General features: G+C 30.3%; 49 protein-coding genes (1 of these 49 running past the window's edge). 11 read left to right on the top strand and 38 right to left on the bottom strand.

The features are described 5' to 3' along the window. Positions 1-1,013 carry the 5' portion of a BCCT family transporter gene (locus L8W56_RS03795; RefSeq protein WP_263659487.1) on the bottom strand. The gene continues 499 nt to the left of window position 1, outside the view, so only the first 1,013 of its 1,512 coding nucleotides appear in the window; the start codon lies at positions 1,011-1,013; the stop codon falls past the left edge of the window. 255 nt (positions 1,014-1,268) lie between these two features. On the opposite strand from L8W56_RS03795, the gene L8W56_RS03790 reads away from it, so the two are divergent. Both L8W56_RS03790 and gltS read left to right on the top strand, forming a co-directional pair. After that, positions 1,269-2,141, top strand: coding sequence for a formimidoylglutamase (locus L8W56_RS03790; RefSeq protein ID WP_133319407.1), 873 nt, complete (start codon positions 1,269-1,271; stop codon positions 2,139-2,141). Next, on the top strand, positions 2,138-3,328 hold the full coding sequence (gene gltS, locus L8W56_RS03785) for a sodium/glutamate symporter (protein WP_263659486.1): 1,191 nt from the start codon (positions 2,138-2,140) through the stop codon (positions 3,326-3,328). The genes L8W56_RS03790 and gltS overlap by 4 nt, the downstream gene beginning before the upstream one ends. 24 nt (positions 3,329-3,352) lie before the next feature. On the opposite strand, the gene putP is transcribed toward gltS, so the two are convergent. From putP to nspC, 11 genes are all read right to left on the bottom strand, one after another. Continuing rightward, positions 3,353-4,834, bottom strand: coding sequence for a sodium/proline symporter PutP (gene putP, locus L8W56_RS03780; protein ID WP_263659485.1), 1,482 nt, complete (start codon positions 4,832-4,834; stop codon positions 3,353-3,355). A gap of 12 nt (positions 4,835-4,846) precedes the next feature. Further along, the gene (locus tag L8W56_RS03775) at positions 4,847-8,344 is read right to left on the bottom strand and encodes a bifunctional proline dehydrogenase/L-glutamate gamma-semialdehyde dehydrogenase (protein WP_263659484.1); all 3,498 of its coding nucleotides are present in this window, start codon (positions 8,342-8,344) and stop codon (positions 4,847-4,849) included. A 138-nt stretch (positions 8,345-8,482) separates the two neighbouring features. Beyond that, the gene (selD, locus tag L8W56_RS03770; RefSeq protein WP_263659483.1) at positions 8,483-9,514 is read right to left on the bottom strand and encodes a selenide, water dikinase SelD; all 1,032 of its coding nucleotides are present in this window, start codon (positions 9,512-9,514) and stop codon (positions 8,483-8,485) included. Further along, the gene (gene yedF / locus L8W56_RS03765; protein WP_133319412.1) at positions 9,511-10,089 is read right to left on the bottom strand and encodes a sulfurtransferase-like selenium metabolism protein YedF; all 579 of its coding nucleotides are present in this window, start codon (positions 10,087-10,089) and stop codon (positions 9,511-9,513) included. Before yedF ends, selD begins: the two co-directional genes overlap by 4 nt. Before the next feature lie 48 nt (positions 10,090-10,137). Beyond that, on the bottom strand, positions 10,138-10,866 hold the full coding sequence (locus tag L8W56_RS03760; protein ID WP_220566426.1) for a winged helix-turn-helix domain-containing protein: 729 nt from the start codon (positions 10,864-10,866) through the stop codon (positions 10,138-10,140). Positions 10,867-10,921: 55 nt separating this feature from the next. Then, positions 10,922-11,491: a formate dehydrogenase FDH3 subunit beta gene (gene fdh3B, locus L8W56_RS03755; protein WP_133319414.1), complete on the bottom strand. Its 570-nt coding sequence runs from the start codon at positions 11,489-11,491 to the stop codon at positions 10,922-10,924. A gap of 10 nt (positions 11,492-11,501) precedes the next feature. Further along, entirely contained in the window at positions 11,502-14,324 is a 2,823-nt protein-coding gene (locus tag L8W56_RS03750) for a formate dehydrogenase subunit alpha (RefSeq protein WP_263659482.1), read from the bottom strand. A gap of 16 nt (positions 14,325-14,340) precedes the next feature. Next, positions 14,341-14,544 carry a twin-arginine translocation signal domain-containing protein gene (locus tag L8W56_RS03745; RefSeq protein WP_133319416.1) on the bottom strand — a complete coding sequence of 68 codons (204 nt, stop codon included), beginning with the start codon at positions 14,542-14,544 and terminating at the stop codon, positions 14,341-14,343. Between the two features lie 175 nt (positions 14,545-14,719). Next, a complete protein-coding gene (locus tag L8W56_RS03740; protein WP_133319417.1) occupies positions 14,720-15,400 on the bottom strand; it encodes a molecular chaperone in 681 nt (226 codons plus the stop codon). A gap of 63 nt (positions 15,401-15,463) precedes the next feature. Then, positions 15,464-16,393, bottom strand: coding sequence for a formate dehydrogenase subunit gamma (locus L8W56_RS03735; RefSeq protein WP_039627999.1), 930 nt, complete (start codon positions 16,391-16,393; stop codon positions 15,464-15,466). Between the two features lie 136 nt (positions 16,394-16,529). Next, complete coding sequence (nspC, locus tag L8W56_RS03730) at positions 16,530-17,693, bottom strand: carboxynorspermidine decarboxylase (RefSeq protein WP_263659481.1); 1,164 nt, start codon at positions 17,691-17,693, stop codon at positions 16,530-16,532. A 144-nt stretch (positions 17,694-17,837) separates the two neighbouring features. Between nspC and L8W56_RS03725 the strand changes: the two genes are divergently transcribed. From L8W56_RS03725 to L8W56_RS03710, 4 genes are read left to right on the top strand one after another with little or no spacing between them, the layout of a single operon-like run. Next, positions 17,838-19,382, top strand: a complete 1,545-nt coding sequence (locus tag L8W56_RS03725; RefSeq protein ID WP_263659480.1) for a multicopper oxidase family protein — start codon at positions 17,838-17,840, stop codon at positions 19,380-19,382. A gap of 11 nt (positions 19,383-19,393) precedes the next feature. After that, positions 19,394-19,615, top strand: a complete 222-nt coding sequence (locus L8W56_RS03720) for a molybdopterin synthase, small subunit (RefSeq protein WP_039617593.1) — start codon at positions 19,394-19,396, stop codon at positions 19,613-19,615. A 3-nt stretch (positions 19,616-19,618) separates the two neighbouring features. Beyond that, positions 19,619-20,065, top strand: coding sequence for a molybdopterin synthase catalytic subunit (locus tag L8W56_RS03715; protein ID WP_039627992.1), 447 nt, complete (start codon positions 19,619-19,621; stop codon positions 20,063-20,065). Position 20,066: 1 nt separating this feature from the next. Beyond that, positions 20,067-21,248, top strand: coding sequence for a molybdopterin molybdotransferase MoeA (locus L8W56_RS03710; protein ID WP_263659479.1), 1,182 nt, complete (start codon positions 20,067-20,069; stop codon positions 21,246-21,248). Here the strand turns inward: L8W56_RS03710 and L8W56_RS03705 are convergent. The 5 genes from L8W56_RS03705 to hsdR form a co-directional block, all read right to left on the bottom strand. After that, positions 21,245-22,738: a type I restriction-modification system subunit M gene (locus L8W56_RS03705; RefSeq protein WP_263659478.1), complete on the bottom strand. Its 1,494-nt coding sequence runs from the start codon at positions 22,736-22,738 to the stop codon at positions 21,245-21,247. The two genes, L8W56_RS03710 and L8W56_RS03705, sit on opposite strands and share 4 nt — an antisense overlap. Continuing rightward, complete coding sequence (locus tag L8W56_RS03700; RefSeq protein WP_263659477.1) at positions 22,728-23,756, bottom strand: virulence RhuM family protein; 1,029 nt, start codon at positions 23,754-23,756, stop codon at positions 22,728-22,730. The genes L8W56_RS03705 and L8W56_RS03700 overlap by 11 nt, the downstream gene beginning before the upstream one ends. Positions 23,757-23,843: 87 nt before the next feature. Beyond that, on the bottom strand, positions 23,844-25,019 hold the full coding sequence (locus tag L8W56_RS03695; RefSeq protein ID WP_263659476.1) for a restriction endonuclease subunit S: 1,176 nt from the start codon (positions 25,017-25,019) through the stop codon (positions 23,844-23,846). A gap of 13 nt (positions 25,020-25,032) precedes the next feature. Next, a complete protein-coding gene (locus L8W56_RS03690; RefSeq protein ID WP_263659475.1) occupies positions 25,033-27,441 on the bottom strand; it encodes an AAA family ATPase in 2,409 nt (802 codons plus the stop codon). A 3-nt stretch (positions 27,442-27,444) separates the two neighbouring features. Then, a complete protein-coding gene (gene hsdR, locus L8W56_RS03685; protein ID WP_263659474.1) occupies positions 27,445-29,757 on the bottom strand; it encodes an EcoAI/FtnUII family type I restriction enzme subunit R in 2,313 nt (770 codons plus the stop codon). A gap of 153 nt (positions 29,758-29,910) precedes the next feature. Between hsdR and L8W56_RS03680 the strand changes: the two genes are divergently transcribed. Beyond that, positions 29,911-30,993 carry an NAD(P)-dependent alcohol dehydrogenase gene (locus tag L8W56_RS03680; RefSeq protein ID WP_263659473.1) on the top strand — a complete coding sequence of 361 codons (1,083 nt, stop codon included), beginning with the start codon at positions 29,911-29,913 and terminating at the stop codon, positions 30,991-30,993. On the opposite strand, the gene L8W56_RS03675 is transcribed toward L8W56_RS03680, so the two are convergent. From L8W56_RS03675 to L8W56_RS03660, 4 genes are all read right to left on the bottom strand, one after another. Further along, on the bottom strand, positions 30,990-31,442 hold the full coding sequence (locus tag L8W56_RS03675; RefSeq protein ID WP_263659472.1) for a lipocalin family protein: 453 nt from the start codon (positions 31,440-31,442) through the stop codon (positions 30,990-30,992). The two genes, L8W56_RS03680 and L8W56_RS03675, sit on opposite strands and share 4 nt — an antisense overlap. Next, positions 31,439-31,768 (bottom strand): MarR family transcription factor RrpA, encoded by a 330-nt coding sequence (gene rrpA, locus L8W56_RS03670; RefSeq protein WP_039617585.1) that lies wholly within the window; start codon positions 31,766-31,768, stop codon positions 31,439-31,441. Before rrpA ends, L8W56_RS03675 begins: the two co-directional genes overlap by 4 nt. Before the next feature lie 226 nt (positions 31,769-31,994). Then, positions 31,995-33,716, bottom strand: a complete 1,722-nt coding sequence (locus tag L8W56_RS03665; protein WP_263659471.1) for a GMC family oxidoreductase — start codon at positions 33,714-33,716, stop codon at positions 31,995-31,997. Between the two features lie 3 nt (positions 33,717-33,719). After that, positions 33,720-34,448 carry a gluconate 2-dehydrogenase subunit 3 family protein gene (locus tag L8W56_RS03660; RefSeq protein WP_263659470.1) on the bottom strand — a complete coding sequence of 243 codons (729 nt, stop codon included), beginning with the start codon at positions 34,446-34,448 and terminating at the stop codon, positions 33,720-33,722. Between the two features lie 235 nt (positions 34,449-34,683). Here L8W56_RS03660 and L8W56_RS03655 point away from each other — a divergent pair, with 235 nt between their 5' ends. Then, positions 34,684-35,268, top strand: a complete 585-nt coding sequence (locus L8W56_RS03655; protein ID WP_133319433.1) for an NAD(P)H-dependent oxidoreductase — start codon at positions 34,684-34,686, stop codon at positions 35,266-35,268. On the opposite strand, the gene L8W56_RS03650 is transcribed toward L8W56_RS03655, so the two are convergent. The 6 genes from L8W56_RS03650 to lgt form a co-directional block, all read right to left on the bottom strand. After that, a complete protein-coding gene (locus L8W56_RS03650; RefSeq protein WP_263659469.1) occupies positions 35,258-37,075 on the bottom strand; it encodes a dynamin family protein in 1,818 nt (605 codons plus the stop codon). The genes L8W56_RS03655 and L8W56_RS03650 overlap by 11 nt on opposite strands. Continuing rightward, positions 37,065-39,290 (bottom strand): dynamin family protein, encoded by a 2,226-nt coding sequence (locus L8W56_RS03645; protein WP_263659468.1) that lies wholly within the window; start codon positions 39,288-39,290, stop codon positions 37,065-37,067. The genes L8W56_RS03650 and L8W56_RS03645 overlap by 11 nt, the downstream gene beginning before the upstream one ends. After that, positions 39,268-39,993 (bottom strand): fumarate reductase iron-sulfur subunit, encoded by a 726-nt coding sequence (locus tag L8W56_RS03640; RefSeq protein WP_012661078.1) that lies wholly within the window; start codon positions 39,991-39,993, stop codon positions 39,268-39,270. The genes L8W56_RS03645 and L8W56_RS03640 overlap by 23 nt, the downstream gene beginning before the upstream one ends. Next, positions 39,986-41,977, bottom strand: coding sequence for a fumarate reductase flavoprotein subunit (locus L8W56_RS03635; protein WP_220566271.1), 1,992 nt, complete (start codon positions 41,975-41,977; stop codon positions 39,986-39,988). Before L8W56_RS03635 ends, L8W56_RS03640 begins: the two co-directional genes overlap by 8 nt. After that, the gene (locus tag L8W56_RS03630; RefSeq protein ID WP_070255907.1) at positions 41,961-42,740 is read right to left on the bottom strand and encodes a fumarate reductase cytochrome b subunit; all 780 of its coding nucleotides are present in this window, start codon (positions 42,738-42,740) and stop codon (positions 41,961-41,963) included. The genes L8W56_RS03635 and L8W56_RS03630 overlap by 17 nt, the downstream gene beginning before the upstream one ends. 77 nt (positions 42,741-42,817) lie before the next feature. Next, entirely contained in the window at positions 42,818-43,633 is an 816-nt protein-coding gene (lgt, locus tag L8W56_RS03625) for a prolipoprotein diacylglyceryl transferase (protein ID WP_263659467.1), read from the bottom strand. A 72-nt stretch (positions 43,634-43,705) separates the two neighbouring features. On the opposite strand from lgt, the gene L8W56_RS03620 reads away from it, so the two are divergent. Further along, complete coding sequence (locus tag L8W56_RS03620) at positions 43,706-44,503, top strand: membrane lipoprotein lipid attachment site-containing protein (RefSeq protein WP_263659466.1); 798 nt, start codon at positions 43,706-43,708, stop codon at positions 44,501-44,503. Here L8W56_RS03620 and L8W56_RS03615 read toward each other — a convergent pair. From L8W56_RS03615 to L8W56_RS03590, 6 genes are read right to left on the bottom strand one after another with little or no spacing between them, the layout of a single operon-like run. Then, positions 44,490-45,029: a hypothetical protein gene (locus L8W56_RS03615; protein ID WP_070255897.1), complete on the bottom strand. Its 540-nt coding sequence runs from the start codon at positions 45,027-45,029 to the stop codon at positions 44,490-44,492. The two genes, L8W56_RS03620 and L8W56_RS03615, sit on opposite strands and share 14 nt — an antisense overlap. After that, positions 45,013-45,567, bottom strand: coding sequence for a hypothetical protein (locus tag L8W56_RS03610; protein WP_220566268.1), 555 nt, complete (start codon positions 45,565-45,567; stop codon positions 45,013-45,015). Before L8W56_RS03610 ends, L8W56_RS03615 begins: the two co-directional genes overlap by 17 nt. Continuing rightward, positions 45,564-46,529, bottom strand: coding sequence for a hypothetical protein (locus tag L8W56_RS03605; RefSeq protein ID WP_133319440.1), 966 nt, complete (start codon positions 46,527-46,529; stop codon positions 45,564-45,566). Before L8W56_RS03605 ends, L8W56_RS03610 begins: the two co-directional genes overlap by 4 nt. Before the next feature lie 5 nt (positions 46,530-46,534). Next, on the bottom strand, positions 46,535-47,158 hold the full coding sequence (locus tag L8W56_RS03600) for a lysophospholipid acyltransferase family protein (RefSeq protein WP_220566267.1): 624 nt from the start codon (positions 47,156-47,158) through the stop codon (positions 46,535-46,537). Then, on the bottom strand, positions 47,142-48,440 hold the full coding sequence (gene miaB, locus L8W56_RS03595; protein ID WP_220566266.1) for a tRNA (N6-isopentenyl adenosine(37)-C2)-methylthiotransferase MiaB: 1,299 nt from the start codon (positions 48,438-48,440) through the stop codon (positions 47,142-47,144). The genes L8W56_RS03600 and miaB overlap by 17 nt, the downstream gene beginning before the upstream one ends. Next, positions 48,437-48,679 (bottom strand): HP0268 family nuclease, encoded by a 243-nt coding sequence (locus tag L8W56_RS03590; RefSeq protein ID WP_070255886.1) that lies wholly within the window; start codon positions 48,677-48,679, stop codon positions 48,437-48,439. Before L8W56_RS03590 ends, miaB begins: the two co-directional genes overlap by 4 nt. Positions 48,680-48,802: 123 nt before the next feature. Here L8W56_RS03590 and nusA point away from each other — a divergent pair, with 123 nt between their 5' ends. Beyond that, positions 48,803-49,894: a transcription termination factor NusA gene (gene nusA / locus L8W56_RS03585; protein WP_220566265.1), complete on the top strand. Its 1,092-nt coding sequence runs from the start codon at positions 48,803-48,805 to the stop codon at positions 49,892-49,894. On the opposite strand, the gene L8W56_RS03580 is transcribed toward nusA, so the two are convergent. Genes L8W56_RS03580 through L8W56_RS03570 form a run of 3 tightly spaced genes read right to left on the bottom strand, consistent with a single transcriptional unit; the run spans position 49,891 to position 52,754 of the window. Beyond that, positions 49,891-50,244: a membrane protein gene (locus L8W56_RS03580; protein ID WP_039627957.1), complete on the bottom strand. Its 354-nt coding sequence runs from the start codon at positions 50,242-50,244 to the stop codon at positions 49,891-49,893. The genes nusA and L8W56_RS03580 overlap by 4 nt on opposite strands. Beyond that, entirely contained in the window at positions 50,241-51,614 is a 1,374-nt protein-coding gene (locus L8W56_RS03575) for a cytochrome P450 (protein WP_263659465.1), read from the bottom strand. Before L8W56_RS03575 ends, L8W56_RS03580 begins: the two co-directional genes overlap by 4 nt. Positions 51,615-51,623: 9 nt before the next feature. Next, positions 51,624-52,754, bottom strand: a complete 1,131-nt coding sequence (locus L8W56_RS03570) for a DUF829 domain-containing protein (RefSeq protein ID WP_263659464.1) — start codon at positions 52,752-52,754, stop codon at positions 51,624-51,626. Positions 52,755-52,918: 164 nt separating this feature from the next. On the opposite strand from L8W56_RS03570, the gene L8W56_RS03565 reads away from it, so the two are divergent. After that, positions 52,919-54,427 (top strand): SGNH/GDSL hydrolase family protein, encoded by a 1,509-nt coding sequence (locus tag L8W56_RS03565; RefSeq protein ID WP_263659463.1) that lies wholly within the window; start codon positions 52,919-52,921, stop codon positions 54,425-54,427. Here the strand turns inward: L8W56_RS03565 and L8W56_RS03560 are convergent. Beyond that, the gene (locus L8W56_RS03560; RefSeq protein ID WP_263659462.1) at positions 54,424-55,602 is read right to left on the bottom strand and encodes a capsule biosynthesis protein; all 1,179 of its coding nucleotides are present in this window, start codon (positions 55,600-55,602) and stop codon (positions 54,424-54,426) included. The genes L8W56_RS03565 and L8W56_RS03560 overlap by 4 nt on opposite strands. After that, complete coding sequence (locus tag L8W56_RS03555; RefSeq protein ID WP_263659461.1) at positions 55,599-57,626, bottom strand: capsular polysaccharide biosynthesis protein; 2,028 nt, start codon at positions 57,624-57,626, stop codon at positions 55,599-55,601. Before L8W56_RS03555 ends, L8W56_RS03560 begins: the two co-directional genes overlap by 4 nt. Between the last annotated feature and the right edge of the window lie 45 nt (positions 57,627-57,671).

The raw sequence follows: 57,671 nt of genomic DNA, 5'->3' as shown, positions 1-57,671 counted from the left end.
TTAGAAATTTTTGTCACAAAAATACTAACAGCAGGAGTGTAAGTAATCCAATAAAGCCAATAAAAAACTGTCCAATCAGAATTAAAGCTACTTACACCAGTAATATCATTATATAAGCTCATTGAAACATAATTACTAAAAAATACCCCTATACTATTTATTATATTATTTAATATAAATACACTATCTCCTAAAATAAATACCAATATTGCAAACACAAAACACAAGATACAAGATATTTTAGCAAGTTTTGCCATACCACTTGATAATCCAACAAAACTAGAAAAGGTAAAAACAGCTGTAACAATAGCTAAAAGAATAAATTTTAAATAAAAACCATCATTAATATCAAAAATTCCAGAAAGTCCAGCACTAATTGTAATTATAGAAAGGGTTGTAGTAAGCACAAGTCCACCAAAAGTACTAAATAAAAACACAACATCGATGATTTTATCAAGCACTATATTTTGATTAATATGCAAGATATTTGCTATTAAACTTGAAATTTTTAAATTTTTATTTTTAAAAATATAAAAATGAAAACACATTGCAATAGAACTTAAAGCATATACAGCCCAAGGCGTAATACCCCAATGCAAATACACAAAAGAAGTTGCACTTCTTAAAGCTTCTGTAGATTTTGGAGTAATATTTAATCCAGGTGCTAAATAATAATATGCCCATTCCATAAATGCCCAATACATAGTAGCAGATCCAAGTCCTGCACAAATAAACATAAAAATCCAAGCAGTATTTGAATAAGGATTTATCCCATCGCCTAATTTAATATTACCTATTTTAGAAAAAGCCAAGTAGAAAATAAAAACTACACAAATAAACTCAAAAAGTTGAACAAATGAGCCAAACATATGTGTAAGCTTACTAAAAAGAAAATTTGCTACTTCTAAAGCTTTACTAGGATTTATAAGTAAAATTACAATCACCATAAAAACCGCCAAGATAGATGTCACTATCAAAAATAAATCATAAGTTTTTTGATTATTTTTTTGCATAAATCTCCTTTTTGTTTCAAGTAGTAAATATATAGTATTTTCTTATTTTAAAATAAAACTTAAAGAAACTTTTATCATAAATGCATTAAAAGCCATACCTTAGTATTTTCAAATATTTTTTACTATAATAAAAAATTATTTAATCAATAAATTATTGCTACTAAAATACACAAATAAATAATGTTATTTCTCAAAATATAAAAATATTTAAAAAAATATCTTACATTGAAATTAAACACAAAAAAGGAGGAATACATGTGGCAAGGGAGAAATGATGGTGATGAAATTATCCATAAACGATTATTTAAATGTTTAAATCACTCTTCAAATAATAAATTATTAGGCTTTTGTTCATCATTGGGTGTGCAGAGAAATAATGGTAGAATTGGAAGTGAATTAGCACCAAAAATTATAAGAAAGAATATGGCAAATTTTGCTATACATGATGATTTTGATTTTGATGATTTAGGAGATATTGAAAATTTTGATACCCTAGAATTAGGCGATGAACTACTTTATCACAAGTGCTTAGAAATTTTACATAATAATCATTATGGTGTAATTTTAGGAGGTGGACACGAAACATCTTTAGCTTGTATCAAAGCGCTTTTAGATTACAAAAAAAGTGTAGGAGTTATAAATTTTGATGCACATTTTGATGTAAGAATTCAGGAGTTACATACTTCTGGAAATTCTTTTTACAAAGCTTATGAATATGCAAAAGAAAATAATTATAATTTTTCTTATCTTTGCTTGGGTGCAAGTAAATTATCTAACACAAAAGCACTTTTTCAAACTATGGATAATATGAAAGCAAGTTATGTTTTAGATACTGAATTTGAAAAATGTATAGAAGTCATTAAAAATTTCTTAAAACAAAATGAAGTTGTTTATTTAAGTATTGATATGGATGTATTTTCACAAAGCGTAGCTCCTGCTGTAAGCGCCCCTGCTGTTTTCGGTATCAATTTAAAAGAAATTTTAACTCCGATAAAAATTATTTTTGAAAGCAAAAAAGTTGCTTTAGCAGATATTTGTGAATTTAATCCTAAATTTGATATAGACAATCACACTGCAAAAATCGCTGCTTATCTAGCATATTTTTTATTAAGTAAAGGAATGATATGAAATTTGATAGTTTAAGTGTATTAGCTATTAGTATCGGGGTTTTATTGTTTGGTATGTTTTTGAAAAAACGCTTTTTAATCTTAGAAAAATTTTGCATTCCCGCGCCAGTTATAGGTGGATTTTTAATCAGTATAATCATTTGGATTTTAAGTTTTATTGAGATTAAAGTTGATTTTGATACAAGTTTACAAACTCCTTTAATGGTGGCTTTTTTTACCGTAATAGGATTAAGTGGAAGTTTTAAACTCTTAAAAGTAGGAGGAAAAGTACTTTTAATCTATCTAGGTTGTTGCTGGTTTATGGCTTTAATGCAAAATTTTATCGGCATTTCCATGATGAGTTTATTCGATTTAAATAAACTATATGGAATTTTATGTGGTGCTGTTTCTTTGGAAGGAGGACATGGAAATGCTATAGCTTTTGGAGGTATGGTTGAAGAATTAAGTGGCTTAAATAACGCTAAAGTTTTAGCAGTGGCAGCGGCAACCTTTGGACTGATTTCAGGGTCTTTGCTCGGAGGTCCTGTAGCAAAATATCTTATAAATAAACACAAATTAAAAATCACAACTAATCAAGATATTAAAGATATAGATCCTCTAAAGCATGAAATTCACAATGCAAATTATAAAGATTTTTTAAAATCTTTATTTTTAATATTATGTATTATGTGTATTGGATTTTTTTTAAGTTCCAAATTTACACAATATAGCGGCTATTCTTTGCCTAGTTATGTTGGTGCTATGCTTGTTGCTATTGTTGTAAGAAATATTAATGATTCTTTTAATATTTTCAAGCTAAATCAATATACAATAGATACTATAAGTGAATTAAGCCTTGGTATTTTTTTAACTATGGCTATGATAAATTTAAAAATAAACGAACTAAGTGCTGTTGCTACACCTCTTTTTATTACTTTGATTGTGCAAGTTTTAGCTTTACTATTCTTTACAATTTTTATAGTTTTTAGATTATGCGGAAAAAATTATGATAGTGCGATTATGTGTGGCGGACTTATGGGACATGGTCTAGGTGCAACACCAAATGCAGTAGCAAATATGAATGCAGTTTGTTCTAGATATAATTTAACTTCAAGACAAGCTTTTTTAATAGTACCTTTATGCGGTGCTGTTTTAATTGATATTGTTGCAATACCTTTAAATACTTATTTGATTAATATTTTTTCATAGTTACTCTCGCATATTGCGAGAGTATTAGAGATGTTTTAGCATTGTTTCATAAGCTGCTTTAGTTCCTGGGCGAACTTTAGTTACCATGCTCACTAAAATAATCACAACAGAAGCAGCTAAAAATCCTGGAATGATTTCATAAATAGGAAAATCAAGCCACTTTGCTAAGAAATTTTTATATACTACAACTACAACTGCACCAGTAATCATACCTGCAATAGCAGCATATCTAGTCATTTTTGACCAAAATAACGAAAAGAGCATTACAGAACCAAAACTTGCTCCAAACCCTGCCCAAGCATAAGCTACTATACTTAATACGCTTGAGTTTTTATCAGTAGAAATAATAAAAGCTATCACAGCTACTGCTAAAACACCAAATCTACCCAAAGTCATCACTGTTTTATTGGACGCTTCTTTGTTAAAAATTCTTTTATAAAAATCCTCTGCTATAGTTGAACTTGAAACAAGCAATTGCGAACTTGCTGTGCTCATAATGGCTGCCAAAATAGCACTTAATAAAACACCTGCTATCCAAGGATTGAAAAGCAATTGCGACATTACGATAAAAATCTTTTCAGGATCTTGCAAACTAAGCTCAAATTTACTCACATAAGCTATACCTAAAATACCTATCAAACAAGCTCCAATTAAAGATATAACCATCCAAGAAATTCCTACAAAAGTAGCAGTTGGAATATCTTTAGTTGATCTTATAGACATAAAACGCACCAAAATATGTGGCTGACCAAAATACCCAAGCCCCCAAGAAAGCGCTGAAACTATACCCAAAAAGCTTAATCCTTCCCCCATAGAAAAAGTATTTGGCTTAATTTCTTTGACTATATTAACAGCTTCACTAAAGCCACCCAAATGATAAATCATCACTATAGGTACGATAATCAAGGCACTCATCATTAATAAACCCTGAATCAAATCCGTCCAACAAACTGCCTTATATCCACCCAAAAATGTATAAGCAACTATAATCACAGTTCCTGTAGTAAGTGCATAATCATATTGGATTCCAAAAGTTGCTTCAAAAAGCTTTGCTCCACCTACAAGTCCTGAAGAAACATAAAAAGTAAAGAATATCAAAATAACAATAGCACAAACCACTCTTAATATATGCTTATCATCATCAAACCTTGTCTCAAAATAATCAGGTATGGTAATAGAATTTGCAATCACACTAGTATAAATTCTAAGTCTTTTTGCTACAAAAGCCCAGTTTAAAAATGCTCCTATACTAAGCCCTATTGCAATATAACTTTCAGCTAAACCACTTACATATAAAGCTCCTGGTAAACCCATTAAAAGCCAACCACTCATATCAGAAGCTCCAGCACTAAGTGCTGAAACTACCGGCCCCATAGAACGACCACCTAAAAAATAATCCTCTGAGTTTTTATTTTGTTTATAAAAATAAAATCCAATAAAAAGCATTAATGCTGAATATGCGACAAACATTATCGCAATTTGAGTATTAATGTGCACAACCTCCATTTTTTCTCCTTTTTATTTTAAAGCACGAATGCCTAAATTTCCATAACGGTGGAAAGATATACTTAAAGCTTTTTCATTATGATATAAAAGCAACTCAAAACGTCCGTTCATTAAAGGCTTAGTATTGGCAATGATTTTTGCGCAACTTGCTGCTTTTATGAAAATTTCATCATTAACATCTAATGGAGCAAAATAACGAATTCTTTCATAATCAACTATTTTGCTAATGAAATTTTCTTTACTTTCTTTAAGGAATAAAGTTTTTGAACTAATTTTTTGATTAATCTTTTGCACAAGATCTATTTTTTCATGCTCATCATAACTTAAAATAAGATCAATATTTAACACACTAGCTGCTAAAATAACTCCTAAAATATCTTTTAAACTATCATCTTGATGTACTCTATAAGCAATATTTTTAACCTTTGTATAAGAGAAAATATTATCCTCACCTCTTATATTGACATAATCTTTTGCACTAGCAAATTCATATTTTGCATGGTAAGCATAGCTTCTTGCTATAGCTTTAACGACTTCAAAATCGGCTTTATCTTTTTCATTTAAATCCAAGCTTAAAGCATTTAAATTTGATACTAATTCATTATCTAAAACATTTTGATCAGCTTGACTTTGCTCTATATCTAAAAATTGAGTGATGTAATTATAAATTCCAACTTTTCTACCAAAACCAATGGCTGATTTTTTAATACCACCAAAAGGTTGTCTAAGAACTATAGCTCCTGTTGTTGGTTTATTGATGTAAATATTTCCTGCCTCTATGTGAGTGTGGAAGTATTCCCATTCTCTCTCATCTAAACTTTCAAATCCTGCTGTAAGTCCATAACCTGTAGAATTTACTATATCAATAGCTTCTTTTAAATCTTTTGCTTTCATTACAGTTAAAATTGGCGCAAAAAGCTCATTCATGTGTGTAAAATCACCTTTTTTTGTACCATATTTAATCCCTGGAGTTAAAAGATAAGGATTATCATCTACAAATTTAGGCTTTAAAGCCCAACTTTCATATGGAGCTAACTCATCTAATGCTTTTTGCAGTTTTACATCTGGTTTATCTGCTAAAGCTCCAAGTTTATTTTTAAATACAAATGGATTTCCAACCGCCATAGAACTAGCAGCATCTACTAAGGTCTTTTTAAATTCCTCATCTTCATAAACTTCTTCTTCCAAAACAAGTAAAGAAGTAGCAGAGCATTTTTGACCTGAATTTGAAAATGCTGAATGAATGATATTTTTAATCGCACTATCACGATCAGCAAATTTAGAAACAATAGTTGCATTTTTACCGCCTGTTTCAGCACTTAAAAGTAAGGTTGGATTAGCTTTGAGCATTGCATAAGCAGTTTCTTCTCCACCGGTTAATACTGAAAATTTCACACTTTGATCAACAAGCAAGTATTTTGATATATCACTACCTTTAGCAGGTAAGAAAATCAAAGCATCTTTTGGAATTCCCGCATCCCAAAAGCATTTACAAAGCATATAACCTGTTAGCATGGATAAAGATGATGGTTTATATATCACTTTATTACCTGCAGCCAAAGGTGCTGCTATGGTTCCTGCTGAAATACCTACTGGAAAATTCCATGGTGCAATTACCACACCTATGCCTTTTGCTTTAAAAGTAGTATTTGGATTTTGCTCTTTTAGTTTTTCCAAAGAATGTGGGTAAAATTCTAAAAAGTCTATAGCCTCACTCACTTCAGGATCAATCTCTAAGAAAGTTTTTCCTACCTCTAAAGCTGCTATACCTATTAAATCTCCTCTACGATCTCTAACAAGTTGAGCAGTTTTTGCTAAAATCTTATAAATTTCATCATGACTTAAATCACTAAAATTTGAGCTCTTAGCTACATCTAAAGCATATTTAATCTCTTTTTGGCCTGCTAAATGTGCTTTACCTATAGTGCGATTTTTGATTTTATCTTTAACTTCTATTACTTGTAAATTTTCATTTTTAATTTCTTCTTTTGCAACCGGATACACATCATAATTTTCTAAATTTTCATATTTAGTTCTTATATTTTTAGCCCATTCTCTATTTGCTTTTAAGATAAAATCTGTATCAGGTTCGTTTTTAAATTCTTTACTCTCATAAGAACTAATAGCCTTTGTTTCATTATTTCTATCTTGAGTTCTATGAGTAGAATTATCCAAACTAGCAACGCCTTCTAATGATTTTATAAATAATTCTTTTTGCATTTGCCAATTTTTATCATTGATTTTAAGGTTGAAAAAATATCTCATGAAATTATCTTCACTAGTATTTTCATCAAGTCTTCTTACTAAGTAAGCAATGGCATTATTAAAATGCGCTTCATCACACACCGGTGCATAAAGTATAAGATCATGCATTTTAGAAAGCTCATAAGAGCATTGCAAACTCATACCCTCGAGCATTTCAAAAGTAAAAGATGATAAAGCTCCTGCTTGTGAAATTCTAGTATAAGCATAAGCAATTTCAAATAAATTATGACTCGCAATACCTACATTAATATATTTATAATTATCGCCTTCTAAGACAAAATCGAGCATTTTCTTATAATTACTATCTGTGTCAATTTTTTTATAAAAAGTAGGTAGAGCCCAACCTCTTTGCGAAGCTATAGTTTCTTCACTTTCCATATTCGCTCCTTTAACAAAGCGAATTTTTATAGGCTTCATACCTTTTAAAACTCTTTCTTTTGAAAAAGCAAAAAGTTTTTTCAAATATTCATAAGAATCAGGAAGATAAGCTTGTAAAACGATACCTGCTTTAATATTATACTTTGCAATACTTTCCATAAAAGCTTCAACGGTTAATTCTAAATCTCTAAATTCCTCCATATCAAGATTGATAAATTTAGACACACCTTGCTTTTTTTCTTCTTCTAAAGCAAGAGCATATAATTTATCCAATCTTTTTACCACTTCATCTTTAGAGTATTCAAAATCAATGATATTAATTTGAGAAAAAATGGTAGTGATTTTAATTGAAATATAAGTAATATAGCTTGTTTTTAATGCTTCTTCATATTTTTTTACTCTATAAGCACTCTCAGCCTCACCCAAAACCTCTTCACCAATTAAATTTACATTTAAGGTAATTTTATCTTCATCTTTTCTTTTACGCATATGAGGCTCTAAAACACTAGGGTTTGCATCTAAAACCATAGCTTTAGTATCTTCTCTTAAATGCTTAATGAAAAATGGTACACTAAGAGTTGGTGCAAATTTTCCAAAATTTAAAAATGAAAAAAGCAAAAATTTTTCAAAAGCACTAAAAAAATCTGCTATACCATATTTGTTTAAAGTATGCTCTATAAGCTCAAAACTCGCACTTTTATCTTTACATCTAAAAGAGCGATCTAAAAGTTCAATCAACATCACTTTATTTTTAGGATTGTTTAAAAGTTTTTGCATTTTGGCGTGAAATTCTTTTTCACTTTGAGAGATATTACTTTCTATTTTTCTTTGTAATTCTTCAGCTAATTGCAAAGCTTTTTGTATCATTTCTTCCTCCATTTAGTAATTAATATCTTTTATGATACAAAAATAGCCACAAAAATCAACATATATTTATTTATAATTTATTTTTTTATGTAAAAAAGTAACAAATATAAACATATATTTTTAATTGTAAATAAAATATTAGCGTAATAATAAATAATTATGAGTATTTCTTACACATCTAGCAATAATCTTTGCCTCTATATTGTAATCTTTCAAAATTTTCAAAGCCTCATTTGCATCTTTTTCACTCATTGCAGCTAAAAGTCCACCTGAAGTTTGAGGATCAAAATACACTATATCCTCATCTTTTTCATTTAAATTATCAACCCAAATTTTTAGGCTATCTTTATTTTTATAAGCTCCTGCTGGGATTATCCCCATATTAGCCATTGGCAAAACTCCATCCATTAAAGGAATTTCATTTTTATACACTTCTATCATAATTTCTTCATTTAACATTTCTTTTAAATGCCCCAAAAGGCCAAAACCAGTAACATCACTTAAAGCACTAAGACTTTTAAACCCCTTTAAAATACGACTTGCGTAAAGATTTAAAAAACTCATTTGCTCTATTGCTTTTAAAATCTTTGCTTTTTCTAGCAAACCAGCCTTGATAGCAGTGCTAATAATGCCACTACCTATAGGCTTAGTAAGTAAAATAACATCACCATCTTTTGCACTATTATTAGCTATAAATTTCTTAGGATGAACTACACCTGTCACACTAAGACCAAAAATAAATTCATCATTTTCTATAGTATGGCCACCTACTAGCACAGCACCAGCTTCTTCAACCTTAGCTCTAGCACCTTCTAAAACTTCAAGTAAAATTTCATTGTTAAAATGACAAGTATCAAAGCCTACAATATTTAAGGCATTAATCACCTCAGCACCCATAGCAAATACATCACTTAAAGCATTGGCAGCAGCTATAGCACCAAAATGATACGCACTATCAACCACAGGTGTGATAAAATCAAGTGTTTGCACTAAAGCTAATTCCTCATTTAGCTTATAAACACTTGCATCTTCGTTATTATCAATACCACTTAAAATGTTTTCATGCGGTTTTAAAATGCCAAGAATTTTGTCAAGACCCACCGAGTCTAGTTTGGCAGCTCAACCCGCAGCTTTTACATATTGAGTTAGTTTTTGGTCTTTATATATCATAAAGAAATAATCTTTGCCTTTCCAAAAAGTTCATTTAAAATTTCATAAGCATTACCTATTTTGCCTATTTTAAGCTCTTTAGTTTTACCAAAAAATTCCAAACATGCCCCACAACTATAAATTTCAACCCCTAAATTTTCAAGCTCTTTCATAGCTTCAAAAGCCATATGAGAACAATCAGTATTCATTAAAACACTATCATTAACGCAAAGGATTTTTACAGGTTTATTAGGTAAATCTTTTAAGGTTTTTAAAAAACCTAGCATTAGATTTTTCCCAAGCTCCCCTTCACCTACCTTATCGCTTTTTAAAAACAACACATTATATTCTTGTAAATTTTGTTCTTGAATTTGAACTATATCACCATCTTTTATAATGCTAATAATACTTTCATCATTTACATCTTTCACACTAAAGTTCAAATTTAAAGATTTTAAAAACCTCATTACATTTTCTTTAGAAGCTTGAGAATTTAAAAGAATTTCTAAATTTTCATTTTCTTTTAACTCTTCTAAAGCCTTTTTTGTCTCTATCACAGGACGCGGACAAGCTAAATCTCTACAATCAATTTTCATTTTTTACCTTTTTTACTTAATGATATATTTTTATAACTTGTATTCAAATTAAGTTTTATCTTTTTCTTGATTTTTCTTGAAAAATAATTCTTTAAAGCGCTTATTAGTGTATTCTTCTACATCTTGTTGTAAAATTTTAAAATTTTGAATTAGCTCATAAGCTCTAGGAGTAAGCTTACTACCAGCTTCACTTCCCCTTCCTTTTTTAGCAATGAGCAATTCTTCTTTCATATTTTTTTCTAAATCCTGTATATAAAGCCAAGCTTTTTTATAATTAATCCCTAATTGTTTAGCCGCTTGGGAAATACTTCCGCATTCTCCAACTAATTCTAAAATATCTGTTTTCCCTTTACCAAAAAGTAATTCTCCATCAGGATTTTCTACCCAAATTTTGCTTTTTATATGAAATTTTTTACCTTTTTTTTCTTCAAAACAACCAAGTTCGCAGTATTTAACATCAATTTTATAAGTTTTAAGCGTAGCTCTCATATCAGCCATATTAAAGTTTTTAGCACATTCTAAAGCATCTTTACATGATATGCGACGCTTAGAATCTAGTTTTGTTTCTAATTTTTCTAAAATTTCACTTTTTGCTATATTTTTATTTAACTTTCCAAATTGACCTAACTCGCAATCTGAAATTTTTACATCCATTTTTTTTATACTAGCTTGAAAATCTTCTTTGGAGTATTGTTTTAAAAGCTCTAGTGCTTTTTTACAAGTAAGTTTATTATTTTCATCAAGATTTTTTTGAATTTTTAAATTTAATTCTTCCATGAATTAACCTTGGATTATAAGTAGTAAAAAAGGGTGCCTGTAAACACCCTTTGGGTTATTTTGCATCAAGTCCTAAATTTTGGCCCTTAAGCAAAACTCTTTTTCTATACATTGCACTAACTTCAGCTGCATCACCAACCAAAAGTGCATTTGTAGAACAAACCGCAGCACACATAGGCACTTTACCTTCTGCGATACGATTTTGTCCATAAAGTTCTCTTTCTTCATGAGAGTTAGTAGGTTCAGGACCACCTGCACACATAGTACATTTATCCATTTGACCTTTAATACCAAAAGCACCATCTCTTGGAAATTGTGGAGCACCAAAAGGACACGCATAAAGACAATACCCACAACCTATACAAGTTTTTTTATCATGTAAAACAATACCATCAGCTCTAATATAAAAGCATTTTACAGGACAAACTTGCTCACATGGAGCATCTGTGCAGTGTTGGCAGGCAAGAGTTGTTGAAAACTCTTTTCCTTCTATGCCTTCATTTAGAGTGATTACCTTTCTTCTATTAATCCCCACTGGCACTTCGTGCGCACTTGAACAAGCCACTTGACAAGCAAAGCAAGAAATACAGCGATTATTATCTACATAAAATTTCATTCTAGCCATAACTTACCCCTTAAGCCTTTTCAAGTCTGCAAAGTCCTGCATTAAATTCAGAAATTTGCGTATTTATATCAAAACCATAGTTAGTAACCGTGTTAGAACTTTCACCTATAGTATAAGGTCTAGTGCCTTCAGGATAATTATAACTTAAATCCACTCCTTGCATAATACCCGCAAAGTTATAAGGCAAGCAAATTCTATCCGGTGTAACAGAATGATTATGCACACATTTTACTTTAATCTTAGTACCTTGCGGTGAATGAATCCACATCATATCTCCATCATTTATACCATATTTTAAGGCAAGTTCAGGGTGAACATTAGCAAACATTTCAGGTGTGATTGCAGCAAGATATTTACTAGTTCTCTCAAGCATACCTGCACCACTTAAATTTACTAAACGCATACTTGAAATGATAGTTGGAAACTCTTTGCTCCAATCTTTCTTTTGTTGCTCGCTGATAAATTTACTCTCAACTCTGAAGTTTTTCTCTTGATCGCCCCAAGTAGGATATTTTTTAACCAAATCCCAACGAGGTGAGTGAATAGGCTCTCTATGTAACGGAATAGGATCTGCAAATTCCCAAACTTTCATTCTAGCTCTTGCATTACCTAAACAGCAAGCACTCTTTTCTCTACATTTTTCTAAAATAATACCTGAAATATCTGTACTCCAGCTAGTGCCCATTAATTCTTTTTCGCTATCACTTAGTTTGATATTAAATACTTTTTCAATATTTGCCTTAGTGATTTGTGGGTAACCACCTTTAACTTTACATCCTTTTGGAGTAAAGGCATCATCTGCTAATTGAGAATGTCCTTCATGCTCCAAACCAAAGCGGTTTCTAAAGCCCATACCGCCTTCTTCATAAGGCACATCAGTATTCCATAATATAGAAGTTCCCGGATGTTGTTCATCCCAACAAGGCCAAGGTAAGCCATAGTATTCGCCTTTAACTTCACCACCAAGACCTCTTTGAGTATCAGGATCAAAATGTTCCCAATTTTGTTGGTGTTTTCTTAAGCGTTCAGCTGAAATACCTCTTAAGCCTATACTTAAAAGACCATTACTCATTTCTCTTGTAGCATCATCAGGCCATATAAAATTATCATCATTATCATCTCTTGTTTGTACAAGCTTATGATCTTTCAATTCCATTTTCATACCGCGAGTGTATTCTTTATAAAAGCCGAATTTTTTAGCAAAAGCAAACATAATCTCTTGATCTTCTTTGCTTTCATAAATTGGTTTTACTACTTGAGAACGCCATTGCATAGCACGATTAGTCGCAGTGACATAACCTTCTGTTTCAAATTGAGTACAAGCAGGGATAATATAAATACCATCGGAACGATCTGCTAAAACTGCTACTTCATTTACAAAAGGTTCAGCGATTACAATCATATCAAGTTTTTTAAGCGCTTCTTGAATTTTTACCGTATGCGCCATAGAAGTAATACCCGTTCCTTGCACCCAAAGCACACGGATAGGTGAGTTAGAATAAGTTTTTTCTTCATGTAAAACGCCTTGCCACCATTTTGCTAGTGAAAAACCTTTTTCATGCATCCATTCTTTAGAATAAAATCTTGAATTTAAATATTCTCTATCTACATTCCAAAAATTAGCAAAATGATTCCACGCATTATCATCAAGCCCATAATAAGCTGGTAAAGTATCAGCCAAACAGCCCATATCAGTAGCACCTTGAACATTATCATGACCTCTAATGATGTTTGTTCCTGCACCTGGTTTGCCTATATTACCAAGAACGAGTTGTAAGATAGCTAGAATTCTTGTGTTGGAGCTACCTACCGAGTGTTGAGTAATACCTAAAGCCCAAAATAGCGTAGCAGGTTTGATTGTAGCTAGCATTCTTGTAATTTTTTCAAGTTGAGCAGCTGGAACGCCTGTTACATCTTCTACAACTTCAGGAGTCCATTTAGCAGCCTCTGCTTTTATTTCTTCAACACCATAAGTTCTAGTTTTGATTAATTCTTTATCTTCCCAACCGTTTTTGAAGATCAAATGAAGCATACCATAAACTAAAGCTATATCTGTGCCTGGACGAATTCTTACATATTCATCAGCATGTACTGCAGTTTTTGTAAATACAGGATCTACAACTACCAATTTAGCATTATTACGATCTTTTGCTTGTAATAAGTGTTTAAATCCGATAGGATTTGCCACAGCAGTATTTGCACCAAAAATAATCATCATTTTTGAGTGTTTAGTCACATCACCAAAATGATTTGTCATAGCGCCATAACCCCATGTATTCGCCACACCGGCGACTGTTGCGCTGTGTCAAATTCTAGCAACGTGGTCTATATTGTTAGTACCCCAAAATGCTGCAAATTTTCTAAAATAATAAGCTTGTTGGTTATTAAATTTAGCCGAACCTAAAAACATAACGCTATCAGGTCCATTTTCTTTACGGATTTCAAGCATTTTATCACCAATTTCATTGATAGCTTGTTCCCAAGTTAAACGTACCCATTTGCCATTTTCTTTTTTCATAGGATATTTAATACGCTGCTTTGATTTAGTAAGATCGATTTGATCTATCCCTTTACAGCAGTGTGATCCTTGAGAAATAGGATGTTCTATAGCGTTTTCTTGACGCACCCAAACTCCATCTTGTACTTCTGCTTTAATTCCACAGCCTGCACTACAGATACTACAGATTGTTCTAACAATCTTAGAATCTGGATAAGGATTTGCTACTTCTTGTTCACTTGCAGCTCTAATAGCTTTGTTTTCACTACCAAAAGCCGCACTTCCAAGACCAGCAATACCAGCAAGCTTAAGAAAATTTCTTCTTGCTAATGCCATCTTCTTCCTTTCTTAATTAATAAGCTATTTTGTAGTATTTTTCCCAATGCATAGTTTTTCTATAAAGCACTTCTTTTTTAGTACTTTTTCCTAAAACTACGGTATTTTGCTCTTGGTAATCATCTTTAGCTAAAGCATTCACACTTGCCCCAGCTACTACCCCTAAAGCACCAATTTTCAAAGATTTTTTTAAAAAATCCCTTCTTTGATTGGCCTCCATGTTCTCTCCTTTGAAATAAAAGTAAAGAATAACTATAAATACTTATTTTCAAAGTATTTATACACTTAACAAAATAAATTTTGCATATTTTCACTTAAGATTTTATTTAATTTCTATTTTCATAAAAAGATGATTTTGATAATATGTATTTTGGTAACAAAATACATATTAATTTCTATAATTTACTAAGTTCTTCTATATTTGTTTTGCTAAATTTAGTAGGAAGTCTTGGCTCATAAGGAAGTCTTTGTAAAGCCTCATCTGCTATACTTTTACCTTCTTTTTTTATAGGTGCTTGTACTTCCAAATAAGCTCTTTCATTTGCAAAAAAGACTTTCATAATATTGGCAATAGCAATGTAAAAATTTGAGTTTTTGTGGATTTGTAATTTTTCTATAAACTCATCTATTACAGGGTTTATCACAAAACGAAATAATTGCTGTGCAACTTTTAAATCATGCTCAATAATACTTGCCATAAAAGCAAACAAAAAGCCAAATTCATCTTCACTTTGCCTACAATCTTCTTTTTTTCTAAATTTGGTTTTTCTAATGATTTCACAGGCTTGAAGCTTCATTTTGCCATCATCTCTACCCTCATCATAAAAAGAAGCACTAATAGGCACATTCACATAAGAAAAATCAAAAAACACTCCATTTTGTTCTTCTTTAAAACTTGCAAAATCACATACACTAAGTTTTTCAAAATCAAATTTTAAACTATCATCTAAAGGACTTTGAGCTAAAACTAAAACTTGCTCATGCCAAATTTTAAACTCATTTTCATCGATAAAATTAAAAGCTTTTGAAAAAAATTCATAAAAATATTTACGCGAAAGATCAATATCTTGTATCATTAATTTTCCTTGTTATTTTTATTTGATTATAACAAGGAAAATTTAAAAAAATCAAGTGAGATTTTAAAATTTTGTTTTAGAATCGTAAGTAAACGATGGATTGATTTGTTTTTTATCGCTTAGTTCTTTATACCAATAAGAATGTAAAATATAAACTTCCTCTTCTTCTTTATAACCACTAATCATAGAGTGGATACTTCCTTTAATAGCAAATACGGCCATATAAATATGAATAGCAAAAAATACTGCACATAAAATACCCAAAATATTATGGATGATAGCTGAAGCTCTTAAAATATCTATATGAGAAATGCCAAAAATAGATTGCAAAGAAGTAGAATTAAAATCAAGGAAAAACATAAACGCACCAGTGATTATCATCAAAAAGCCACCAAAAACAGCTATATAATACCAAGATTTTTGACCAAAGTTAAACTTACCCGCAGGCACAGGTTTTTTCTCTTTGCTTAAATATCCACCTACTATCATCATCCATCTTAAATCATAACTTGCAGGAAGCATTCTTTTAATCCAACACAAAAGCATAGGAATGATGGAAATGATAAATAAAATAGTAGCAATACCATGTAAGTTTTTACACATTCTTACAAAAAATCCACCGCCAAAATACGATCCAAAAATCATAATAAGTCCGGTTGGTACAAGGATAATCCAAGAGATTGCTGCTACAAAATGAAACAATCTTTCAAATACTGAAAAAGCGTAAATTTTCTTACCATCATGAGAAAATTTCTTTGGACCTATGACCATATAATGCAAAGCAAAAGCTGAAATTACGACTATAAGTATAATCAAAACAGCACTTGCAATATACTCACCTTGCAGTTTAGTCCACAAAGCACCAAAATTTTGATAACTTTCTATATTCATCACTCTTTGCACATCCCAAATTTGAGTATTTTTAACTTCAAAATTTTCTTGAGCAAATAGAAAGTTAAAACAGGCTAAAAGAGCTAGTATAACTCTATGCATAAATTACTCCTAAACATTACACGCTAGAAAAAGCTTAGCATTGTAGTTTTGTTAATTTTCAGTTTCCATTTTTATTTTAAAAAAAGTTTTATTTAAAAAACATAAATTTGCAAAAAACTACAAAAAAACTCAATTTTTAGTTTCTTTTTGAATAATTTTCATAACAAAACTCTCTTATCATAGATAAATTTTCATTCTTATCTAAGAACATTAAATTTGGAAGTCTTACTCCATTAAAAGTAGTGTTTTTAACTATGGAATAATGAATTTGATCTAAAAATACTATTTTTTGTCCTATTTTTAACTCTTGATTAAAAGCATACTCACCCATGATATCCCCTGCTAAGCAAGTATTACCACCAAGTAAATAAGCAAATTCATTTTCTTTTAACTCGCTGTAATTTTGTCCATCACGACTTGATAAAATTCTAGCATTTAAAACCTCGCTTGTATAAGGCATAATGATAGTATCTGGCATATGAGCTTCGCTTGAAGTATCTAAAATAGCTATTTTTTTCTCATTTTCTACTATATCTATTACACTTGCAACTAAAGTCCCGCACTGCCAACCCACAGCCTCACCTGGCTCAAGATACACTTGCACACCGTATTTATCGCTAAATTTTTTACAAAGATCAATTAGTTTTTGCGTGTCATAACCTTCTTTAGTAATATGATGACCTCCACCAAAATTAACCCATTTCATATTTTTAATAAATTTTGAAAATTTAGCCTCAAAAGCATTTAATACAAGCTCTAAAGAATGCGCACTTTCTTCACACAAAGCATGAAAATGAAGCCCACTTAAAGCACTTAAATCTTCATTTTCAAAATCAATCGCACGAATTCCTAATCTTGAAAATCTACCACAAGGATTATAAAGTTCTTTTGGAGCCACTGAAAGCTCTGGATTACAACGCAAACCAAGAGACTTTTTACTCGCTTTGTCTTTAAATTTTTTAAACTGATTAAAAGAATTAAATACTATATGGTGTGAAAGATCTATGATTTCATCTATTTCATCATCTTTAAAAGCAGGTGAAAAAGTATGAATTTCTTTGTTCATATATTCTTTTGCAAATTTAGCTTCCCAAAGCCCACTGCAAGTACAACCTGATAGATACTCACCGACTATATCCATAGCACCTGAAAAAGCAAAACCTTTTAGAGCAAGCAAGACTTTTGCTCCACTTTGCTCACTCACTTTAGCTAAAAGCTCACAATTTTTTCTAAGCTTGTCTTCTTCTAAAATATAAGCAGGGGTTTGAAAGTCTTTATCTAAATGATTTTTAATTAGCATTATTTGTCCTTAATTTTTGATTTAAAACCACTTGTATAACAAATCATATTAAAATTATATCTTGTTTTTATAATTTACAATCATTAATCAAACAATAGCTATAATCAAAATCCAAATCAAAATTAATTTAGGAGTAAAAATTTAATGGATAGAAGGTTATTTTTAAAATTTAATGCTTTAGGTTTAGCAAGTATTAGCAGTGCTTATGCAATGGGGGATCATTCTCATCATAATATGCACTCAAAACATACACAAAAAGATACAAAAGAAATCAATACTTCTTTTATAAAACTAGAAAATCCAAACATTAAACTACTCGATGAAAAAGACTTTCCTAGCGGACAAACATTAGCAAATTTAAAACTTCTAAAAAACACAAGTACAAAGAAAAATTTCTTTAGATCAAGTATAGAAATCAAAGAAAGTCAAATAGAGCTTGTTAAAGGTAAAAAAACAAAATGCTTTACTTACAATGGCTCTATACCTGGACCTAAAATAGAAGTTTATGAAGGTGATACTGTAGAAATTTTGGTAAAAAATAGTTTAAAAGAGCCAACTACTATCCACTGGCATGGACTTGACATACCACCTGAGCAAGATGGCAACCCACACGATCCTATCATGCCTGGTAGAGAAAGAATTTATCGCTTTAAACTTGGAGAAAATTCAGCAGGAACCTACTGGTATCATCCACACCCACACTACACCACAGCAAAGCAAGTTTATAAAGGCTTAGCAGGGGTATTTGTAGTAAAAGCTAAAAAAGATGCGTTGTCGCATTTACAAGAACAAGATTGGGTGATTAGTGATTTGCGTTTAGATGAAAACGCACAAATTCCTGATAATAATTTATTTGATTGGCTAAATGGCAGAGAAGGAAATTTAGTTCTTATCAATGGACAATTAAAACCAAAAATAACACTTGACAAAGCTCAAAGAATTCGTATTTATAATTTTTGTGCGGCAAGATATTTAAATTTACGCATTAAAGGTGCTAAATTTATTTTAGTAGGAACTGATGGAGGGCTTATAGAAAAAGGTGTTGAATTAGATGAGTTATTTTTAAGTCCTGCTTCAAGAGTAGAAGTGCTAATCAAAGCAAGTAAGGGTGAATTTAAACTTGAAAGTACTTATTATGACCGCGATAAAATGCTTGTTAAAGAAGAACCTTACACTCTTATGTTAGCTGATCTTAAAGTAGAAAAAACTATAGAAAACATACCTGAAAAGCTACGAGAATTTCCACCTTTAAAAGAAGCTACAAGCTTTAAAGAAGTGATTATGAGTGAAGATCATATGCAAATGCATGGTATTAGTAAAAAAAGTGAAGAAGAAATCAAAAAAAGCCTTGCCTCTATGTTTTTAATCAATGGTAAAACATTTGATATGAATAGAACGGATTTAACCTCAAAATTAAATGAAGTAGAAGAATGGGTAATAAAAAACAAATCGCATATGGATCATCCTTTCCATATACATGGAACACAATTTGAACTCATATCTTCTAAATTTAAGGGTAAAATAACAAAAGCAAAATTCAGAGCATTGCAAGATACGATTAATGTAAGACCTGGAGAAGAATTAAGACTTAGAATGAGTCAAAAATTTACCGGTATTAGAATGTTTCACTGCCATATTTTAGAGCATGAAGATCTTGGAATGATGGGAATTTTAGAAATCAAAGAATAAAGGTAAAAAAAATGGTAAAAGTTGAATTTCTAGGGCCAATTAACAAAGAAAGCTTAGAACTAAATGTAAGTAATCTTAAAGAATTAAAAGCAATTTTAGGGCAAGATGAAAGCTTAAAAGAATGGCTTGAACTTTGTGCAGTTGCTTTAAATGATGAAATGGTTTTTGATGATGAAACTACCTTAAAAGATGGGGATAAAATTTGTTTATTACCACCGGTTTGTGGAGGATGAGTTATGTTTGAATTACATCAAGGAGCCTTAGAAATTCCTAGCATTTATGCTAGATGGTATGAATATGCTAAAGATAAAAACTGCGGAGCTTTAATCACATTTTGCGGTATAGTGAGGGCTGAAGATGAGATTGAGGCTTTGAGTTTTGATATATATGAGCCTTTATTAAAAACTTGGTTTGAAAAATGGTGCCAAAAACTTGCAAATGAAAATGTAAGCTTGATGTTTGCTCACTCTATCGGTGAAGTTAAGGTGCATGAGAGTTCTTATTTTGCTGGGGTTTTAAGTAAGCAAAGAAAATTAGGACTTAAGTTAATTAATGATTTTGTAGAAGATTTTAAAGCAAGTGCGCCTATATGGAAATATGATATCATTAATGGCGAAAAAATTTATGCCAAAGAACGCTCTTTGAAACTTCAAGGAGCAGGAATTTTAAGCACTAAGGACTAAAATGCTAACTTCTTATAGTCAAAGTTTAGACATACTTCATTCACACATACAAGCATATGAAAAGATAGAAAATATCGCTTTAACACAGTGCTTAGATAGAATTTTAGCCATAGACATCAAAGCTTCTACTAACAACCCTCAATTTCCTACTGCTTCTATGGATGGCTATGCGATTAAATTTAGTGAGCAAGATGAGCCTTTGTCTATCATAGGCGAAGTACCTGCGGGAATTTTTCCAAGCTTTAAAATACAAAATAAAGAATGTGTTAAAACCTTTACAGGCTCTTTGATGAGTGAAGGTTGTGATACCTTAGTGCCTGTGGAAAAAGTTGAAGTTAAAAATGGTGTGATTTATATAAAAGAAAAAGTTCCACAAGGCTTTGCTGTAAGAAAGGTGGGCGAGAGCTACACCGAAGGTGAAATTTTACTCACAAAAGGCACAAAGCTAGGCTATAGCGAGATAGCACTTTTAGCTGAGCTTGGATATTTTCACATTAGTGTATTTGCTAAACCTATCATAGGCGTGCTAAGTAGTGGAAGTGAAATCAAAGACTTAGGCGAAAGCTTGGAGCACTCTGCACAAATTCGCTCATCAAACCATGTAGCCATAGCTAATATGGCAAAAAAACTTGGTGCTGAAGCTAGAATTTTTCCACTTTTAAAAGATGATATGCAAAAAACCCCAAGTGTTTTAAAACAAGCACTTAATGCGTGTGATATTTTAGTTACCACCGGTGGAGTTTCCATGGGGGATTTTGATTTTTTAAAACAAGCTGTTAAAGAGTACGAAGTCATCCTAGACAAAGTCGATGTAAAGCCTGGCAAACACATCAAAATAGCCAAATTTGAAGACAAATTCATCTTTGCTCTACCGGGTTTTCCATACTCGGCTATGGTAATGTTTAATTTATATGTAAGAGAACTTTTAAATGCTTGGCTTTTACAAGAAAAAGACTATGTATTTAAGGCATTTGCAAATACTGACTATAAGAAAAAAAGTCCGCATTTAGAATTTGTAGCTTGTAATGTAGAATTTAAAGACGGAAAAATTTATGCCAATTTAAAAGGCAAAAAACAAGGTTCAAGTGCTATCATAAATAATTTAAACAACAAAGCTGCACTTATGATAGCAAATGATGATATAAAAGAAAATGATTTGGTTGATATAATTTTTATGCCTTAAACAAGTGCTTTTTGAATTTTTTCAAAAAGCATTTTTGCTTGTTTTTGATTTTGCTCTAACTCGCTTAAAATTTCACTCACTTCACGCAAGGTTTTTTCTTCTTTTGTATTTGGATTTTTAGCACTTAAATCATAATTTCTTTCTTCAAGTTCTTTTTTACTTACCAAATAAGAATTAGCCGTGATTTTTCTTTCTTTATAACATTTTAAAAATTCTTGCAAATGCGTGTATTCTAAAGGTTTATTTTTAGTCAATTTAAAAGGTGGTACAAGCTCATAGTAATAGACACTTTCATCATTTTCACCACAAATGCTTCTTTGCCCTTTAGAGAAAAAAAGCACATTAGTTTTTACCGCACTATAAGGTAAAAATATCCCACTTGGCAAGCTTAAAACACATTCAAGATTAAAATTTTCTAGCAAGTCTTTTTTTACACTCACAAAGGCATTTGAATTTTGAAAAAGCACCCCTTCAGGCACTACTATGGCACATCTTCCATTGTTTTTCAAAGACTTTAAAATATGTTGTAAAAACAAAAGCTCAGTAGCGTTTGATTTTACAGGAAAGTTATTTTGAATTTGATCTTTTTCTTTACCACCAAAAGGAGGATTTGCCAAAATCACTTCGTATTTTTCATTTTCAGTTATGTCTGTGATTTTTTTATTTAGAGTATTGGTTTTGATGATATTTGGGGACTTAACCTCATGTAAAATCATATTCATCACACCCATTGCATAACTAAGTGGAGTTTTTTCTTTACCGAACAAGGCATCATTTTGTAAAAATTCAAGTTCCTCCACACTCAAATTTGCTTTTTTCTTTTTTGCCCTATCTTCATAGAGAATATGCAAAAAACTCTCTACTAAAAATCCACAACTCCCACACGCAGGATCGTAAATTCTCTCTTTTGCTTTAGGGTCTAGCACCTCCACCATAGCTCTAACCAAAGGTCTTGGGGTATAAAACTCCCCGCTATTTCCCCCATCACTTCCCATGTCTTTTAAAAGCTTCTCATAAACCTCACCCAAAGCAAATACATCACTTTCTTTGCTAAAACTTAGCTCATCAACTAAATTTATAACCTCTCTTAAAGTATGGCCATTAGCTATGCGGTTGTCTATAAATTCAAAAATTCCGCCTATCTTATACTCTATACTTTTGAAATTTTCATTATCTTTGAAACTTTTTAGGTATGGAAAAAGCTCATCATTCACAAAGCTTAGCAAATCACTTCCACTTAAAGCGTTTTTTACATCAAGCTTTCCTTCACTTGTTTTAGGTGCTGCCCAAGCCCTCCAACTAAATTTTTCTTGCAAAATAGCCCTATAAGGCTTTTCATCTAGCTCAGCTTCTAGCTTTAACTCTTCTTCATAATCATCTAAAAATTTCAAAAAAAGCACCCAGCTAATCTGCTCACTATAATGCATAGCACCGCTTATGCCATCATCGCGTCTTAGAATATCTGTGATTTTATCGATTTTACTTTGCATTTTTATCCTTTAAAGCTTTTAAAATAACCTTATCAAAATCTGACTTATAGTTTTTATCTTGAATAACTCTAAATTTATAAAATTCTTCCTTAGCAAAATCATCTGCTAATTTCTTACTTATTTTGCCATTATCTTTTAAAATTTCTCTTTCATTAAATTCTAAAAAAATATCTAATCTATCTTTCCAATCTTGCATAGTCATAGCTATGTTTTTCTTTGCTCTATCTTCAGCATAGTCAAGATACATACCAACTATACGATTTAACTCTAAAAGTTCATCTTGACTAAGATAATTTTTAGCAATCACCACATCGCTTTGTAAAATTTTTCCTTCAGGGGCATTTTTCCATGTATAAAGTCCCATATTTTCTTTTTTATGATCTGCTCTTTGTTTTATAAGCTCTGCTGCAGTGTGTCCATGTGTAGCAAAATGGAGTTTATTTTGCACACTAGCAAAAAACTCTTTAGTCAATTCATCATTTTTGTCATAATCAATCGCTGTTGTATAAATATCTGTTATCTTTTGATAAAACAACCTTTCGCTAGCTCTTATTTCTCTGATTTCTTCTAAGAGTTCATCAAAATAGTTTTTATTTATCACACTACCATTTTTCAAACGCTCTTTATCTAACACATATCCTTTAATGCTAAATTGTTTTAAGATTGTTGTAGCCCATTGTCTAAACTTTGTGGCTTTATAAGAATTTATTCTATACCCTACACTTATAATAACATCAAGATTATAAAATGCTATCTTCCTTTTAACTTCTCTTTTACCCTCTTTTTGAACTACCGAGATTTCCTCGGAAGTTGAATTTTTATCAAGTTCATTTTCTTTATAGATATTACTAAGGTGTAGATAAATATTATCACTAGAACATTCAAATAACTTAGCCATTAAAGCCACGCTAAGCCATATATCATCATCTTTATAAATCACTTCTAAAAAATCTTCTTGATTTTCTAAACTAAAACTTAAAAAATCCATAGCAAGATTTCGTTTGATGTTTCTTTGCATTTTTATCCTTCAAAAAATATGCTAAAAAAATCAAAAATTTTTAACATATCTAACCCATATGTTAAAATTTGATAAAAATTTTAACATTTATAATCTTCCTTGAAAAGCTTTATCTAGTAAGGACTTTTTAAGCTCTTGTAGATTTTTTATCTGCATTTGATAGTTTTGCTTTAAATTTTTTACATGAGAAGAAAGTTCATCTAAATGCGAAGCGATTTGCTCTTGCTCTTTAAGTGGTGGAATACTGAAAGTATTTTGTTTTAGCACACTAAAATGCCTTCGATATCCTAATAATGGAATATCTTTGTATAATAGTTGAAAAAATAAAAATTTTGTATTAAATCTTTCTATGTCTTTATTTAATAATATTTTTACCCCATCTGCACCAACAATAAAATCAAAATCTATAAATTTTAAAACCCTAGTGTGATCGCCAAAAATTATACATGAGTTATTGCAATTATTTATTTTAAATACTTTTTCATAATTATTTGAATATCCAATAATAAATTTTTTAGATTGATCTATTATGGGTATGCAACCTTTTTCTAAATAATCCTTAGTATTTAATTGATAATTTTTAGAACTTGGGCTGTAAAAAATATTATCGAAATTAAATTTCTCCCAACCTTGTGGGAGTTTGTAGTTTTCCTTAGTATTATCCTTTAAAGGGTTAAAAGCTTTTTGCAAGGCACTTTGGATTAACTCATCTAAATTTAGCAAATCTTGCTCTAAAATTTTAATACTTTCATCTATCTTTGCAAAACTCTCATCTAAAATCCCCACTATCCTTTCTTGCTCTTGTAAAGGTGGTAGTGGGATTTTAATTTGCTTTAATATAGTTAAATTTAGATTATTTTGAGCTACCCCACGCCCCTTACTGCAAATTTCATCTTTTATACTTCTTAAAAAATACATTAAATATAAACTATTTATGTTATTTTCTTTTATATTTATTCCTGCAATAGCTTGATTTGTTGTTGCATCTATATCTAAAATAGCAACCTCACCCAAAGTAGCAAAAATAGAATAAAGTAAAGTTCCTTTTTTAAACAATTTTGCTGAAGAATTTTTTAAACCATCTTCGGTGATAAATTCTTCAGTAGTAGAAATAAATTTTTCTTTAATGTCTTTTATCTTTACCCAAGGTATAGTTCCATTCTCCCAATATTCTTTTTTATTTCTTGACGGAGTTCCACCACTTGAAATTTCAGCAATATCACCAAGTTTTTTAACTTCCCAACCCTGCGGTAATTTTGTCATTGAATAGCTTATTTTATCCATCATTGCTTATACTTCTTACAAGTGCTTTAAATTGATTTTTATCATTTTTTTTCATCATTTTTAAAACAAAACTAGCTATTTTTTTGCTTTCTTCTATATCAATAGGTTGCATCCCCCTGCTAAATATCTCTCTCAAATGCGAATATTCATTGTGATACCTATTTGTAATACTTGCTACCATTTTTTGATAATTTTCGTCAATATTATCACTTTGATATGTATCATTAAAAAATCTTTCGATTAATTCTTGATTTAAACTCTCAAAATTATTTGGATATTTAAAAAATAAATAAATCTCAAGAAATTTTCTTAAATTATTTCCAAAATTATAAACAATGGAAGTTTTTAAATCTTCATTGTGCATATCATCAATATTTTTAAAATTATAGATTTGTTCAAAAAGATAATTAAATTCTGTTGTATATTTTTTCAAGCATTTTGATAGATTTTTAATTTCGCTTGTTTCCATACTTTCTTTGACACTTTTTTCAATAAAATAGTATTGTGGAAACTCATACTCTGTTTTATCGTTTTCATTTTGTTTAGGTTTGCTTTTCTTTAATCTTTTTATATATTTTAAAAAATCTAAATTGTGAGTAGATATAAAAAATTGCTCAAAAGAATCTTTTTTTATTATTTCATTTTCTATTAAAGAAAAAATAAAAAATATATGATTGTTATCAAGACTGGAGATAGGGTCGTCTATCCATATTATAGGATTTTTATCTTTGGTGTTTGCATCTTCCAAACTTGCTACAAAATAACAAAAAGCTACCAAGCTACACTCACCCTCACTTAAATTCTTAGCTTGTTTGCCATTTCTTAAAATTTCAAACTCTCCATTTAATTGTCCTTTATCGTCTTTTTTTGCTTTTAATTCTAATAAATTGTGTCCAAAATATGATTTTAAATATTTATTTATATTGCTTGTAGAAGTTTCTAGATTACTAAGCTTTGCCTTATAATTTTCTATTCTTTTATTTAAAAGGTTTATTTTGTTGTCTTGTGTTTTAATACTTTCATCCAAAGTATTTATATTTTGTTGTAAGGTTTCAATTTCATCTTGTATAGCAAAATAATCGCTATCTTTAGCAAACTTTACTACTTCATTCAATCTTAATCTTTCTCTTGCTTCATTTTGATTTGTTAATAATTTTTCTGTGTATTCATCATTTTCTTTGCATAAATTTTCAATTTTATTTAATATTAAAAATATCTCATCTGAAAAATCATTTATGTTTTCTAATTTTATAGGAGTAAAAACATCTTTTTGTTTTTGCTTTAATTTTTCTTCTATTTTTAATAACTCTTCGTTGTATTTTTCAATACTTACTCCTAGCTGTTCTCTCAAGTCAATAAAACTATCTTTATAGTTAGAATAAAAATTTTCATATTCAATACCTAGCAATAAATTTTTTGATTCTAGTTTATAACTTTCAAAATTATCTAATAAATATTTTAATTCTTTTTCAATCTGTTCTTTTTCTCCACTATCATCTTTTGTGTTGTTTTCAATCCAAGCTATTCTTTCTAATGTTAAAGGATTATTACAAAATTTACATTGCTGTGTAGATGAATGTTTTTTATGAAATTTTAAACCTTCTTCTAACCATTGTCTTAATTCGCTTGTTAAATTTTCTTTAATGATAATTTCTTTTTCAAGAATTTCTGATGAATGTTTTAAAATATTTTGAAAACTATTTTTATTAAAATTGATTGTAAAATTTATATTTTGTTTCTCTTTATCTTCTAAAATTTTTATAAGTTGATTTTGTGTTTCATCGTTAAGAATATAGATATTTACATCATTTTTAATTACAACTAAATCTTTTTCTAAATTTCTCTTGTTATAGTCATTACCTTGTTTTGTCAAATTTGAACTACTTTTTATAACTTTAGCTTTATTTGCAAGGTTTTCATTTAAAGTTTTTATCTTATCTTGTTGTTTTTTAAAAATATCATCTTGATTTATTTGTGTATTTTTTAACTTCTCACATCTTTTTGCTAAAATTTCTTCTCTTTTTTCAATTATTTCATTTATGTTTTTTTGCTCCACCCCTATACTTTTAAAGCCTTTTATATCTCCTTTTTTATCATATAAATAATTTAAATTTTCCTTTACAAAATCACTATTATAAACCCTAATATCTAGATTAGAATTTACCACATTATTTTGGGTTAAAAAACTACCATCTTCTAATTTTATTTTAAAATTTCCATCCAAAAAATCTTCATTATGTTTTTTAAGCTCAAAACTTCTAGCTATCCTTGAAAGTGTAGTTTTACCTGAATAATTTCTACCATAAAAAATATTAATTGTTTTAAATTCTTCAAGATTATTACCCCATTTAAAATTTTTATAAGAGCCAAAATTTATTTCATCAAAATTTAAAATTTTCATTTTTTACCTCGCATAAATCTCCCTTTGTAAATCATCAATGCATTGTTTTAAATTTTCCATACCTTCAAATTCACCCACTAGCTCTTTTACGCTGCCTAAAGAGCTAAGATCTATAAGTGTTTTTAACCCGCTATCAAAGTCTTTTATGCCATACTCTTGATACCTATTTAGTAAAAATTCCACAAGCTTTAAGGCTTTTTCTTTTTGGAAGCGTTTTAAAAATGCACTATTTTTTACATTTAGCACGCGTTCATGGCGTGTTTTGATCTCGCTGTTAAAGCTTAAGTGTGCTAGCACATCATACACATCGCAGTCTTTTTGCTCAAAAATCACTGTCAATTCTTCCAAAACCTGCTCGCTTATGCGGTCTTTTTCAAGTTTTTGTAAAAATTCTTTCCTGCTTGCTTGGTTACTCCAAATCTCGCGTAACCTTGTCTCATCGTTATAAAATTCTGCTAGCTTTCCTACTAAAAATTCCAAAAATTCTTTTGTGCTAAGTGGCTTGTCGCTATCTCCTATGTAGCTTGTCGTTATATCAAGCACTTTTAGTTTGGTGCCTTTTAAATGCACAGTGACTTCTTTTTGCTTGGTTGTTTCTTTAGGGTTGCTTTGCTCTCTTTTGTTTTGTATAGTTTTTACCTCGGTTTTTTCTTCATCTTTGATCTGCTCGCCATCCCATTTAGGATCATAAAAAAGTCTTGTTACTCCGGTAAAATCTAGTATAGTAAAAAAGTCTTTTCCCTCATACACCCTAGTGCCTCTTCCGATGATTTGCTTAAATTCTATGATAGAACCTATATTTGCCAAAAGCACTATGTTGCGGACATTTCTAGCATCTACTCCTGTGGTTAGCATTTTAGAACTAGTGAGTATCACAGGATAGCTTTTGTCATTATCTTGAAACTGCTTTAAGTACTCAAGCCCTATTTTACCCTCATCACTTGTAACCCTCACGCAGTAGTCATCTCTTTTTACACTTTTAAATTTATCAATGGCTCTTTTTACTTCACTTGCATGGGCTTGGTTAGCACAAAAGATGATGGTTTTGTCCATAGGGTTGATGAGCTTTAAAATTTCTTTAGCTAGAAAATCGTTGTATTGAGGTAAGTGAATATTTCTTTCAAATTCATTGATCTTATAAAAGCCTTTTTCTAACTCACCTTCTATGATATCATCAGGGTTGTACACATAGCCTTCACTAAGCGTAGTCGTAACACGCTTAACTTTATAAGGAGTTAAAAAGCCATCTTCTATACCATCTTTAAGACTATACTCATATATACTTTCGCCAAAATACCTATAAGTATCTACATTATCGCTTTTTTTAGGCGTAGCAGTAAGCCCTAAATGCGTGGCCGATGAAAAGTACTCTAACACCCCTGCCCAACTACCTTCTTCATTCGCTCCACCTCTGTGGCATTCATCAATGATGATAAGATCAAAAAAATCTTTAGGATATTGTAAGTAGAATTTGCTTTCTTGTTCTTCATTAGCATTTTCTTGTTCTTTTGAATTTGAAGCTAGACTTTGATAAATTCCAAAAAACACATTTGCACTTGTAGGCACTCTGCCATTATTTTTTCTCAACTCTTGCGCACTCACTGCCACGCAATCACCCTCTATAGGATTAAACTCTCCTAAAGCTTGATCTCTTAAACTCACCCTATCACATAAAAATAATATCTTAGGTTTTTTATCTTGATTTGTTTTATTCCACCTAGCTTCAAGCAAACGATAACACAAAGCAAAGGCTATAGTGGTTTTACCTGTGCCTGTAGCAAGAGTGAGTAAAATTCTATTTTTACCGTTAATCAAAGTTTCTATGACTTTATCAACTGCGATCTTTTGATAATATCTTAATTCTTTTTGGGGTATGTATAATTCTCGCTGTGATAAAAGCTTGTATTGCCATTCTTTTAAATTTCCATAAATCCTAGCAAAAAGCTCATTTGGGGTTGGAAATTTTTCTATATACTCACCGCTTGAAGTTTTTAGGTTGTATTCATAAATTTTATCGCCATTAGTGCTATATACAAATGCTACATTTAAAATTTTAGCATATTCTATGCCTTGAGACAGGCCATCTAAAGGATCTTTGCTTTGTTTTTTAGCTTCTATAATAGCAAGATTATTGTTTTGAAATTTCAACAAATAATCTGCAAATTTTCTTTCGCCTCTTTTATTTCCTATAAGCTTACGCCCATCGGTAAAATAATAATTTCTTATGATATTTTCTTCACTCCAAGAGCTAGCGTGAAGTTTTACATCTATGAGTTTAACTCTAGTATCATCTTCTGAAAAATGCTTAAGTTCCATGGCTTCCTTATGGATAAAAAATTTAAATAATTATACCATAAAAATCAAACCAAAACCCACAAACGCACCTTTAGTATAGTATCTTACTTTATTTTCCCTATTGCAATAAAAACCTAGCTTTATTATAATTTCAAAAACCACAAAGGAGAGAAAATGGACTCAAAAATCTTTTTAGAAAATGGTCGTGTTAAGAGCAAAGGTTATGCTATGCTTAGCAAGGATTCTAAATTTACACCTTTTGAATTTACACGCCATAAAGTAGGTAAAAACGACATCTTAATCGCTATCAAGTACGCAGGAATTTGTCATAGTGACATACACACTGCAAGAAGCGAATGGGGCGAAGCAACCTACCCTTGCGTACCTGGCCATGAAATAGCAGGAGAAGTTATCGCAGTGGGTGAAAATGTGAGTAAATTTAAAGTAGGCGATTATGCTGGGGTTGGGTGCATGGTAAACTCATGCGGAGAGTGCGAAGCATGCAAAAAATCTCAAGAGCAATTTTGCGAAAATGGTAAAACCATCTACACTTATAACTGCAAAGATGTATTTCATGATAATGAAAACACCTATGGAGGTTACTCAAACAACATCGTAGTAAGTGAAAAATTTGCTATCAATGTACCAAAAAATGCACCACTTGAAAAGATAGCGCCTTTGCTGTGTGCGGGTATTACTACCTATTCACCGCTTAAATTTTCAAATATCAAAGAAGGCTCAAGCGTAGCCGTAGCAGGATTTGGTGGGCTTGGTATGATGGCAGTAAAATATGCTGTGAAAATGGGTGCAAAAGTGAGTGTTTTTGCAAGAAATGAAAACAAAAAATCACAAGCTCTAGCTATGGGTGTGAGTAATTTTTATACCGGTACAGACAAAAGCGTGGTAAAAGAAAGATTTGACCTCATCATTTCCACCATACCAACCCCTTATGATCCGCTAGCTTATATGGATTTATTAAAATTTGGTGGTGAGATGGCTATAGTAGGATTACCTCCACATGAAGTAAGTCCTAGCATTAACATCATTCACTTTGTACATAAAGCAGGTAAAAAAGTATATGGCTCGCTTATTGGGGGCATTAAAGAAACTCAAGAAATGCTTGACTTTTCTTTAGAACATGGAATTTATCCTGAAATTGAACTCATCAAACCAAGCGAGATTGACAAAGCTTATGAAAACCTCACTTCAGGAAAAGCCAAATTCCGTTATGTAATCGATATGAGTGAGCAGGATTAATACTCATCAAAAATCACATCGCTAGTATCAAAACCTCTTTGCTTGGCTATTTCAAGCAAAGAGTTTATTTGCTCTTTTGCTAAAATCTCTCTTGATAAAATCCAAAGATATTTTTTATCAGGACTACCTACGATAGAAACTTGATAATTTGTATCAATGTAAATAATCTCATAATTTGGTTTGTTAAAAATATTCATAAATATACTAAATTTAACCGCTAAAGATCTTGGAGATTTTACCCTAGCTTTGCCATTTGCTTGAGAGATTTCTCCATTTTCTTTTGTGCATATATTTTTAACTTTGATTATAGGTGTAGAGCCTTCATACTCTAGCTCATATTCTGCCTTGGCACTTTTGCAAGTTTTTTGAAAAAAAGCAGGTTTTCTAGCCATTTCTAGCCATGTGCCCATGTATTTTTCTAAATTTATACCATCTAATAATTCTATCATTTTTCTTCCTTTTGGTTTACCTCACCCCAATCACACATTGCTTGTAAAATAGGGATTAAACTTTGACCTTTTTTAGCAAGGCGGTATTCTACTTTTGGAGGGATTTGTGGGTATTCTTTACGCGTGATTAAATCATCATTTTCAAGCTCTCTTAAAGTATGTGTTAAAGTCTTAAAAGAAATATTGCCAAGATATCTTTTAAGTTCATTATATCTTACTACTTCATAACGAAATAAACAATATAAAACACTCATCTTATACTTTCCCGAAATCAAAGATAAAGTATAATTAAATCCGCATTCCGTAAAATCGCACTTTTCTTCCATATACTTTCCTTTTATATAGCATCATGCTTTTTTATATTATAATCCAAAATCATTTTTTATCAAAATGAAAACAAATTAAAAATGGTTTCGATGTATTTCATCACAAATCTTATCATTGCTGCTATTGTTGGTGGGGCATGCAGGGCTGCGCTTCATTTATGGAAAAAGAAAAAAGAAAAAGATAGTAGTGAAAAATAATATGTGAAGCAAAATGCTTCACATATATCTATACTAATTGTCTATCATTTTTATGATATTTTAAAATACCCTCTGCACAACGATAAGCCAAAGCTCCAACTGTATCAGTAGGATTATATCCGCTATTGTGCTGAAAATTTCCTGCACCCACAACAAAAAGATTATCCATATCCCAATGTTGCAAATAAGTATTAACAACACTTGTTCGAGGATCAGCACCCATAGTAGTTCCACCCGTATTATGTGTAGATTGATAAGGCACAATACTATAATCTTTTAAATAAGTTCCTTTTTTAATTGATCTCACTCCTTGCATTTTTTTAGCTACTTCAGCTGTTTTATCTGTTATAAATTTATGCAAAGCACGATCTTGATCTGTAAAATTATAAGTAAGTCTTACAAGTGGCGTTCCAAAAGCATCTTTATAGGTTGGATCTAAACTCAAATAGTTACTTTTATGTGGTAAAGATGCGCCTTGCCCTCCCACTGTAATGGCTCTTGTAAAATTATAGTTTAAAGCTTTTTTAAATTCAGCTCCCAAACTTGGAGTTCCTTTTGGCAGAGGAGCTGATTGGATAGGGCGATTTCCAAGTTGCACACTATAAATCATAGCTCCGTGTAAAAACTTCTCTTTTGAGTGATCAAAATTATCCCCATTATAATCATCGCAAGTTGTACCCAAAGCACCTGAGCCCATATATGTATTAAATTGCTCATCAAAAAACGCTGTTGTTCCCATATTGATTTGATAACAATAGTTTTTACCTAAAGTACCTTTGCCTGTATTTGGATCGTATTGCTCACCTATACCACTTACCATTAAAAGCTTAGCATTGTTAAACATATAGCTTGTAAGCACTACAATATCTGCTGGCTGAATATACTCTTTCATAGTTCTAGTATCTACAAACCTAACTCCTGTAGCTTTGCCATCTTTTTTTAGTATTTCTATAACATTACTATGAGTTCTTATAGTATATTTTCCTGTACTCATGGCTTTAGGTATGACAGTATTAATAGGACTAGCCTTAGCACCATACTCACAACCAAAACGCTCACAATAAGCACAATATTGACATGGGGCTAGATCTTGACCATCTGGATTAGTATAACCGCCTTTTGAATTAGCCGCAGGTAATCTAAATGGATGTAATTTCATTTCTTTTGCAGCTTTTTCGAAGCGTTTAAGCATTTTAGTATTTTCTAAAGGTTCTTGCGGATAAGGACTTGATCTAAACAAACCCATTTTTTCAGCAAGTGGGTTTTCTTCTCCACAAATTCCACAGGTTTTTTCAAACTTATCATAATAAGGTTCCATATCTTTATAGGTTAAACCCCAATCTTGCAAGGTATAATCATCACCTAATTTATTACCATATCTTTCAAAACTTTTTGTTTTAATCTCAAAATCATAAGGTAAAAATCTAAAGGTCCAACCATTCCAATGCACCCCTGCACCACCAACATTACTTCCAAGTAAAAAAGATCCCATTTTTCTATATGGTAAAGCTAAACCATTGACATTATGGCGAAAAGTTACTGTATCTTTTGAGCAATCTTGCATTAAACCATAGTTAATACCATATCTCCACTCATCGTGAATCATTGCAAAATTTTCCGTAGTTTGCATCATACCACGCTCTAAGCTCAAGACAGTCAATCCAGCTTTGGTAAGTTCTGCTGCAATTATACCACCTGTCCAACCAGCTCCTACTGTTACCACATCTACTTTTTTTAATACTTCTACCATAATTCATCCCTCCATATCAGCTAAGCTCATAGGCTCTATGTCAAAAAACTCATCACTTGCAATTTTGTCAATATAACTCATTTGAGCACCAGGATATTGCATCATTCTCCATCCATTTTTATTATCATTACCACCATAAATTGGATCAGACAAAACTCCAGCTATTGTCATATCCCTTAAAAGAGTAAAAAATTCAGAAGATTTAAGTCCTATGAAATCGATTTTATTTTTTTCTAAATCAACTAAAATTTTATCCTGCTCAACTCCTTTTAAAGATGAAAAAGTTTTTTTATAACGCTTTTGAGATATTATTTCCAAAGCTTTAACACCCTCTAAAAAAATCTCATTACGCTTCATTGGGGTTTGATAACCTTGCTCAGCAATTCCTTCTATAAATGGTCCTTGTAAGTATTCTCTATCATTATAACCATAAGCTGAAGCTAATTGATTATCAATAAAATAAGGTACGCCTAAGCCTATAGCACCATCACCTTGCTCATCTTTTGGATAAATTCTCTCACATGCTGCACTTAGATTATCAAAATCAGTCTGCACTTGAAAAAACATTTTTCCTCTTATTTTATTTGAACCTCCTTGTGTTTTCTTGTGCGCATGAGTTAATTCTGCAGCATGCAATATAGCTCCACCACTCATAGTGCTAACAGCAACCACGCCACCACCTAAAAGACTTAATTTAAAAAAATTTCTACGATCAATGACATTATCTTGCATATCTTCCTCCTTTTTATTGACAATATCAAATCATATCAATTCTATTCCTTGATTTTTTAATATAGTCTTAAATAAAAAAAATAATACTATTTTTGTATTATTTTAAAAAAATCAATCATAAAAAGTAACATATTTGTTTTAAACTTTCTTATAATATAGTATCTTACATAAACTTCAGCATTGAAATATAGTTATAGTTAAATTATAATTTTAAAAAAACATAAAAAGGAAAAATATGCAAAAAGTATTATTATTAAATGGTGCAAAAGAATTTGGACACTCCAAAGGAAGATTAAACACAAGCTTGCATGAGCTTGCACTTAAGACTTTACAAGAGCTTGGTTTACAAACCCAACAAACACACATAGATCAAGGTTATAACACAAACGATGAGGTAGAAAAAATTCTAAATGCTGATGTTTTGATTTGGCAAATGCCTGGTTGGTGGATGGGAGAGCCTTGGATAGTGAAAAAATACATTGACGATGTTTTCACAGCAGGGCATGGAGTGTTTTATAAAAACGATGGTAGAAGTCATAATGAACCTACTAAAAATTATGGCACAGGTGGGCTTTTAAAAAATAAAAAATACATGCTTTCACTAACTTGGAATGCTCCAATGCAAGCTTTTGATGATGAGAATGAATTCTTTAATGGAGCCGGAGTTGATGGAGTGTATTTACACTTTCACAAAGCACATGAGTTTTTAGGAATGAGTGCTTTACCTACTTTTATAGCCAATGATGTAATCAAAAATCCTCAAGTACAAGAATATTTCACAAATTATAAAGCGCACTTAGAAAAAATTTTTAAAGCTTAGAAATTTGGGATTTGATGCTAGAAATCATTGATTTTTTAGCCTCAAATTCACTTTTTAAATTCAAAATAATCTGTCTTTTAGTCTCAATAAAATCAACAAAACTTTGCATATAATTTTTATAAATTTTTAAAACTACAGGCTTATTTAAAAGCAAATCTTCAAATTCATATACATTAAGCTCGGTTAATACTCTTTGATGTACTTCACTTGCTTTAGGATGATACAAGCTAAACTCAGTGCTATCAAGCTCGTAAAATTCTTTACTTGCATTCATTTTAGTACTAAAAAATCCCAAAGTAAGTTTAGTAGCACTTTCATAATTTGCTAAAGCTTTTAGATTAAGCTTTTCTAAAAATAGATCAAGTTCAAGTTGGCTTTTAAATAATAATTGCTTAAATTCTTTTAAAAAAAGCTCCTCGCTAGCACTAGCAAAGCTTCTAAAACTAGCAAATTCTTTTTCACTTTCTAAGGCATTTTCTTTTTGTAAATTTGAAAATTGAGCTTTAAAAAGTAAAATTTGCTCTTCTAAATGAGTAAAAAACAAAGAAAAATCATCTTTGATTTGACTAAATTCTAAAGTGATTTCATTTTTTAATCTTTTAAATTCTTTATTCATTGCTTCAGAGTTATAAAACATAGCCAAAAACGCATCATCACTTGAAATATATGGTGCTTTATAAGCAACTTTTTCATAAAGATTTTTCTTAAATAAGCCCTTGGCTTCCTTGTAATAATTACTATCTTTTTCTTTGATAAATTTTAAAATTTCTTGAGAAATTTTTTCTCCAACAAGTTTTAATTTATCTAAACAATTATGATTTAAAATTTTTATTTTTTGCTCTAGCTTGCTTACTTTGAAAGTTTGCAAAATAGTATTAAATTTAAGCTCTAATTGCTCTAGCGCATTTTGAAATAAATCATATTGATTTGACAAAAGCTCGCATAAATTACTAAGTTTTTCTTTAACAAAATCTTTTTTAATACGCTCATAATCAAGTTCTTTTAAATACTCATAAAGCAAAGGTAAATTTGACTTTTGCAAATCAAATTTTGCTTCTTTGCATGAAATTGCGATGATTTTTTCAAAATACTTATCAAAAACTAAATGAGCGTAATTTAAAACATTTTCTAGCTCATCTTGACTTAACTTGTCTTTTTGATTAAGCACGCAAATTCCACCACGCTCTAAAAGCTTAGCATTTGCCTTTATGGCATCTTCTTCACTTTTTTTACCTGCATTATCAATCAAACTAAGCCAAATAGCACTATGCATAAAAGAAAGCTCTTTAAAAGTAGTTAGCGTATCGGTGGTGTTTGCATTTAAACCCGGGGTATCTATAAGTGTGATATCTTTTAAAAGCTCAATAGGTGCAAAAAGGTGCAGACTTTTAGTTTCTTTTAGCTCATTTCTTTGATCGCTAAATTTAGAAAGCTCATCTATATCAACAATCTCATCGCTACCATCTTCATATTCAACTCTTAAAAAATATTCCTTAGCATAGCGTAAAAAAGTGGGCTTAAAAGTCACTGGCACCACACCTGTTGGCAGGCATTCTTTTTGTAAAATCAAATTTAAAAGCGTGGATTTACCGCTGGAAAATTGCCCTATGATAGCCACATTAATGGCTCTTTTATAGCTAGCTATAATCATTTCAAGATCTTTTAAAAACACATCATTTAAATGCAAGCTTGGTTCTAAAAATGCATTTTTGATTGCTAAGATTTTTCCTTCAAAACTATCATCAAAGCTTTTACAATAAGCATTTTCATAAGCTTTTAAAAAATCATTAATCAAATCATTTTGCATTTAAAAGCTCCGTTTTTAAAGTCTTTAAACTTTGTAATTTTGTATTATTTTTTTCTAAAAGTTCTTTGGAGTTTTGCTCGTTTTGTTCTATTTGTAAAATCAAGTCTTTTAAGTCTTTGATTTGTTCTTCTTGCTCTTTTTCGTATAAATTTAAACTAAATTCTAAATTAGTAAAAAATTCTTGATTATTTTTTAAATCTAGGGCGATTTTTTCTATATTAAATGTTTGTAATTTTTCTAAAATTTGATTTTCTAAAGAGCTTTCTAGTTTATAAATATCTTGCGTGGATTCTAAATTTTTTAAAAGTCCTGCTTTTAATGTCATAAAAAGATCATTGGTAAAAATGCTTTCTATTTTTGTTTCAACCTTACTTTTAAAATCATCACAATTTTGCTCTAAAACAGCTTTTAAAAAATCATATTTCACACTTAGAGTGTTTTTAAGCTCATTAATTTTATACTCACTTTGCTGTTTTAGCTCTCTTAAAAGATCAAAAATTCCATCTTTTAAAGTCGTATCAATGATAATATTTAGTCTTTGAGTGTTGTTTTTGATTTTATTATTTTGATTATATTTTAGCTCATCTATAAGTTTTTCTTTTAATTTCTTAGCTAGTAAATGCAAAAGTGTTAAAATTTCTTGAGTATTTTCATCTTTTGTGTTAAAAATAGCACTTAGTTCTGCTTTTACTTGCATTAATTTTTCTTTTTTTGCTTTAAAATCATTAACAATAGCTTGATTTTGCTTATCAAGCTCAAAGTTTTCATAATTTAGCATTTTATTAGAAAATTTAATTTTTTCTTCTATTTTTTCTAAATGTAATAATAATTCTTTTTTATAAGCACTTAGAGCAATTTTGTTTTTATCATATAAGCTTTTAGCTATAAGTTCTTCTAGCGTTAAAATATTACTTTGTTCTAAATTTCCACCTTTTTTTTGATAAAAATCATTAGCTAATTTTGAAGAAATACACACAAAATCTAAATTATCTAATAATTCTTGGCTAAGCTGCTTTTGTGCTAAATTTTCTTTGAGTTTATTTTTAGTATAGTTAATTACTTCTTGCAAGTCTTTTTGATTAAGCAAGTCAGCCTTAGTAAGCACAATTAAAAGCTTACTTACCCTTGAAGTTAGCAAACATTCTATAATAAAATCACAATCTTTTTGACTAAGACTTTGAGAAGCATTCATAAGGTGGATTAAAAAGTCAGCCTTGCTTATATACGCTTTTGTTAAAAGCTCTCTTTGGATAATAACATCATCAAGTCCTGGAGTATCAACTATACAAACATTATCTTTTAAAAAATCAAGCGATGAAAAAAGCTCTATTTTTTTAATAAGTGCTGAGATTTTGTTTTTTGCACTAGTATAATTTTTTAATTCTTCAATTTTTATTTCTATATTTTTATTTTCTTTTTCAATATATTCATTTAGATTAAAATTTTGCTCTAATTGTTTTATAAGCTCTTGCATATCTTGATTATCTTTAGAGCTTTTTAAAATATCTTGCCATTCTTCATCATTCCAAAAATATATCTTAGCTTTTTGGTCTTTGCCGTATTTTAAAACACTCAAATTTGCAGTTTCAGGCACATTAGATACACCTAAAAAATCTTTTTTTAAAAGTGCATTTAGCATACTTGATTTACCTGCATTTACCACACCCGTTACTGCGATAGAAAAATCAATATTACCAAATTTAACCAAAGCTTCTTGTAAGAGTTTTTGAGCTTTTTCATCCTCGCAAAGCTCTTGTAAGTTTTGATTAATGAGATCTAGTGTTTGATGTGAGTTTTTAACTTCTTGCTTGTAATCTTTTTGAATAACTTTTTGCCTAGATACAAAAGCACATATTAAAGTATTATCGGTGATTTTTTGAAGTTTTTCCAAGGCTTTTAAAAGCTCGTTTTTGTCTAAAATTCCCAAATTTAAAGCATTAACAAAACAAACCTGTGCATACTGTATACCATAAAGATCTAAGCGTAAATTTAAACTTTTCATCAAATTTTTAAATTCATTTAAAGCGCTAAATCTTTCATAATTATCAAGATTAGTACTTAAAATAATTGCTGCTTTTTGAGCATCAATTAAACTTTCATCAAAAAGTGTATTTGTATCAAGATAAACGCTATGATTTTGCCAAATTTGTTTTAGTAAGGTTTTAAGAACCCCCTTTTCTTGGGGGCTAGGATTATTTGTTTCTTTGAGCGACAAGCTGTCTTCTCATATAAGCGATTTTGCTTTGTAAAGGTAGTTCTTTTGGACAATTATCTTCACATGCAAGTAAAGACATACATCCAAACACACCATCATCATCACCCACTAATTCATAAAAATCTTCTATGGTTCTGTGATCATGTGGATCTTGTAAATATCTAGCTGTTCTTAAAAGCCCAGTAGCTGCGATAAAGTCAGGTCTCATTAACTTAGTCGCACAAGAAGCAACACAAATTCCACACTCTATACAACGATCAAGTTCAAAAGTCTCATCAGCAACTTCTGGTTCAATGCGCTCTTCAAGTTTAGAAATATCTGTTTCTTTTTCATTATGTACCCAGCTTTCAACGCGTTTACACATACCATCAAACCACTCACCTGTATTAACACTCAAATCTTTGATATGTCTAAAAGCAGGTAAAGGCATAAGCTCTATAACGCCATCTGGATAATCTTTTGTCAATGTTTTACAAGCAAGTTTTGGCTTACCATTAATCATCATAGCACAGCTTCCGCAAATCCCTGCTCTACATACAAAGTCAAAACTCAAATCCGCATCCATTTTTTCTCTGATTTGAGTTAAGCACACAAAAATCGTCATAAATGGAGTTTCTTCAAGCTCATAAGTAACAAAATGAGGCTTAGAAATTTTACTTAATGGATTATATTTAAATGCTCTTATTGTTAATTTTCTACTCATAATCAACTCCTATTCTTTGATTTGGCGCTTTAAATTTAGCTTGTAATTCATAAGGCATTAAAGCATGTTGAATTTCATATCTACCTTTGCCTTCTGCTTCCATTTTTTCACGGATCGCATCAACTTCAGCTTGGCGTTTTTCACTTAATGGGTTTTCAATGATATTTCCTTTAGCACCATAACCTCTAAATGCAGGTGGGATTTCCATTTTCATAATGTCAAGATCTTCATACTCAACTCTAGGCATACTTTCACCTTCTACCCAGTAAGTATTTGTTCTTTTCATCCAATTTAAGTCATCTCTTTTTGGATAATCTTCTCTATAATGAGCCCCACGGCTTTCTGTTCTTAAAAGCGCACCATAAGCAACACATAAAGCAATTTTTAGCATTCTTGGAACCCTGTAAGCTTCTTCAAGCTCTGGATTTGCACATTTTAATTCTTTATCATGCACTTTTAGATCAAGTGATTTATGATATAACTCTTCAAGTTCTTTAACCGCTTCTTCAAGACCTTGACCTGTTCTAAAGATAGCTACTTTTTCCCACATAATATCTTTCATTCTGTTTTTGATTTCAAATACATCATGTTTTCCTTCTTTGCTAACAAGAGATTTTAAGTAATCATACTCTTTAGAAAGGAAAGATTTAACGATATTTGTATCAATTTCTGAACCATTTTCTTTACAATATTGTGCAAAATAATCTCCCACGATCATACCTGCAACAACAGTTTCTGAACATGAATTTCCACCCAAGCGGTTAAATCCGTGCATGTCCCAACAAGCTGCTTCACCACATGCAAAAAGACCATTCAGCCATTGACTTTCACCGGTTGGTTTTGTTCTAATACCACCCATTGAGTAATGTTGCATAGGTAAAACTGGCGCCCAGCCTTTTGGACCCTCATCAGCAGGATCAATACCATTAAATGTTTTACAAATATCTTGAACATCACGAAGATTTTTTTCAACATGAGCACGACCAAGGATAGAAATATCAAGCCATAAATGATCTCCATAAGGGCTTTTTACTCCTTTTCCTTTTCTAATATGCTCCATCATTCTACGACTTACAACATCCCTACTTGCAAGTTCTTTTTTCTCAGGTTCATAATCAGGCATAAAGCGGTAACCATCAACATCTCTTAAGATACCACCATCACCTCTACAACCTTCAGTTAGTAAGATACCGCTTGGCACGATTGGAGTTGGATGAAATTGCACTGCTTCCATATTTGAAAGTCTACAAAGTCCAGTTTCAAGTGCAATAGCAGCTCCTGTACCTTCACAAATAACAGCATTTGTAGTTTGTTTATAAATTCTACCATAACCACCTGTTGCAATCATAGTTCCTCTAGCAACATAAGCAATTAATTCTCCATTAGTTAAATCTCTAGCAATAGCTCCTAAACATTTTTTACCATCATGAATTAATCTTACTGCTTCCATTCTATCGATGATTTTAACTTGATGTTTAATCGCTTCATTTGCCACACCATATAACATACAATGCCCTGTTGCATCAGCTATATAACAAGTTCTCCATTTTTTAGTACCACCAAAGTCTCTTGCATTTATAAGACCATGTGCTTCTTCTTTTTCTTCGATAGTAGTTTTTTGAGCGTTTATAACAACAGTTCTAGGTCCTTTTGTAACTCTAGTCCAAGGCACACCCCAAGCAGCAAGCTCACGAACCGCTTTTGGAGCAGTTTGTGCAAACATTCTAGCTACTTCTTGATCACAGCCCCAGTCAGATCCTTTTACTGTGTCAGCAAAATGCACATCTTCATTATCACCTTCGCCTTTTACACTATTTCCTAAACTTGCTTGCATACCACCTTGCACAGCAGCTGAGTGAGATCTTTTAACCGGACAAATACTTAATAAAGTTACACTCTGACCACTTTTTGCAACTTCAATAGCAGCTCTTAAACCTGCAAGACCACCACCAATAACTAAAGCATCACTATATTGTATGTTCATATTTAGCTCCATCATAAGTTTTTACTATTTGCGCTACAGAGTTGTTTTGGTAATTATTAAGACCTATTTTTGCAAAAGCAGCTAAGCTTAACACACCTAAAACTAAGAAGAAAATACTAATAAACCATTTTGCTTTTTTAAGTTTTTTACGACTTTCTTTTGCATCTTTACCTTCAAACCAACCCCATTTTACACATAATCTATATAAACCAATACTTCCATGCAACTCAACACAGATTAATAAGGCAATATAAAATAACCACATAAAATGACTTACCACTCTATCGCCTGACATATCAGCACTGATTTTATCTGCATTAGTTATAACAAAAATCAAATGCGCTGAACCTAGGAAAAACATTACAAAACCAGTTGCAGCTTGAACCCACCATAAAGAAGAATCACCATGATTCATATATTTTAAATGTGTTCTACAAAGTTGATATTGTCTAAAATTGATAGGAAATTTTCTCATTGCAAGACCTGCATGCACAAAGAAAATCACTAAAACACAGGCGGCTAAAAAAGAAGTGATGTAGCTCATCATAGGGCTATCAATGATAAATTTTAGTTCCAAAAAGTGAACTACTGAATCAAAAAAATCATCACTAACCAAAATGGTAGAAACGAAAAACATATGTGCCCACATAAACAAGCCTAAAATCAAGCCTGTTGCACTTTGAATATAGTCAAGTTTTGCTGGCATTTTACTTTTTTTGCCATCAACACTCTTGCCTAAAAAACCTTCAATGAGTTGGCTCATATTTACTCCTTTAAAAAGTTGATAATTTATAATATCGGAGCAATTATAGAACTTTTATTCTTAAAAAAAATAAAAATTTATAAATTTTTTTTAATATTTCTTAAATAAAAAGATAAAATTAGTCCTAATAAAAACATTATAATACTTAAAATTTGACCCATACTCATACCAAAAACAACAAAGCCTATACCAAAGTCAGGCTCTCTATAAAACTCACAAACAAAACGTGCTAAAGCATAAAAAATTGTATAATAAGCAATAAGCTCTCCATTGTATTTTTTATATTTTTTTATCAATAATAAAATGATAAAAACTATAAAACCTTCTAAAAATGCTTCATAAAGTTGCGAAGGATGACGCAATACCCCATCTACATAAATACCCCAAGGTACATCCGTAGTTCTACCAAATAGCTCTTGATTTAAAAAATTTCCAATACGCCCAAAAATATAACCACATGGCACACTAATAGCAACCAAATCTAAATATTTCCATAAATTTTGTTTATTTTTTTTACAAAAAGCATAAGTTGCTATTAAAAATCCTATAACAGCACCATGGTAACTCATACCTCTAATTCCTACAAATTCTCCATTATAAAAAGGATTAAAAATTTGCCAAGGATGCGTAAGATACCATAAAGTATTTGCATCATAAATTAAAATATAACCCAATCTTGCACCTAAAATTACACCAATTTCCACCCATATAAAATAACTATCAAGCATAGCTTTTGAAATTCCCATATTGTCTTTAATAGCATAGTATTTTGCAACCATTAAAGCAACAAGTAAGGCTAATACATACATAATACCATACCAATGCACTTTTAAACCAAAAATTTCAAAAGCCACTACATCAAAATTTGCATAAATATTTTGCCAAAATTCCATAAAAAAGCCTTTATAATAAAACACATAATATAGCAAAAAATTGTATAATTATAAAAATAACAAGGAGAGAAAATGAAAAAAATATTATTATTTTTTAGCATAATTTTATTTTTAAGTGCTTGCACTGGTAATCAAAAAACTTATTATATTTCTATGCCAAGTTTTAAAAGTTCTTTTGAAGAACATAACAATACAAAAGAAAATAGCCCAAAAGTTAAAATCAATGAAATAGAAATTATTAAAAATACTTTTTATAGTTCTTATTTTGAACAATCCACCCTAAATCAAAGAATCAATAAAAGCCTAGAATTACTAAAAAAACAGCTATTTAAAGATAGTAAAGCACTATTAGAAAGTAAAGGATATACTATAGATAATGAAAATCCTGATTATGTTTTTAATATTACCATCAGTGCTAACTTATATGAGGATAAAGTTACAAGAAATTCAAGTCTTGGAGGCGATAGTGTAGAATCTTCTTTTATGATTATTTTAGAAGCTCAAAGTCATTTAAATAATTTGCATCAAGAAGATACTTTCCAAAGCACAACAAGCTCTGCAAAATTAAATGATCCTATTATTTTAAACTATCCTATAAAAGGTCAAGCAAGTATAGAAAGTTTTAGACAAGTTTATAGTGCTGTCCCAACCCAAGTAAATGAAAGTCTTGCAGCTAGTGCTTTGGAAATTGATAAAGTTTTTATTGCTTTTTACAAAGAAATCACTTCTAGTTTAAAAACCAATATAAAAGAAATTAAGGAAGAATCAAAAGTACAAGAAAATTTAGAAGCTCAAGATATAAAACAAGATAGTAAAAAGGAAGAAAAAATCTCTCCTTATCAAAATAATGAAGTAATTATTTTTGAATAGCTAAAGCATGAAACACTTTGATTCTAAATTTAAGATCAATGTGTTTTTCTTCTGATTTAAATTCAACAGGCGTACTTATTTCTATTAAATTTTTATATCTTTGTAAATCATTTAAAAAAGAATAAAAAGCTTGTGGATTTTTCATCTTTACGCTAACTCCAAATTGATATTTTAAATATTCTTGTCTTTTTTTAATAGGAATAAGATTTATTTTAACATCATCAAAATAATTTTTCATAAAATCCATTAATTCTTTTTGAGAAAATTCCGCATTGATTTGAGCTAAATTTTGCGCGTTTGTACTTTGAAAATCTCTAATAACCTTTTCCAAAGCTTGTAATTCATTTAATGCTTTGGTGTTTTGAATTTGTTGAGCGGCTAATCTGGAATGTTCGATTTTATAATCCTTCAAAAAGGGTACAATTAAGAATAAAATCAATATTGCACAAAGTGCAACAAATGAAAAAGAGTAAATCAATATCTTTAATATATCAGCTTCTTCTAAGCTCTTATCTTTTTTGTTCATACATTTCCTCTGGTATAGTAATATTTACACTAACAAAGCGATACCACCCATTTTCTAATTGATAATAGCTTGTTTGAGAATTTGAAAAAATACTTCTTAATGGGGCTTCTAACAACAAAGCAAACATTTCTTTAGTAGGTGTAATACCTCTTAAAATAAGCGACCTATCTTCCATTAAAACCTCATCTAAAGATATATTTTTAGGCACTAAAGTAAAAAGGTTTTGAATACTTTTTAATAAAACTTTATTTTTACCATTCTCTCGTTCTTGTTCTAAATCCCCTAAAATCATTTCTGCTTTATTATTTTGTCTTACTAATTCTTGATATTTAAGTTTATTGGAATTAATTTGAGCTATGATTTGAGCCAATTCTTTTTTCTTATCATCAAGTTGCACAGATGCGTAGTAGCTTTTAAAAACAACAACAATAAACACCACAAAAATCAAAGACACACTAATACTAGTAAAATAAATCCAAATTCTAGTAAAAAGATTAAAAACTGGTTTTATCTTCGGCTTTATTAAACTATATCTCATAGCTTCAAATCCTTAACTACAAGCTCATTCATCAAATTTAAAGTATCTATAAGCTCTACTTTTGGCTTTATAAAAAGCTCATTTTCTAAATAATCTAGCGAGGTTGCACTAAAACTTTCCTCATCAAAAATTACAATTTCTTCTAAAAAACTATTATCATACAAAGGATTATGATAAAATTCTTTTACACTTGAAATGATGTATTCTATCATTTTCATATCTGAACTAAAATTTTCTAAAGATTCCATAGGAAGCTGTTCTTCATTCTCATCTAAATCTTCAAGCTTATCAAGTTCTTTACTCATCTCTTCTAAACTTTTTAAATCATAATTTTGTTCATTTTCTTCTTCTTGGCTTTCATCATCAATTTGCAAATCAAATTCTTCTTTAATGTCATCAAAAAAATCAACTTCGTCATAATTTTGACTAGCTATATTAAAATAACTTCCAAATAATATAATCTCATTTTTACAAATTAACATCGCAACAAAATCATGATATCTATACACATAAAGGCCTATTTTTTCTTCAAAACCTCTATTTGCTATACAATGATAAAGCAAAGAAAAAGGCGAGTAAAGCAAATCTAAACCACCAAAAGCCTCATAATCTTCTTTATAAGAACTCAAAGATTGATTGGAAACATACAACAAAGCATTATTAAAAGGAATACATTTAACATTATTTGCTTCTACTCCAAAATTAGAAAGCTCTTTAAAATTTGAACTTGGCACTACACCTTGAGCAATAGGTGTAAAAAAAGTACAAATATAATAAATTTGAAAGTCTTTACTTAAATTTTTAACATATTCTATTGCTTTTTCTTTATCTTCAAAACTTTTTTCAAAAGTATCAACTGGTTGAGATTTTTTCCAAGTATGACATCTTATAATGTATTGTTTTTCATCATAACAAATACAAATTAAAAGCTGTAAAATATACTTTCTAAAAAAAGATAACATGGTGTTTATCCTTTATCTATTTGATTTATCATATCAAATTTTTCTTTTATCAATACTTTAGCTTCTTCTAAATTCAAATTTTGTATTTTGATTTCTTCACTTAATCTATAAGTAATCTTAGAAAAAGGCTTAGGTAAGATCATTTTATCCCAACTTTTAAATTCCCAAAAAGAACTTGCTTCATAATTTAGCAAAAAAAGTGGAGCATTTTTTTTTAAAGCTATCATCACAGAACCATCTGAAACACTATGATAAGGTCCTCTTGGCCCATCTGGAGTGATAATCACATCATCGCCTTGATCTAAAATTTTAAAAGATTGTTTCAATAAAGCCAAAGCACCTTTGCTTGTGCTACCTCTTAAAGTATCCAAACCAAAAAAAGCAATATTTCTAGCAATGATCTCCCCATCTTTATGGTGTGAAATCATCACATAAGCTTTTTTTCCTTTAATACCCATTTTACGATAAGCAAAAGGCATTAGAGCAAGACGCCCATGCCAAAAAAGTATCACACATGATCTTTTTGGAAGCTTTTGCCCTAAATAAACCTTTCTACAAGTTAAAAAAATTAGCCATTGTAATAAAAAAATTCCAAAAGCTAAAAGATTAATCTTAAAGGATTTCGCCATTTAACACCATACGCCTAGGATTGGTGATTTTTACTTTTTTCATTTGTCCTAATAACTCTTCACTGCCTTTAACTTGAATCAAAAAATTATTATCACTTCTACCTGCTACAAAACCTTCACTTCTTAATTCTTCAAATAAAACTTCAAATTCTTTATCTTTTTGTTTTACAACAATTTCATCTAAAATTTCTGTATGTCTTGCTTGCAAAACACTCAAGCGTTTTGAAGCTATATCATCAGGAATTTGATTTGGCATAGTTGCAGCTTTAGTTAGCGGTCTTTTAGAGTATTTAAAAGAAAACATTTGCTCAAATCGCACTTTTTCAAGTACATCCATGGTATCTTCAAAGTCTTTATCACTCTCACCTGGAAAAGCCACAATCACATCAGTAGAAATACTCACATCTTTACACATAGAACGAAGTTTCAATGCTCTATCTAAATACCACTCTTTAGTATAACCGCGTTTCATAGCCTTTAAAATTTCACTTGAACCACTTTGCAAAGGCATATGCATAGACTTACAAACTTTAGGATTTTTAGAAAAAACCTCTAAAAATCTATCATCCATATGCAATGGATGTGGGCTTGTAAAGCGGATACGCTCCAAACCTTCAATTTCGCTTAGCTTTTCCAAAAGATCTGAAAAATTAATCTTTTCATGAGCATTAGAAAATCTTTTGCCATAATTGTTAACATTTTGTCCTAGTAAAAAAATCTCTTTAGCACCCTTAGAAACAGCTTTCAATGCTTCATTTTTAATAATCTCAAAAGGTATAGAAATCTCATCTCCTCTTGTGTGAGGCACTATACAATAAGTACAATGCTTATCACAACCTATGGAGATATTAATATAGGTCTTATAAAGGCTATTTCTAAAATCTGCAAAAGCATAATTACTCTCATCAAAATCTATATCATTACCTAAAAATTTTGGAGTATTTACGGCCTTTGTGATTTTGGAAACATTTCTAGCACCCAAAACAAAATCCACACTAGGAGCACGCTTAAAAATCTCATCTCCCAAATGTGAAGCAGTGCAACCACAAACTCCTATTTTAGCTCCATTTTTTTTGATTTTTTCAAAACTTCCAACTTCTGAAAAAAGCTTATGTACAGGCTTTTCACGCACCGAGCAAGTATTGATTAAAATCAAATCTGCTTCTTTTGCATCTTGAGTTAATTCATAATTTTCTTTTTCTTTAAGTTCAGCTATCATATGCTCTGAATCACGCACATTCATAGCACAACCTAAAGTTTGTATAAAAAGTTTTTTACTCAAAGAATATGTACCTCATACATAAAATCTGCATCATCTAAACCATATTTGATTGTTCTATGATAAACACATTTTCCCTTTTTTTCAAAATGCTCTACTAAAGCGATTAATTGCTTATGGGCATTATCTTTATCAAAATAGAAAAATTTTTGACCTTCTTTATCTACAGCCTTTTCAATACTTTCTAAACTTATACTTTTTGGCTTTTCATCAACAGAGGTTCTTGCTATTTTTAAGTCCATATCATCATCCTCAAGTTTTTTTAATCTGAAATTATAGCAAATTTTACTTTTAATTAAACTTATTAAAGATATAATTTTATTCTTCAAACTTTTAAAATCCAAAATTAAGGTTGTATTGTCATTATGGAAAAAATCACAGATATAATTGAATCCATTGCTAATGAGAAAAATTTACAAATAGAAGATGTAAGAGAAAGAGTTAAAAAAGCACTTATTAATACTGCTAAGAAAATTTATGGCGATAAATATGAATTTTTTGTTGATTCAGGTAAAAATTTGCAACTTTATCAAAAAATCATCGTAGTAGCTGATAATGATGAAAGATTAGAAAATAAAAATGAGCATTTTATCGCTTTAAGTAAAGCAAGGGCTGAAGCTAAAGATGTAGAAATTGGCGATGAGCTAACTTATGAATGTTCTTTGGAAAATTTAGGCCGTACTGCTGTAAATATCTTACATAAAGAATTAGAATATAACATTCAAAAACTCTTAGAAGAAAAAATCTATGAAAAATACCAAAAAATGGTAGGACATATGGTTTTTGGTAGCGTAGTAAGAGTAGATAGTGAAGAAAATACCTATGTAGAAATTGATGAGTTTCGTGCATATTTGCCTAGAAAAAATCGTATCAAAGGTGAAAAATTTAAAGTAGGCGATGTGATTAAAGCTGTTATTAGACATGTATATATTGATAAATCGGGTATGAGAATGGAGCTTAGTAGAACTAGCCCTAAATTTTTAGAAGCTTTATTAAAAGCTGAAGTTCCTGAAATCAAAGATGGTCTTATAAATATTTATGCAAGTGCAAGAATTCCAGGCGAGAGAGCAAAAATCATCTTGCAAGCTAATAGCCCGAGTGTTGATGCAGTAGGAGCAACTGTGGGTATAAAAGGAGTTAGAATCAATGCTGTAAGCAAAGAATTAAAAAATGAAAATATTGACTGCATTGAGTATTCTAATGAAATGGCAATTTTAATCACAAGAAGCTTAGCTCCAGCCATTATAAACTCAGTTAGTATTGAAGATAAAAAGGCTATTGTAACGCTAAATAGCGAACAAAAAAGCAAAGCCATAGGAAAAAGTGGTATCAATATACGCCTAGCTAGCATGCTTCTTGGATATGAGATAGAACTTAATGAAGTAAATAATGAAGATAAAACTAACAACCAAGAAGAAGCGTTTAAAAACCTTAAAGCTTTATTTGGAGAAAACTAAAGCTGCTTACCGACAGTTTGTTCGGTAAGCTTTCTTTCTAAAACTAAATCCACTATAGGTTGCTCTCTTTTATTTGCCTTTTGGCAGTGATTTTTATCAAAAAAATCTGTGATTTTAATAACTATTTTAGCCCATCTTTTATCACGCTCTCTCCAAGCATGAGACGATAAAGACTCCCAAGCATAACCATTAAACAAAGTAGCATTGACAAAATGATCAAGCGCTCTCACACCTTGTCTAACCCTAGCAGGATTACCAAAAGTACCCACTATAACAATAAAAAGATAACTAATCACCGCTAAAGGAACGATAGCGCAAAGTAGTATAGTTCCTGCTAATTTTTCTTTCATTTTTGCCTTTTTATAAATCTTATATTCATACCATTTGCCGATCTTATAGTAAGTCTTCCTACTATATCAGGTACAAAATTTTCTTCTAATTCTAACTTATAAGTCCTTAAAATATTAGCTAAAATCAAAACAGCCTCTTGCATAGCAAAACCCTGCCCTATACACACACGCTCTCCCATACCAAAAGGCATATAAGTGTCTTTTTTAATCTTGCTTTTATCTTCATGGCGACTTGGATCAAACTCATGTGGATTTTCCCAAAAACTATCATGTCTATGAATAAGCCATGGAGCTACCACTACACCTGAGCCTTTTTTGATGAGCTTATCTCTCATTTTGTTATCATTTCTTGCTTCTCTAGCGAAAAAGCCAACTGGTGGATAAAGTCTTAAACTTTCTTTAAACACATTTGTAAGATATTTCATCGCTCTAATGTGCTCTATCTTAAACTCCTCATCACCCGCAACTTGCATGATTTCTTCATAAGCTTTTTGTTGCTCATTTGGAGAAATACTTAAAATATATAGCGTCCAAGTTAGCGAGCTTGCAGTGGTTTCATGGCCTGCTAAGAAAAGCATGGCAACTTGGTCTAAAATTTCATTAAAAGAAAATCTCTCACTAGTATCTGCATCTACCACCATAAGCAATGATGATAAAATATCTTCATATTTTCCTTGATCATTTAGGGCATTATCATATCTTGGCTTTATAATATCTGATAAAACCTTGCGTATAACTCCACCTGCTTTAAGTCTTTTTTTCTCGCCCAAAAGATTTGAAAGCCAAGTTGGAAAGCGAAACATTCTTCGCATAGCTGTTTTAACTGTTTCTTCTTGCACAGTTACAAAAGCATCTAAAACAAGTTTACCTTTTTGCTCATCAAGTTTTGATGACATAATAGTTCTAAAAATCACATCTGCAGTCACAAAAGTCATAGCTTCATCTACTTCTACAATCGCTTTATCTTCATACTTTGCAAATCTTGCCATCATATCAGAAGCTGCTTCACTCATCAAATTAAAAACCTTAGAAATCCTTGTCATTTCAAAAGAAGGTCTTAAAAGTTCTCTTTGCTTTTCCCATACTCTATCATTAGTTGTAAAAATACTTATACCCAAAAGTGGTTCTAAAAGCTCATGTAAAAGTTGGCTTTTTGGATATTCTCTAACCTCATCTACCATAATGCGTCTAACTTCTTTTGGATCATTTACTACATATAGATCAAATCCAGGCATTTTTACTCTACCCATCATCATTTTATAGCTTCGCTCATAAAGCCCATCAAGCCAAGATCTTCTTTTTAGTAAAAAAGTAGTTAATGTAGAAGCTTTATTTTTATAAGGCTTTGGATGAAAAGGACACTGACCCATGTTTTCCTCCTATTTGATTTTTTCTTCTAATTTATTTTTACCTATAATAAATTCAAAAAAGTTATATACTCCTTGAATTTGTGTGGCAAATAAATATAAAAAATGTGCTTTATATTTGTCTTTTTTGATTTTTTTATAATCTTTGTTTTTATATAAGGTATGAAATTTAGCCGAAAGGTATTTTGGACTAAATTGTGTTTTCACTCCGCTTGTGCGTATAAAATCAACTTGTGCAAAACAAGCCCCATCAATAATAGAAGTAAAATCATACCATACTAAATTCTTACTTCCCAAATACTCTAAGTCTTTTCTAAACTCAAAAGATTTTTTTTGATAGCTTACCAAAGGTATACACTCACCCAAAGTTAAAACTTTTAAATTTTCAAAAGAAACATTTTCTTTTTCACATTTTCTAAGCACTTTTGCTAAAACATTTATGCAAAGCACAGTTCCTACGCTATGTGCGCTTAAGATGAACTCATAGTTTTTATCATTTGCATTTTCTTTTAGTTTTTCAAAAATAACTCTAGCAAAATCATCCATTCTTAACTCAAGTTCACCTTGAGAATTTTTCTCCCAATTTGCACAAAAAGAACAAATTCTAGCTATCCAAAAAACAGCTAATTTCTTGCCTAATTTATAAAGCATTTTTGGTAAAAACACTAATGATAAAATAAAGGCTAAAATTCCCAAAACAATATGAAAATTTTGCAAATAAAATAAACTTCCAAAAGCACAAAATAAAGTAAAAATCAAACTCAAAAGCACATAAAAAAATGGATAATAACCTGTGATAAGTTGATGTGGGGATTCTTTACCAAATTTTAAAAAAAGTCCTGTGATGGTATAAATTCTAAAAAAACTATAACAATCACTCAAGGCATCTTTTATACCCTCTGACCAGTTTTTTTTGACTATATCATTCCAGCTTAAAAAGGTGTAAGAAGTACTTGTATGTGGGGTTTGAATTTGCCAAAAAGGATAAATATTAACTTGAGCTTTTGATAAAGTATAATCATAATTTAAAAGTATATTCTGCTCAGCTAAATTTTTTTTAAACATAGCATAATAATGCCTATATCCTCTAGGATCATAACCAGCTATATAAAAAACATCTCTTTTTTGGCATATTTTTTCCATCAACATCCTAAATAAATTTAATACTGAATTTAAAAATATAGCTAAAGTTGTTATCTTTGTCAAATACCTATTTAAAGATAAAATGAGGGGTTTTTACTCTGAAATTATTCATTAAAAAATATTTTATAAAATAAATAAAAATTAAAAAAATAAAGAAAGAATTTATGGATGTAATCTTACTAGGTGGTAGTAATAGTGTAGTTAAAAATGGTCTTAGGATAGGTCTTGAAAATAAAGACATTACATTATATAATTACGCTTTAGGGCTTAGCACTTCTTTACAAAATCTTTATGAATTAATACGCCATAAAAAAACTATAATCAACAGTGATTTTCTCATCAGCGAATCAAATATCAATGATTATTTAAGCCCTATGAGCTTAAATATTATACTTAGAAATATTGATTATTTTTACGAAGAACTTTACAAAGCAAACAAAATTACTATAGTGCTTATACTCCCCATACCAGCTTGTAATGATAAATCAAAAGCTATCAATGAAGCTCATAGGAAAAATTGTACTCATTATGGTTTTAATCTAATCGATGTAGATCTTTACTACCAAAAAAATAATCTTTATGATTTTGATCAAAACTATAAATTCCACCCTATGCCACTAGCTATGCAAGAGCTTGGTAAAAACATCATTAAAAATTTACACAGGTTTAAAAAATCTAAAGAAAATATCATTTGCTCAAAAAGAAAATTTCATATCTTTACGCCCTCAAATTCAACTAAAATAGAGCATAAAAACTCATTTTTTTGTGAAAAAACTATAAATATCAAAGCTAATGAAAAAATCATTTTTCCAAAAGAGTTCAAAAATTATCAAATCTTAGGCATACACACTTGGAATCACGCCAGTTCATTAACCCATGCTATATCATCTATAAGCATTGAAAACTCATCTTTTAAATTAGTAAAAAATTTTGGACTTATCAATACTTTTCAAGATATACAAAATGAAAAAGCAATTTGTGATGAGCAAACCTTTTTGTATGTTAATACACAAATTATCAAGCAAAGTGAGGAAAGTTCGGGCTTAAGCATAGCAAATGAAAAAACACCAAGACTTGATTATGTGGACTTAATAGGAATTTTACTTTTAGAAAAAGATGATGATAAAAAAATTGAATGTAAAAATTATCTTGTAAATACCCATGATTCTTTAATACCACCTATAGCATTTTATAAAGAATTAGCACTAGAATACTATGAACTAAAAAAACTTGATATGCAAACTTTTTTACAAAGTCAAAATCATAATCTTTTGCGTTTTTTAAATCACAAAGGCTTAAAAAATGAATATGAAATCTTCATCCATCAAAACAATAGGCTTTATGGAGCTAGCTTAAGGATAAAAGAAAGACTAAGCTATAAGCTTGGAGAAGCTATCATGAAAAATAGCAAAAGTTATTTAGATTGCTTTAAAATACCTTTTGAATTAAGAAAAGTCAAAAAAGATCATTTTAAAAATCAAAAAGATCAAAAAAATCTACCACCACTAAAAGCCTATGCAGACTACAAACACGCTCAAATAGCCAAAACACACTTGCCTTATCTTTTAGGTAATGCACTTTTGCAAGCTTCAAGAACCCCTTTTAAAATAGGCTATTTAAGCTTACCTTTTAAACTGAAAAAAATTGCAAAAAACTATAAAAAGAAAATTTAATCTAAACTAGTATTTTTGAAAAAATTTCCATTGATTTGGGTTTTATATATCACATAATTTCTAAATTTAGCGTGCAAAACAGCATCAGGCTTATACGCCCTGCATTCTTTCCAAAAAGTATGCAAGCTTTTTTGATAAGTCAAACCTTCTATATCATAAAAAGCTTTTCCCATAACCTTTAAAGGACTATTATGATATAAAGCAGAAAGCCCTACTGTGCTATTTATCACTATAGTACCTCTTGTGTTAATTAAGAGCGTAGGTAAGTGTAAGTCATGTACATATAAAATTCTGCCCTCGACATTGTATCTTAAACTCAAATCTTCTATAAGTTTGGTATAGTCCCTATAACCACGGTCCATAGGATGGTGTTTAAAAACTAGGTATGACTTTGCTTTGGCATGATTAGCAAAAGAAATGATTACTTCTTCTATAAATTTTTCTGTAGTTTTTTTATAATGATGGGAGAGTTGAGTATCATTATGCACTTGTAAAATAGCCAAAAAATACTTTTGCTTTAGGGAAAGAATTTTTTCATTTAAACTTTTTTCTGTAATTTTGTATTTATTTTTTCTATATACTGAACAAAGCCAAGGTAAAAAGTCAAATAGTTTTAAACTTCTATGATGTAAAGAATTATTAAAATACCAAGAAAATAAAAAAGCAAAAAGCCAGTATAAAAATGAAGCAAAGGCCATATTTCTAAAAGTGCTTGAGAAAGTTTTAAATTTAAAATCTTTATCAATTTTTTTCTGACTTAGATAAAATTCTTTTTCTCTTGGTAAAGTGGAGTTTGCATTCACTCCATCTTTTTCAAAAGTAATAAAATTTGGTCTTATATAACCTTCTTCAAAAATCCATACTTCAATACCCATTTGTTTAGCAACACTAATGGCGATTTCATGCACTTTTCTACAATCATTATACATCAAGATAGCTTGAATTTGTTTTTCTTCAAAAAGCTTTTTATAAAAGTCTTCAAGCTCGGCTAAACTTTTAGTGTAATTAATGCTTTTAAAAGGATAAAAGAAAAAATCTCCGCCATTAAAATTTACTTTATAAATCTTAGCTTTTGGAATTCTTGTAGCAATTTTACGAAAAAATCCACCCACAGGACCTTGGAGCAATAAAACATTTCTACCAGAAAATTTTTTTAACTTTTTACTTAAATTCATCTAATCAAAATAAATTCTATCAATCTTCTTATTTTTCTTAATATATAAATTCTTATATCTATAAACCAACGCAAATAAAATTTAGAAAAATAATCTTTTTGCATTTTTAACATTATATCTAATGCAAGCTCAACTTCACATAAATTTTTACTTTTTGGATGGATATATCTTGGATAAAGGATCAAAACACCTGCAACTAACTCTTCTAAACTAAGCACTCTTGTGCGTCTTGGAATTTTATGAAAATCCGTAGTCAAACCCCAGCCTGCATAAAAAGGCTTACCATATACCACTACTTTTTTACCACGCAAAAGAGCATCAAAACCACTTGTAGAGGTTATAGTATGCACCTCATCACAAGCATTTATAGCACTATCTATACTGACATTTTCTATAATCTCATCACAGTATTTTAAAATAATGCTTTTATCTTTTAAACCTTTGCGGTTACCGCTTAAAACATCAGGGTGAGGTTTAAAAATTATAAAGGCATTTTCATTGGCCTTTCTTACACTTTGTAAAAGTTTTAAGGTATCATAACCTGCACCACCTAAGATCATAGAAGCATCATCTTCTACTTGAGCAGGGATTAAGATGATTTTTTTATTGGTGTTAAAATTTAGCTTTTCATGTTTTAAGCCATTATACTTTGAAAATTTATTTTGCGTAATGGTAATGATGAGCTTTTTAGCTCTTTGTTTTAAACTCTCATCAAAAATGTGATTTTGCAAAATATCTTCTAAATCACTTGACTTACTTGGATCAACATATAGGCCTTTGCTATCTATTATCAAAGAAAAAGGACGTGTGAGATCTGAACCTAAAAAAACTGAGCGTAAAAAGCCATCTTCTACTAAGAAAATTTCATTATTAAAATCTTTATCTAATAAAAATTTATCATATTTTTTACCCCAAATGAAAATTTTATCTTCAAGATTTAAATTCGCTTTGTAAAGTTCATCTAATGAGTTTAAAAAAATGATTTTATTATTCTTAGCTTTAAAAAATGGCTTCATAAACCAACGCTTCCACAAAGTAAAACCCAAAAAATACAAAGTATTTGAATTAGCTTGTTCTATCTTTTTGTACTTTGCTAAAGTATGAATAGTGTCAAAAATATCACTTTTTTGATTTAAGTAAGGATTAAAATACTCACTATATAAAATATAAGTAGCATAAAAAACCTCTTCTAAAGTTCTTTTTTTAAGCCTTCTTTTACACGCTTGCTTATCTTGAGTTAAACCCCAACCTGCATAAAATGGCACGCCATAACACACACATTCACATCCCAACATCAAAGCTTCAAAGCCCATTCCAGAAGTTTTCGTATAAACTTTTTTAAAATAACTTAATAATTCTATAGGATTATAATTTTCTTTTATAACTACACATCTATTTGGCAAATCTTGCACATCAAAATCACTTTGTTTTTTACCACTTAATACATCAGGATGAATTTTAATGTATATTTTAGCATTTGGATTTTCTTTGATAGCTTCATTTATAATATCTTGAGTTGAAAAACTATCAGCTAAACCAAATTTAAGAGAAGCATCATTTGCCACCTGAGTGATAATCAATACGCGTTCTTCATTAGTATAAAAAAACTCTTTTGGCACGCAAAGATTATTATTATACTTGCTAAGCTTTTCTTTTTTTATAAGCTCTATGGCCTTTTTTGCTTGTTCTAACTCTTTAGAGTCAAATTCATAAGTATTTAAAATATTTTCAAGTTTAGATGGAGTTGTGGCATCATAATAAATTCCTATATCGTCTTTGACGATAGAAAAACTTGGACTATTTTCTACACCTAAATTTAATGAGCGCAAAAAACCATCTTCCAAAAGTAAAAATTTTATATTATACTTTTTAGCTAGTTCTACAGCTTTTAAACCTGACTTTTTTCTACCCCAACCTACAAAAAAATCTTCTTTTGTGATGTTTTTATAGGCATGATATAGGGCTATTTTATAAAAATTTTTAGCATTTTCTTTTAATCTTTTAGATGTGGTATAGAATCTCATAATAACTGTTTTACAATCATATTAACTTTTTCATTTAAATTTCCT

The sequence above is a fragment of the Campylobacter sp. IFREMER_LSEM_CL1085 genome (genome assembly GCF_025772235.1).
Classification (GTDB): Bacteria; Campylobacterota; Campylobacteria; order Campylobacterales; family Campylobacteraceae; genus Campylobacter_D; species Campylobacter_D lari_D.
This window is presented reverse-complemented; position numbering and strand designations above follow the sequence as displayed.

Coding starts and splice junctions, on each gene's coding strand:
- L8W56_RS03575 (WP_263659465.1), bottom strand. CDS start 51,614: ATGGGTCAGTGTCCTTTTCATCCAAAGCCTTATAAAAATAAAGCTTCT.
- L8W56_RS03680 (WP_263659473.1), top strand. CDS start 29,911: ATGGACTCAAAAATCTTTTTAGAAAATGGTCGTGTTAAGAGCAAAGGT.
- L8W56_RS03615 (WP_070255897.1), bottom strand. CDS start 45,029: ATGAACAAAAAAGATAAGAGCTTAGAAGAAGCTGATATATTAAAGATA.
- gltS (WP_263659486.1), top strand. CDS start 2,138: ATGAAATTTGATAGTTTAAGTGTATTAGCTATTAGTATCGGGGTTTTA.
- L8W56_RS03570 (WP_263659464.1), bottom strand. CDS start 52,754: ATGGAAAAAATATGCCAAAAAAGAGATGTTTTTTATATAGCTGGTTAT.
- L8W56_RS03590 (WP_070255886.1), bottom strand. CDS start 48,679: ATGGACTTAAAAATAGCAAGAACCTCTGTTGATGAAAAGCCAAAAAGT.
- L8W56_RS03565 (WP_263659463.1), top strand. CDS start 52,919: ATGGATGTAATCTTACTAGGTGGTAGTAATAGTGTAGTTAAAAATGGT.
- L8W56_RS03660 (WP_263659470.1), bottom strand. CDS start 34,448: ATGCAAGATAATGTCATTGATCGTAGAAATTTTTTTAAATTAAGTCTT.
- L8W56_RS03630 (WP_070255907.1), bottom strand. CDS start 42,740: ATGAGCCAACTCATTGAAGGTTTTTTAGGCAAGAGTGTTGATGGCAAA.
- L8W56_RS03760 (WP_220566426.1), bottom strand. CDS start 10,866: ATGGAAGAATTAAATTTAAAAATTCAAAAAAATCTTGATGAAAATAAT.
- lgt (WP_263659467.1), bottom strand. CDS start 43,633: ATGGAATTTTGGCAAAATATTTATGCAAATTTTGATGTAGTGGCTTTT.
- L8W56_RS03705 (WP_263659478.1), bottom strand. CDS start 22,738: ATGCAAAGTAAAATCGATAAAATCACAGATATTCTAAGACGCGATGAT.
- nspC (WP_263659481.1), bottom strand. CDS start 17,693: ATGCTAATTAAAAATCATTTAGATAAAGACTTTCAAACCCCTGCTTAT.
- L8W56_RS03715 (WP_039627992.1), top strand. CDS start 19,619: ATGTTTGAATTACATCAAGGAGCCTTAGAAATTCCTAGCATTTATGCT.
- L8W56_RS03600 (WP_220566267.1), bottom strand. CDS start 47,158: ATGGCGAAATCCTTTAAGATTAATCTTTTAGCTTTTGGAATTTTTTTA.
- L8W56_RS03745 (WP_133319416.1), bottom strand. CDS start 14,544: ATGGAGGCCAATCAAAGAAGGGATTTTTTAAAAAAATCTTTGAAAATT.
- L8W56_RS03665 (WP_263659471.1), bottom strand. CDS start 33,716: ATGGTAGAAGTATTAAAAAAAGTAGATGTGGTAACAGTAGGAGCTGGT.
- L8W56_RS03775 (WP_263659484.1), bottom strand. CDS start 8,344: ATGATACAAAAAGCTTTGCAATTAGCTGAAGAATTACAAAGAAAAATA.
- putP (WP_263659485.1), bottom strand. CDS start 4,834: ATGGAGGTTGTGCACATTAATACTCAAATTGCGATAATGTTTGTCGCA.
- hsdR (WP_263659474.1), bottom strand. CDS start 29,757: ATGGAACTTAAGCATTTTTCAGAAGATGATACTAGAGTTAAACTCATA.
- fdh3B (WP_133319414.1), bottom strand. CDS start 11,491: ATGGCTAGAATGAAATTTTATGTAGATAATAATCGCTGTATTTCTTGC.
- nusA (WP_220566265.1), top strand. CDS start 48,803: ATGGAAAAAATCACAGATATAATTGAATCCATTGCTAATGAGAAAAAT.
- L8W56_RS03580 (WP_039627957.1), bottom strand. CDS start 50,244: ATGAAAGAAAAATTAGCAGGAACTATACTACTTTGCGCTATCGTTCCT.
- rrpA (WP_039617585.1), bottom strand. CDS start 31,768: ATGGAAGAAAAGTGCGATTTTACGGAATGCGGATTTAATTATACTTTA.
- L8W56_RS03690 (WP_263659475.1), bottom strand. CDS start 27,441: ATGAAAATTTTAAATTTTGATGAAATAAATTTTGGCTCTTATAAAAAT.
- L8W56_RS03650 (WP_263659469.1), bottom strand. CDS start 37,075: ATGCAAAATGATTTGATTAATGATTTTTTAAAAGCTTATGAAAATGCT.
- L8W56_RS03555 (WP_263659461.1), bottom strand. CDS start 57,626: ATGAGATTCTATACCACATCTAAAAGATTAAAAGAAAATGCTAAAAAT.
- L8W56_RS03735 (WP_039627999.1), bottom strand. CDS start 16,393: ATGCATAGAGTTATACTAGCTCTTTTAGCCTGTTTTAACTTTCTATTT.
- L8W56_RS03790 (WP_133319407.1), top strand. CDS start 1,269: ATGTGGCAAGGGAGAAATGATGGTGATGAAATTATCCATAAACGATTA.
- L8W56_RS03655 (WP_133319433.1), top strand. CDS start 34,684: ATGCAAAAAGTATTATTATTAAATGGTGCAAAAGAATTTGGACACTCC.
- L8W56_RS03675 (WP_263659472.1), bottom strand. CDS start 31,442: ATGATAGAATTATTAGATGGTATAAATTTAGAAAAATACATGGGCACA.
- L8W56_RS03620 (WP_263659466.1), top strand. CDS start 43,706: ATGAAAAAAATATTATTATTTTTTAGCATAATTTTATTTTTAAGTGCT.
- L8W56_RS03610 (WP_220566268.1), bottom strand. CDS start 45,567: ATGAGATATAGTTTAATAAAGCCGAAGATAAAACCAGTTTTTAATCTT.
- L8W56_RS03695 (WP_263659476.1), bottom strand. CDS start 25,019: ATGACAAAATTACCGCAGGGTTGGGAAGTTAAAAAACTTGGTGATATT.
- L8W56_RS03710 (WP_263659479.1), top strand. CDS start 20,067: ATGCTAACTTCTTATAGTCAAAGTTTAGACATACTTCATTCACACATA.
- L8W56_RS03700 (WP_263659477.1), bottom strand. CDS start 23,756: ATGCAAAGAAACATCAAACGAAATCTTGCTATGGATTTTTTAAGTTTT.
- L8W56_RS03635 (WP_220566271.1), bottom strand. CDS start 41,977: ATGAACATACAATATAGTGATGCTTTAGTTATTGGTGGTGGTCTTGCA.
- L8W56_RS03725 (WP_263659480.1), top strand. CDS start 17,838: ATGGATAGAAGGTTATTTTTAAAATTTAATGCTTTAGGTTTAGCAAGT.
- L8W56_RS03560 (WP_263659462.1), bottom strand. CDS start 55,602: ATGAATTTAAGTAAAAAGTTAAAAAAATTTTCTGGTAGAAATGTTTTA.
- L8W56_RS03605 (WP_133319440.1), bottom strand. CDS start 46,529: ATGTTATCTTTTTTTAGAAAGTATATTTTACAGCTTTTAATTTGTATT.
- L8W56_RS03720 (WP_039617593.1), top strand. CDS start 19,394: ATGGTAAAAGTTGAATTTCTAGGGCCAATTAACAAAGAAAGCTTAGAA.
- yedF (WP_133319412.1), bottom strand. CDS start 10,089: ATGAAAATTGATTGTAGAGATTTAGCTTGTCCGCGTCCTGTGATAGAG.
- L8W56_RS03740 (WP_133319417.1), bottom strand. CDS start 15,400: ATGATACAAGATATTGATCTTTCGCGTAAATATTTTTATGAATTTTTT.
- L8W56_RS03640 (WP_012661078.1), bottom strand. CDS start 39,993: ATGAGTAGAAAATTAACAATAAGAGCATTTAAATATAATCCATTAAGT.